Source organism: Ruegeria sp. CDSA020, from assembly GCF_059612345.1.
The window spans coordinates 507,541-563,728 of sequence record NZ_JBXWQK010000001.1 but is presented as its reverse complement, the minus strand read 5'-3'; the positions used below and the strand labels follow the sequence as shown (position 1 = coordinate 563,728).

Below are 56,188 nucleotides of genomic sequence, written 5' to 3'. Positions count from 1 at the left end.
CTTGATCAGAACCATCCAGAGATTGCTGAGACCGGGCAGGGCATAAACCCACATCTGAGGCACAAGGATTTTCCAGAATGTCTGGCGGCGGGACATCCCATAGGCTTCGGCGGTTTCCAGCTGTGTATAGGGTACGGCCCGCATGCCGCCGAACAGAACATTGGCGGCGAAAGCACCGAAAACAATAGAGAAAGTGATGACAGCCAGAAAGAACCCATAGGTTTCGTGCACCCATTCCGGCGAGGTGCCCAGTGGCAGTTTGGCAGATTGGCAGACGATAAAGTCGTTGCCCTGTCGGATCGAATCCGTCCAGTCCGGGCAGAGAATTTGATGCCGCGTCCATTCGAATGCCTGATCCAAAGCAATCACGAAGAACATGAAAAAGGCGATATCCGGCACGCCGCGCACGATGGCGATATAACCCTTACCCAGCCAACTGACCGGCAGAACGTGCGAACGGGCAGCCATGGCTCCGACGAACCCGAAACCCAGCGCTACGGGCGCCGTCACGGCAAGTAGGGCCAGTACCTTGAGGAAGGACAGGTAAAAGGACCAATGCACACCATTGGTCAGATAGCACGAGAACCAACGGAAGGTTCCCAGCGTGTCGGGATCAGTGCAGAACGAAAAAATGGCGGGCCTCTTCAGGTGGTAAAGGCGCTGGGGCGGCGCGCCCGTAGACTGGGGCACGCCGCCGGATCAGAATTAGAAGGTCGAAGACACTTCCCATTTGGTGATCAGCTCGTTCAGGCTGCCGTCATCCTTCATGGATTGGATGGCTGCGTTGAGTTTTTCTTTCAGCTCACCGTCGGATTCACGGACGCCAATGCCGACGCCACCACCCAGCGGAACCTCATCGGCCACAAAGCGCAGATCTGCGTCTTCGTCGACGATCGGGGCAAGGAAGGATTTGTCGGCCAGAACCGCATCGGCCTCACCGTTGCGTACGGCAGCGATGGTTTCCTCGGGGCTGGCGAACTCGACCAGGGTCGCGCCGGATTCGGCGATATAGCCAGCCTGAATGGTGCCGGTCTGTGCGGCGACCACACCACCTGCAACATCGGCGTCATCCGACATTGCTACATAGGCGGAGGGATCCGGTGGTGTGTAGTTCTGGGTAAAGTCGATGACCTCGTCACGCTCGTCGGTGATCGACATACCAGCGATGATCACGTCGTAGTTGCCCGAGACCAGGTTCGGAATGATCGAATCCCAGTCGTTCTTGACCCACTCGCAGGTCAGGTCTGCGCGTTTGCACAGCTCGTCGCCCAGCTCACGCTCAAAGCCGTCGATCTCACCTGCGTCATTGACGAAGTTCCAAGGTGCATAGGCTCCCTCGGTCCCCATCCGGATGGTGTCTGCCATGGCCATGCCCGCGCTCAGCGCAAGGGCCGCAGTGGTCAGGATCAGTTTTTTCATTGGATACTCCCCAGTTTTGGTTCTGATCTGAAGTTATGCCGCCTGAGTGGCGGAAAGAAAGCCCTGAAGCCGTGGAGATTCAGGGGTAGTAAAGAGATCTTCAGGCAGGCCTTCTTCTTCGATGAGGCCCTGGTGAAGGAAAACGACATGGCTAGAGATATCAGCGGCCATTTTCATGTCGTGGGTCACAATGATCATGGTGCGGCCTTCTGCAGCCAGGTCTTTGATCACCTTGATCACTTCTTGTTCCAATTCGGGGTCCAGCGCCGACGTGGGCTCGTCAAACAAAAGCGCCTCGGGCTCCATGCACAGCCCCCGCGCGATTGCGGCACGCTGTTGCTGACCACCTGACAACTGTGCGGGGTAGGCGTCGCATTTGTCGCCAATACCAACTTTTTCAAGGTATCTGCGTGCGCTGTCTTCAACTTCTTTTTTGTCACGGCCCAATACCGTTACAGGTGCTTCCATCACGTTCTGCAGGATGGTCAAATGAGCCCACAGGTTGAACTGTTGGAAAACCATCGACAGGTTTGTGCGAATGCGCAGAACCTGTTTCGCATCTGCAGGCCGGCGCGTGTGGCTGTTACCGGACCAACGAACAGGTTCACCCTTGAAAAGGATTTCGCCCTGCTGGCTGTCTTCCAACAGGTTGCAGCACCGCAATAAAGTGGATTTCCCAGACCCCGAGGACCCAATCAAAGATACGACATCGCCCCGTCTGGCAGTGATATCCACGCCCTTCAGCACTTCCAGATTGCCGAAACTCTTGTGTAGGTTCTTGATCTCAATGACGGGAGTTGAATCTGTCACGGTTGGTCCAGGTGTTATTGGTGTTGGTGCGGTACTAGGGCTTAAAAATCAGATCAATGCAATGCGCAAATGACAGAGTAAGCGGGTGATTCCGTCAATTTGACGAAGCGTTCTGGTCAATTTGATCATGAATTATCCATCGCAGTTTACAATTTCGACGGATTTGGGACGCGCAGATAATCTTTGGCAGGAATAGAGATCAGGTCATGCAGGTGCAGAAGGTTCCGATCTTGCGGTGACATGGTTTGAATCGCGTTGCGAACTGCGCGTGCGATCTGAGCGGCGTCCTGATCCTTCGCTGTGATATAAGGTAGCGCGGGGGTTGGGGTTGTTTCGGCGACCTCACGCAGAGCTTCTGGAAGGTCGGAATGGACCTTCAGCATCTCCCATGTCAGCGCATCCAGCGCGGCATAATCGGCACGGCCCTCGGAAATGGCTTGAGCAGACAGCGCATGACCACCGGATTGCAGAACCGACGATGGTGTTCGGTGGTATCGTTCAAGGTGAACCATTGGGGCGGCCCATCCGGATTGCGACAGCGGTTCATTATAGGCAAAAACACCATCGGCCAATTCATCAAGATCGCGGGGGTCGTGGCGGCGGGCTACAAAAACCGACCGGTAATGGCCAGGTGGGCAGCCAGGCAACGCGTAATCCGGCGTTCCAACCAACTGCACCTTGCCATGCAGCCGGGTGCGATATGGCATGCCGCAGGCCTGGGCAAAAACCAGATCCGGGTCCAACCAGATATCCCAGACATCCCGGTCTCGGTTTAGGTTTGCGGGGCCATAGCCAAGGTAATCCCGAATCGATGCCCAAAACCGATCATTCGCAGAGCGCAGCGCAGGCATGTCGTACATACCCAGCGTGGCTATCAAGATTTGGCAGCCTTTTGACGGGCCATTGCAGAGTCGACATCACTGATGCCCAACAGGCTGACGACCAGTCGCAGTAAGGAATCCTCTTCACCCGTGCGGTGCCCATCCGCCAGAGCGACCGACCACAAGGCCTGAACGACTGCCAGGCGGTCGTCATAGGCAACGGCCTCTTTGATTGCGCGAGTGAACCGTACTGTGTCCGGTGCTTCGGCCTCGAGATCTTCGGCGCGGGCGCGCAGGCCGGCGGCTTCGAACGGGGATAGGTCATAGCGTTCAATCGAAATCCGGTCGATTCGCGCCATTTCACTGTCGGCATAGTCGTTGTCAGATCGGGCAACGCGCACCAGCAGGGCCGTCAAGGCCAGTCGAGCATCGTCATCGGTGAAAGGGGCGGGCTGAGGCTGGGTCAGTCGAGACAGAAAATCACTAAACATGAGACAGGTATAGAGAGGCCTTACGCCTCTTCCAAGCGTCTTTGCACACGCTTTCTGGCGGTCTTGCTGTCGTTAAAGCTCAGACCCATGGCGATGCGGGCTTCTTCGACGATTTTCATCTCGCCCTCATCTGTATTCCCGTCGGCCAGAACCACCTCCCAGAGGGCATCCAAAGCGGCCAAGCGCTCGTGCAGGTCCGTGGTTTCCCGGATCAGCTTACCGAACGTGTCCGTTTCCGGTGCGGCTGCGTGCAGTTTCTCGCAGGTGGCGCGGACCTTTGCGGCTTCGATCGCATTATGTTGATAAAGTCGGGCGAGGATACGGTCGATCAGGCTGATCTCTTCCAGCTTATAATCCCTGTCCGCTTGTGCAACGCGCACCATAAGCGCCCCGAGTGCAAGTTCAGCGTCTGGGTCGGGCAGATTGTCGTGTTGTGGCGGGCGGAAAGCCTGAAAGAGTTTTTTCAACATGGTCAGAGATTATTCCATATTTGATAACCCGCCAAGCACGGACTATCGCGCAAGGCTCAGAATGATCAAAAGACCGCCTGCTAGAGCCGGATAGCGCGCTGGGTCAGAGTACCTTTCGCGCTTCGTCTTGCAGCCAGGCCAGCATTTTCCGATAGGGTACAGGGCCATAGCTTATACGCGCGACTCCCAGCCCAGCCAAAGTGGCGGTGTCCGGTGTGCCGGGTAATGCTATGATATTTAGCGGCAGGTCGATTGACTTTACCAACCGGGCAATCATGGCCTGATCCCGTAGGCCGGGGGCAAAGAATCCGCTGGCCCCTGCATCTGAATAGGCTTGTGCTCGGACCATTGCCTCTTCCAGCATCGCATCATCATGGGTTTCGGGCTGCGCCTTCAGGAAAATGTCGGTCCGCGCGTTGATAAACGCAGGAACGCCAGCCGCATCGCAGCCTTCACGCATCGCGCTGACACGGGCGGCCTGAGTTTCAATATCGTACAACTCATTTGATCCAATGATCTGGTCTTCGAAGTTGAAGCCGACAACGCCGGATTCAAGGGCCAGCCTGATATTGACAGAGATACCCTGAGCATCAGCCGCATACGCACCTTCGAAATCCAGAGTAACCGGAAGATCAACGGATTCGACAATCCGGCGAGCATTGTCCAGCGCGGCCTGCATCGGGATGTTTTGGCCGTCGCTGACCCCTTGTGCCATCGCAACAGGAGCGCTTCCGGTGGCAATGGCTTGGGCGCCAGCGTCGCGCACGGCACCGGCACTGCCAGCATCCCAGATATTGTACAGGATAACCGGTTCGCCCTTTTTGTGCAGGGCCGCGAATGTCAGTGCATTGGTGATCTGATCGGTCATGGCCGGTCTCCTATCTCTGAGTTGCGGACAGTTAACCGTGCAAAGGGTCAGCGCGTACAGTCTTTTCGCGCTGACCGATACAATCTGCTTTCGTGCCTGGTGTCAGACCAGACGCGAGGTATCCTTGGCAGCGCGCACAAAGTCGCGGAACAAAGGATGCGGGTCGAACGGCTTGGATTTCAGCTCGGGGTGGTACTGGACCCCAATGAACCACGGATGATCCGACCACTCGACGATTTCTGGCAACCGCCCGTCGGGAGACATGCCTGAGAAATTGAGACCAGCTTTTTCCAGTTTGTCGCGGTATTTGATGTCCACTTCATAGCGGTGGCGGTGGCGCTCCTCGATGGCGGTGCCGCCATAGACTTCGGCCACTTTTGACCCTTCGGCCAGAACCGCGTCATAGGCGCCCAGGCGCATGGTGCCGCCCTTGTTATCACCGACTTTGCGTTCGACCTTGTGATTGCCCTGCACCCATTCTTTCAGGTGATAGACCACCGGTTCAAACCGCTTTTTACCGGATTCATGGTCGAATTCCTCGGACCCGGCCTCTTTGATGCCAGCGGCATTTCGCGCGGCCTCAATTACGGCCATCTGCATGCCCAGGCAGATGCCCAGATAGGGCACCTTATGTTCGCGGGCATATTGCGCAGCCTTGATTTTGCCTTCGGTACCGCGCTCACCGAATCCGCCGGGCACGAGGATCGCGTGGAAGCCTTCCAGATGCGGGGCGGCCTCTTCGGTATCGAATACCTCGGCATCGACCCATTCGACCTTGACGCGGACACGGTTGGCCATCCCGCCATGGGTCAGCGCCTCGGCTATCGACTTATAGGCGTCTTCCAACTGGGTGTACTTACCGACGATGGCGACCTTCACTTCGCCCTCGGCATTGTGGATGCGATCACTGACGTCTTCCCATTTGGTCAGATCAGGCTTGGGGGCAGGGCTGATCTGGAAGGCATCCAGAACCGCCTGATCCAGTCCCTCGCGGTGATAGGCAAGCGGAGCATCGTAGATGGTGCTGAGGTCCTGCGCAGCAATCACGCTATCGGGGCGGACGTTACAGAACAAAGCCAGTTTTTCACGTTCCTTGGTCGGGATCGGGCCTTCGGACCGGCAGACCAGAATGTCGGGGGCGAGACCGATCGAACGCAGCTCTTTTACCGAGTGCTGGGTCGGCTTGGTTTTCAATTCGCCCGAGGCTTTGATGTAGGGCAGCAGGGTCAAGTGCATGAACAGGCATTGGCCGCGTGGTTTGTCCTGGCTGAATTGGCGGATGGCCTCAAAGAAGGGCAGGCCTTCGATATCGCCCACGGTGCCGCCGATCTCGCACAGCATGAAATCGACTTCATCCTCGCCTATGGCGATGAAATCCTTGATCTCATTGGTGACGTGCGGGATCACCTGAATGGTTTTGCCCAGGTAATCGCCGCGGCGTTCTTTTTCCAACACGTTGGAATAAATCCGCCCGGAACTGACCGAGTCGGTTTTGCGCGCGGCTACGCCGGTAAAACGTTCGTAATGGCCAAGGTCCAGATCGGTCTCGGCCCCGTCATCGGTGACGAAGACTTCGCCATGTTCAAAGGGCGACATCGTGCCCGGATCGACATTCAGATAGGGGTCCAGCTTGCGCAGACGCACCGAATACCCTCGGGCTTGCAACAGCGCGCCCAAAGCCGCCGAAGCCAATCCTTTGCCCAAGGATGAAACCACACCACCAGTGATGAAAATAAAACGCGCCATGTTTTTCGGCTGCTCCCCGTGAGACGTCAATATCAGCTGCCCGGCGGTTCAAGAAAAACCGCTGCATCACGGGACTTCACGTATAAAGGATTCGCGCCAATAGCGCAAGAGAACCGCAAGATGCTGTTGCAGTTCTCTTTTCGGTTTCTAGGTTTTGTGTGTCAGTTGGCCTGCGGGATCAAAGGCGCGTTGTCACCCTGCGCCGGAGGCAACAGGTCATCTGCCGACGGAATCGCCGGTGTGCTTTCTTCGGTCGCGGCCGGTGCCTGTGTCCCAATCCGGTCGAGCACAGAGCTGCCCGAGGATTTTTGTGCCGCCAGAATGGTCAGCGTGATCGAAGTGACGATAAAGCACGCGGCTAAAATCCAGGTCACCTTGCCCAATGCTGTTGCAGCCGACCGGCCAGCCATGGCACCGCCTCCGCCGCCACCCATGCCAAGGCCGCCGCCTTCGGACCGCTGCATCAGGACGACGGCGATCAGGCCCAAAGCCAGAAGAAGATGGATAATGAGAACGACGTTTTCCATGGTGGTCCTGTACAGCGTGGCGTGTATCGCGAGGTACTTATGCAAGTTTGGTTCCGGGGGCAAGTCACGAGTTACCATCACGCCAAGTGATCTTCGGGATCACAGCAAAGAGACTGGACAGGCAAGGGGATGGTAAAGCAGGCTGCGGCCTATGCCACATGACGATCCCGACCACCCGCACGCCTTATTGCCACCCGAACCCGCCCTGCGCGTCAAGGCGCTGGAAACGATTCTGACCCGCAAGGGTTTGATCGACCCGGCGGCTTTGGATGAGATCATCGACACCTACCAAAACAAGATTGGCCCGCAGAACGGCGCCCGGGTTGTTGCCAAAGCCTGGACTGATCCGGCCTTTAAGGCCGCACTGCTTAAGGATGCAACGCCCGAGGTGGCAAAGCTTGGCTTTTACGGTCGGCAAGGCGAGCACATAGTTGTTGTCGAAAATACCCCTGATCTCCACAACATGGTCGTTTGCACGCTTTGCAGTTGCTACCCATGGCCTTTGTTGGGGATTCCACCGGGGTGGTATAAATCGGATGCCTATCGTGCGCGGGCCGTGCGTGAGCCGCGTAAAATTTTGTCAGAGTTCGGAGTTTCTCTGGCGGATGAAACAGCCGTGCGGGTTTGGGATTCAACGGCCGAGATACGCTATCTTGTTCTACCCATGCGCCCCGATGGCACCGATGGGATGACCGAAGACGACCTGACCGCGCTTGTGACCCGTGACAGTATGATCGGAACCGGCCTGCCAAAGGTGCCGTCATGACCCGCGTTCACGATATGGGAGGACGGTTCGGCGACGGTCCGGTGATCCCCGAATCCCAAGATGCAGCGATTTTCCCAGAAGAATGGCACGGGCGCGCATTGGCACTGACATTGGCTGCCGGGTTTCTGGGACAATGGAATATCGACATCTCGCGCCATGCACGCGAACGACTGTCGCCCAAAGACTATGCACGATTCTCTTACTACGAAAAATGGGTGTCAGCACTTGTAGATCTGTTGGTAGAGCAGGGGGTCCTGACTTTGGAAGACCTTCTGGGCCAAGGAACGGATGCTTCACATCCTTTGGCTTCCCGCGCGCTGACAGCCGGGGCGGTAGAGGGCGCACTGTCCAAAGGCGGTCCGGCTGATCGACCCTCGAATATCGCGGTGCAGTTTGATCCCGGCCAAAAGGTGCGTACAGTACGACCGGCTGCCAACCGCCTGAAAAACGGTGGTCATACCAGGTTGCCATCTTACGCTTCTGGCGCTTGCGGTCGGATATTACGCCTGCATGGGACGCATGTTTTGCCGGATTCCAATGCTCATGGTCTGGGAGAGGCACCTGAACCATTATATGCGGTTGCATTCCCAGCCTCTGAGCTTTGGGCCGATCCCGAGAACCGAAATGACGAGGTCATATTAGATCTGTGGCAAAGCTATCTGGTGCCCGATGAGTGAGTGTAACGCACAGCCATTACCCGAGCTGGCATTCGCAGAGCCCTGGCATGCACAGGTCTTTGCGGTCACGGTCGCGTTGAATGAAGCGGGACGATTCGAATGGTCGGAATGGGCCGATCGGTTTTCGAAGATGCTAAAACGCCATGGTCTGAGCAAAGAGCTGAATGGTGGCAACGACTATTTCCATGCCTGGCTGGAAACACTCGAGGCCTTTTTAGCCGAAATGGGTGACGCGAACCCAAGTGATGTCGCTGCAGTATCGTTGGATTGGGAGAAAGCCTATCTGACGACTCCACATGGTGAACCCATTCATTTGTCGAATGGCTAGAAAAGGGGCGCTGCCCCCGCCGCGGCCAGCCGCGACTCCCCCGAGATATTTTGTGCCAGATGAAGCAAGGGATCTTCTCTTCACCTGGCCAAAAATACCTCCGCCGGAGGCACCACGCACAGCGTGGTTATGATCTGCGGCGAATTATCGGTTTCCCTGTCGCTGACACATCGCTATACGAGCCGGGTTTGATATCTCAGCGCAAAAAGGACCAGATATGGCCAATGTGGTTGTTGTCGGCGCCCAGTGGGGTGACGAAGGAAAAGGCAAGATCGTCGATTGGCTCAGTGAACGGGCCGATGTGATCGCGCGTTTTCAAGGCGGGCATAATGCCGGTCATACGTTGGTAATCGACGGTGCCGTCTATAAGTTGCACGCTCTGCCATCCGGTGTGGTACGTGGCGGCAAGCTGAGTGTCATCGGCAATGGCGTTGTTCTGGATCCCTGGCACCTGCTGAAAGAGATCGCAACGATCCAGGCGCAGGGAGTCGAGATATCGCCCGAAACGCTGATGATCGCAGAGAATACCCCGCTGATCCTGCCCATCCACGGTGAACTGGACCGCGCGCGCGAAGAGGCCGCAAGCAAAGGAACCAAGATCGGGACCACCGGTCGTGGAATCGGCCCCGCATATGAAGATAAGGTTGGGCGGCGTTCTGTGCGGGTTGCTGACCTGGCAGACGAAGCGACCCTTGAGGCACGCGTAGATCGCGCGCTGCAGCACCATGACCCGCTGCGCAAGGGATTGGGGATCGAACCCGTGGACCGCGATGCACTGATTGCTCAGCTGAGGGAAATTGCGTCCGAGATTCTGCCTTTCGCAGCACCCGTTTGGAAAGTACTGAACGAAAAGCGCAAGGCTGGTAAGCGTATTCTGTTTGAAGGCGCGCAGGGTGCCCTTCTGGACATCGACTTTGGAACCTATCCGTTTGTGACCTCGTCCAACGTGATCGCCGGTCAGGCGGCGACCGGTGTCGGCATCGGGCCCGGCTCGATTGATTTTGTCCTTGGCATCGTAAAGGCTTACACGACCCGTGTGGGTGAAGGGCCGTTTCCAACCGAATTGGATGATGCGGATGGCCAGCGTCTGGGTGAGCGTGGGCACGAGTTTGGTACCACCACCGGGCGCAAGCGGCGTTGCGGCTGGTTTGATGCCTGTCTGGTGCGCCAAACCTGTGCCACTAGCGGCGTAAACGGTATTTCGCTAACCAAGTTGGACGTGCTGGATGGATTCGAGACGCTGAAAATCTGTGTTGCCTATGACCTTGACGGTAAGCGTCTGGATTATCTTCCCACTGCAGCCGATCAGCAGGCACGATGTACTCCGATCTACGAAGAGGTGCCTGGTTGGAGCGAATCAACGGAAGGCGCGCGCAGTTGGGCGGACTTGCCTGCAAATGCCATCAAATATGTGCGTCGGGTCGAAGAGTTGATCGAATGTCCGGTTGCATTGCTGTCCACTAGCCCAGAGCGGGATGACACCATTTTGGTGACAGACCCGTTTGCTGACTGATGGCGGGCGAACAGAAAAATGGCCTGAGCTATAAAGCGCGTCGTCGTTGGTCGATGGTGCTGCTGCTGATTGGCCTGCCGGCTTATATCGTTGCGGTGGTGACGGTGATAAACTGGTTGGACCGGCCACCAATATGGTTGGAACTTCTGGTATATGTAGCGCTCGGCATTTTGTGGGCTCTGCCTTTCAAATTCATCTTCAAAGGTGTCGGAAAAGAAGATCCTAACGGGTCCTCTGACTGAGCGGCCAATTTGGGGCTCATCCTGCGACGGGTTCATACGCCTGCCCACAAAAGATCGCCCAATGAAAAAGGGCCGGAGTTGGTCTCCGGCCCTTTTTTCTTTTCGGTTTGAATTCAGCCTGCGGCGCGTTCATCTCCGTCAGGGCGGAACCCGATCTCGTCCGAAGCCGCAAACCGACCTCCGCCAGCTTTCTCAATCTTGCCATCGCGCAGCAGTTGCCCGAATGAGCGCAAGCTTTCCTCGCGATTAAAATCGTCCTGCTTGAGAGAACGGATCTTGTTCATCAGTTGCGGGCGCGAGAACTGTTCCTGTCCTTCGATGAACGACAGATAAGATGCCGCAGCTTCCAGCAGGTCCGGCAGAGATTGTGCGCCCTGTTCCTGCGCATAGTGCGCAAAGCCGCTTTCCTCGATCGGAAGACCCAGCGGTTTGGATTTTACACGGCGCGGAGAAATCGGCCCCATTTCATCCTCGTCTTTATTGTCGATGCGCTGTTCAGCAACCAGCTTGAGGGGAGCGGCAGGCTCTGCCTTGGGACGGGCAGTTGTAACATTGCTTTCGGGGCGGCGCGGGCTGATCTGCTGAGCCTGATTACGGTTCAGCGCATCTGCACGATCAGCATTGGTTGCGGCCACTGCATTGCGCAGACGGGAATATGTCTCGCGCTGAGTGGCAGTCGCGGGATCATCCATCTGTTCGACCGCCTTTTCCATCAGGCGAGAAACGTCCTCGTCCAGGTTCGGTTCCTCAGGCAGAGGCTCGGATGCACGGGCGGACAACACGGCTTCGACGCTGGCGATTTCGTCAAGCAGAGTTTCCTCGTCTTCTTCGGTCAAATAGCCGGCAACCTCTTCAGGTTCGTCTGCGTCCGCCGAAATGTCTTCTGTCAGGATATTGTCGATTTCGTCGCTCTCGGCTTCGTCCGTCTCGGCACTCAGATCCGAAAACAAAACCTCTTCTGCCTCGACAGTGGTCACATCGTCGGCGATGGGTGCGACATCAATTTCTGGCACGGCGGGGGTCTCTTGGGCCGGGCCTTCGATCTCTGCCTCTTCCGCGACGGGTGAGGGCATGTCCATCTGAGGTTCGGGCTCAAATTCCTGAGCCGCTTCAACCTCAGCATCGGCCGCGGGGGATTCGGCCAGATCTGTGGGGGTCAGAGTTCCGGCCTGAAAGGCAGCCGATACGGCATCAGTTGGGCCGGTTTCGGATTTCATCAGGGGGGAATCTTCATCCTCGGCGTAGATCACCGAGTTTTCTTCGCTATGAGAGACTACCGCCCGGATCCGTTGCAGCTTTGCGGCGATACTATCGGCGGCAGGTTCGGGTCGACCCTCAACCGGCTCGGCCTCTGCGATGGGCGCTGACTGTGAGGGGGCAGCGGTATAGGCCGGAGCACTCGGGGTACTGGGCGGGGTCATGGGCGCGGTAGAAAGGGACGGTGAAGCGGCACGGTCTTGCGCCCGCAGAAGCAATCCGTTTTCGCTCTGGCTGGCTTCGACTTTACGCGTCGCATCTCGCTGAGCAATGCGGGTCAGCATTTCGGCGTCTGGTTGCGGGGGCTCGGACCCAAAATACCTGTCATCCGCTGCAAGGTCGCGGAAGTATTCGGCAATCGACTTCATCGTTTCAAAAGAATCGTCAAATCCTTCCAAAGTGCACGAGAAGGTTCCGTAGGAAACTGTCAAAACCTTGTTATTCTGTACCATCAGACGTACGTCCTCTACAAACTACACGAGCCATCAGCCCGGTCGTGGGCAGAGCTATTGGCTCAGAACTTTGTCCATGAACCTATCATTTTGTGGTCTCAATGTGTCAAAACCCGGAAAAAATGATCAATCTCATGAAAAAGACGCGAATTGTACGTTCGAAAGAGTCAATCACGCTGGTTGGAAGCGGTCAAATTGGCCCTGAAGATTTGGATTTGGCGTTGATTCGCACAAAATTGGCCGTCGCCGCGGATGGTGGGGCGGCAAGTTTGTTGGGAATTGGGCGCATTCCAGACGCTGTTATCGGTGATTTTGATTCGCTCGATTCGGATCACAAAGATCAGATTCCGCTGGATCGACTGTTTCCAATTAGCGAACAAAACAGCACGGATTTCGACAAGGCCCTGCGCAGTGTCGAGGCGCCGCTGGTGATTGGGGTCGGTTTTCTCGGGGGGCGTCTGGATCACCAGTTAGCAGCACTCAACGTCTTGGTTCGCAGGCAAGATCAGCCCTGTATTCTGATTGGCGAAAGTGAGATTATCTTTCACGCACCCCCCCAAATCTCGGTTTCTATGGCGCCTCGAGATGTCGTCTCATTGTTTCCATTGCAGCGTGTATCAGGGCAAAGCCGCGGCCTTGAATGGCCAATCGACGGTTTGGTGATGGAGCCGAACGGCGCTGTCGGAACGTCCAACCGCGCATTGGGCTCGGTTGAATTGCGTATGGATGGGCCGGGCCTTTTGGTAATGTTTCCCAGGGCGATGCTGGATCAGGTCATGCAGGCGCTTCTGTCGGTGCCGTCCGGGCGCTGGCCCGCTCACGCAGAATGACATAGAGGCCGGCAGCGATGGTGATGCATATGCCCAAAGCGGCGACACCGTCGGGCAGGTCGTGAAAGATCAGCCAGCCAAACACCGTAGCGACTGGGATTTCGAGATACTGCATCGGGGCCAATGTTGCAGAGGGTGCATATCGCAGCGACCAGGTCATGAACAGATGTGCGACCGTGCCGAGAAGCCCGATTGCAAGCAAAAGCCAGACATCGCCCAAATTCGGAGCAATCAGGGACAGCTCCCAGATTCCGGCGGGTGTTCCCACCAACAGGGCAGGCAGTAGGATGACAGAAGCTATGACGCCCGACACGGCCTGCAGAGCAATGGGATCTGTAGCTTTTGCAATTTGCCGGGTCACGAGCATGAACAGGGCAAACACCACCGCGACGACAAGTGGAAGCAAAGCCGCATATCCGACCTCGGCAAAGCTGGGTTGAATGACAAGCAATGTACCACCAAAGCCCACAAGGCACGCAATCAGGCGTCGCTTGCCGACTTCTTCCTTTAGTACCAGTTTGCCAAGAAGCAACATGATAAACGGCATAACAAAGGCGATGGCCACAGCGTCGGCCAGCGGCAGGTATTGCAGGGCAGAGAACATCGCGGCGATGCCGACGATGTGCAGCAGGGTTCTTATGACAGCCAGGCGAAATATACGCCCCTGCATGCGCCAGGGTCTGCCGGTCCAGACGACCAGCGGAACCAACAACATGGCTTGAATGGCAAACCGGACAAAGACCAGCATTCCAAGCGGCACGGTTTCACCCAGTAATTTGGCGACCGCATCCCCCAAGGGTGCAAGCGCGCAAAAGCCAAGCATCAGCACGATGCCAAAAACGGGACGGTCCTGTGTCATGATGAGACGCTAGCGATTTGATTGAACCGGGGAAAGGCGAAAGCTAGGGGTCGGGCAGCGGTTGTACTTTGGTGTAGTCCGGGCCGATGCAGATCGGCAGCCCGTCATCCAGTTTCAGCCAGCCCAGCTGCTCTTCATGCGCGACATGCAGCGTGGGCTGCAGTTGGTTAGGGTCGTCCAGAAGGGCCACATACAGATGCATCACGCCGGACATCGTGTCGGACCGGAATGAGATCGGCGAGCCGCAATCAGGACAAAAGCTGCGTTCTACGCCGGGTGAGGATGCGAATGTCTTTGGTGCCTGGCCCGTCCAAGTCAGCTGTCCATCGCGGATCCCGAAATAGGCCGTCATCGGGGCCGCGCATTGTCTGCGGCAACTGTCGCAGTGGCAGGTCACACAGGACAGAACAGGCGGGTCCACCTGAAATGAAACTTTACCGCAAAGACAATGGCCATCCATCATGCTTCCCTGCTTTGTTTCAGCAATTCGGCACGTTCACCGCCAAACCGCCCAATGACGTTTCCTTGTATTTTTCATGCATGTCATGCCCTGTCTGACGCATGGTTTCGATGACGGCGTCCAGTGGTACGAAATGGTGACCATCTCCGCGCAGGGCCAAGGAGGCCGCTGATACCGCCTTGATCGCACCCAGCCCGTTGCGTTCGATACAGGGTACCTGAACCAGCCCGGCGACAGGATCACAGGTCATGCCGAGATGATGCTCGAGCGCAATCTCAGCGGCATTTTCCACCTGTTCCGGGGTGCCGCCCATAACCGCGCACAGCCCGGCAGCAGCCATGGCTGCGGCGCTGCCGACTTCAGCCTGACACCCGGCCTCGGCGCCCGAGATTGAGGCGTTGTATTTGACCAGCCCGCCAATAGCGGCCGCAGTCAGCATGAAATCTTCGATGTGGTTCTCTGAAGCACCGGGTACATGGTCCAGATAATAGCGCATTACCGCTGGAAGAACCCCGGCAGCACCATTGGTGGGGGCGGTCACCACCTGACCGCCAGCTGCGTTTTCTTCGTTCACGGCCATGGCGTAAACGCTCATCCAGTCGTTGATCGTGTGGGGCGCGTTCAGGTTCATGCCACGTTCGGCCATCAACGCGTCATAGATGCCTTTGGCGCGACGACGCACGTTCAAACCGCCTGGCAGAATGCCGTCGGTGGTCAGACCGCGCTCGATACAGTCGTTCATGACCTGCCAGAGGCGCGCGGTGCCTTTGGCAAAACTGTCTGCACAGCCGCGCGCGATCTCGTTGGCGCGCTTCATCTCGGCGATGCTTTTGCCGCTGGTTTTGGCCATGTCCAACATCTCGACCGCCGATTTGAAAGGAAAGGGCACCGGTGCACCTTCATCTGTTGCCTTGCCCTGGGCCAGTTCTTCCTCGGTCAGAACAAAGCCGCCACCGATCGAGTAATAGACCTGCCGCAGGATCACGTCGCCCTGTGCGTCCGTGGCCATCAGGACCATACCGTTAGCATGGCCCGGCAGATTGTTTTCATAGTCGAAAACCAGATCGGCCTTGGGATCGAACTGCAGCGTGGGCAATCCTTCGGGGGTCACGCTGTGGGTCTCACTTATGCCAGCCAGTGCGGCCTCGGCCCGTTCGTGATCATATGTGTCGGGCACAAATCCGGCCAGGCCCAGGATCGTGGCGCGATCGGTTGCGTGGCCGACACCGGTAAAGGCCAGCGACCCGTGCAGCGACCCGCGCAGCCCTGAAAATTCGAACGGAGAGGCGCGCATCATGTCCAGAAACCGCGCGGCAGCAACCATTGGCCCCATCGTATGGGACGAGGACGGGCCAATGCCCACTTTGAACATATCGAAGACAGACAGAAACATATCAGGTAGCAAAGCCTTCCGGTGGGTTAGCATAGGTTGGTGAGGTAAAGGGTGTAACCCCTAAACCCTCGGCCGCGATTGCGGCGCGTGTGGCGGGGCGCGTCTCCAACTGCATCAGCATTCGCTGCAGATGCGGCGTGTCAGCGATCTGAAACCAGCTGCGATCAGCCTTCGCAGGATAGAGCGCCATCCAGCGCATCTGACAGGCCAGATAATAACTCAGGACCGATGGTATGTCCGGGCTCAGCCAGGGCGGCGCGCTTTTCGCAACTTCATCAAGCTGGCGCAAGTGCTGGCGCAAACGAGGGCGGATACCGGCGCGCAAAGGATTGACCTGCGCTGCGTCTATATACTTTTCGGCGTAAAACAGAATACGCAGATCAGCGTGCAGCGTATTGGAGGCAAAGAACAGCCACTTCAGAAACGCGGCGCGGTTGCTGTCCATGGGGGTAGGGGCCAGCCGGCCATGCGTATCCGCCAGCCACAACAAGATAGCAGCGGTTTCGAAGATCGGCCCCTGTGGTGTTTCCAATACCGGGATCAGCCCATTGGGGTTCAGCGCGCGATATTTCGGGCTGTCCTGTGCGCTTTGGCGGCGGTCTACCAGAACCGTTTCATAGGGCAGGCACATCTCTTCCAGCGCCAGCCGGATGACCAGCGAAGCATTGTCCGGGGCATAGTGCAGGCAGTAAGGCGTGTTCATGCGAACTATGTATACCTCACGTATGTTATCAACAGACCTGATTGCGACGTTTCCCATAGGAAACGCGTAGTTTCGCGACATGTTGGTCTACCGATCCGGACAATTCTCTCTCGCAGTTGTCGTAGGCATTCCGTATAAGTTCCGCAGCAAATTAGGGGGATGCTGAAATGGCCGGTGATCTGTCGCCCATCGACACTGCAAAATACGTCGCAGCACGCCGTGCGGCTGACATGGTGCAGAATGGGATGCGAGTCGGCCTGGGAACCGGATCGACCGCTGCATGGATGGTGCGTCGGCTGGGGGAACGGGTCAGAGAAGAAGGTCTGGCGATCAAGGGTGTTCCGACATCGACCCGGACGGCCCAACTGGCCCGTGAACTGGGCATTGAGGTTGTTTCCCTGGATCAGGCGGGATGGCTGGACATCACCATCGACGGTGCGGACGAATTCGACAGAGAGCTTAATCTGATCAAGGGCGGCGGCGGCGCGCACCTGCAGGAAAAGATCGTAGCCACGGCCAGCGACCAGATGGTGGTCATCGCCGATGCCGGCAAAGAGGTCGAGACTCTGGGTGCCTTCCCATTGCCGGTCGAGGTGATCCCCTTTGGCTGGCAGACCACACGCACCCTGATCGAAGAGGTGCTGGATACCATGGATGTTCTCGGTACCCGCTCGGCGCTTCGCATGAACGGAGAAGCGCCGTTTGTCACGGATGAAGGCAATCACGTGCTGGACCTGCATTTGCAACGGATCGGAAACCCAAGGCAGATGGCGCTGGTGCTGAACCAGGTACCCGGCGTGGTCGAGAACGGGTTGTTCATCGACATTTGCGACAAGGTCGTGATCGGTTATGGAGATGGCCGGGTCGAACTGCGCGACATCAACGAGGGAACGGTGGAACTGGACGAGTTGTTCGATGGCGGCAAAGACAACCTGTTCACGGATTTGGCGGATTAAGGTATGAGCACCTCTCCGGTTGCTGAATACCGCGAAACCGAAGCAGGTTTGGCTGCGCGAGCCAGGACGCTAAAACGTAACCTGATAAAGATCGGGATTGCGGCTGTGGTGGCGGCGTGGGGTTTTGTTTCCGCGGGGTGGACAGGTGGCACGCTTTTCACATTGGTGCTCGTTGTCCTTACTTCCGTCGTGTTGTTCATGAACTATCTAGTCTCACTCAATATGCCGTCGCTTGTGGCCCTAGTGGACTCCGGTGGATTGAAGCTCCGCACGCGTAGAGGAACGATCCAAGACATTGTTTGGCCTGATGTACGCTACATTGATGCGTTCGACGAAACCGAGCAAAAACGACGCCCTATTTTTTTTGTTAGCTTCAACAAGTCAGATGGCGGGCATGAGTGTTTACCCCTTCCGTTGCAATCCATGCCGAAACCCATATCTGAGTGTTTCGTAGAGACGATTGAGCATTATCGACCAAATCTGTATGCGTCCTGGCAAGATCAACTGTCCCAGTGGTCCAGTCTGGGCCGTCATGAGTGACCGGGTACATCATTGATGATGGCTCGATAGCGTTGTCAGAAAACTGAAAGAGGCACTGTAAATGAGCTTTGACTATGATCTTTTCGTCATCGGAGGCGGCTCGGGCGGGGTCCGGGCGGCGCGTGTGGCGGCTGGCGAAAACGGGGCCAAGGTGGCGTTGGCGGAAGAGGATCGCTATGGCGGGACCTGCGTGATCCGCGGATGTGTCCCCAAAAAGCTGATGGTTTTTGCCAGCGAATTCTCTGGCATGGTCGAAGATGCGCAGGCCTATGGCTGGGACGTCAAACCCGGTGCATTTGACTGGGATTTCTTTCGCGGCAAACTCCATGCCGAGCTGGACCGGCTGGAAGGCATCTATCGCAACATCCTGAAAAACAACGGCGTCGAAAGCTTTGATCAGCGTGCACACGTGGTGGACGCACATACCGTCGAGCTGGCCGATGGCACCCGCATGACGGCCAAGCATATTCTGGTCGCCACAGGCGGACGCCCTGTTGTGCCCGAGTTTCCGGGCTCGGACCTGGCGATCACCTCGAACGAGATTTTCCATCTGGAAAAACTGCCCGAAAGCATCCTGATCGTTGGTGGCGGTTATATCGCCAGCGAGTTTGCAGGAATCATGAACGGCATGGGCGTGAAAACCACCCAGTTCTACCGCGGTGCGCAAATCCTTCGGGGTTTTGACGAAGAAGCGCGCGGTCTGATCAGCGAAGAGATGTGCCAGAACGGGATTGATCTGCATCTGGGCACCAATGTGCTTGAGATGGCCAAAGACGGTGACAAGATTCGCGTAAAGGCCACCAATGGCACGGAACAGCTGTTTGACGTGGTCATGTATGCCACTGGTCGCGCGCCCAATGCCGACAATCTGGGACTTGAGGCGATCGGCGTTGAACGCGGCCGCAAGGGTGAGATCATCGTGGATGATTACAGCCAGACCGGCGTGCCCTCGATCTATGCGATTGGCGACGTGACGGATCGGGTAAACCTGACTCCGGTTGCGATCCGCGAGGGGATGGCTTTTGTCGAAACCGTATTCAAAGGCAACCCGACACCTGTGGATCACGACCTGATTCCAACTGCGATTTTCACGCAGCCGGAATTCGGCACGGTCGGGTTGAGTGAAGAAGACGCTGCAGCCCAAGAGCCGGTCGAGATCTATGCAACCTCGTTCAAGCCGATGCAAAAGGCATTCGCAGGTGGCACGCAGCGGGTTTTGATGAAACTGATCGTCTCTCAGGCCACGCGTAAGGTACTGGGCTGTCACATTGTGGCGCCGGGCGCCGGCGAGATGATTCAACTGGCTGGCATTGCCGTCAAAATGGGCGCAACCAAGGAAGATTTCGACCGCACCGTTGCAGTTCATCCGGTCATGGCGGAAGAACTGGTAACAATGCGTCATCCTGTGCGTACGGCTTGATTTGCAACCGCGCGCACACAAGTTACAAGGGAACCCGTGATCACACGGTTCAACACAAGGGAATAGATAAAAATGGCGGGCAACAGCGGCGGCCCCTGGGGGGGCGGAGGCTCTTCTGGCGGCGGAGGAAATCGGGGTGATAACGGGGACGGGCGCAAGCCCCCTGAAAACGAGGGCCCGCAGATCCCCGAGATCGACGAGCTGATGAAAAAAGGCCAGGAACAGCTGCGCGTCCTGATGGGCGGCGGCGGTGGCGGCCGTGGCAGCAATGGTTCGAGCGGTGGCGGAGGTGGTCCCATCTTTACCAAAGGGACTATTGCCATTGGGTTGGTGGTGGGTGCAGTCCTTTGGGGTGCGGCCAGCTTTTATACGGTAAAGCCGGAAGAACAGTCGGTAGAGCTGTTTTTGGGTGAATTTTCAAACGTTGGAAATCCCGGTCTGAACTTTGCGCCTTGGCCATTTGTAACTGCCGAGGTCATTCCTGTGACCCGCGAACAGAACGAAGACATGGGCGGAGCCCGTGGTAGCGATGATGGCTTGATGCTGACCGGCGACGAAAATGTTGTTGATATCGACTATCAGGTGGTCTGGAACATCAATGACCCGGCCAAGTATCTGTTCAATTTGCGCGACCCGCGCCAGACGATCCGCGCCGTGTCGGAATCGGCCATGCGCGAGATCATTGCACAAAGCGAGCTGGCACCGATCCTGAACCGAGATCGGGGTGTGATCGCTGATCGCTTGCAGGAATTGATTCAATCGACGATGGACAGCTATGATTCCGGCGTGAACATTGTGCGTGTCAACTTTGACAAAGCCGACCCGCCACAGGACGTAATCGCGGCCTTCCGCGACGTTCAGGCCGCCGCACAAGAACGTGACCGTCTGCAGAACGTCGCCGACGCCTATGCCAATAAGGTACTGGCCGAAGCACGTGGTGAAGCCGCGCAAGTTGTGGAAGAGGCCGAAGGGTATCGCGCCCAGCAGATCAACAGTGCTCAAGGTGAAGCCAGCCGCTTTAGCGCGGTTCTGGAAGAATACTCCAAAGCGCCGGATGTAACGCGCAAACGTTTGTATCTGGAGCGGATGGAGCAGATTCTGGGTGATGTCGACAAGATCATACTGGACGAAAACTCGGCCGGTCAGGGACAGGGCATTGTGCCGTATCTGCCGCTGAACGAACTGCGCCGCAATCAATCCGGGGAGAGCAACTGATGCGTAAGTCACCCATTATCCTCATCCTTGTGGTGATCCTCGGCGTTGTTGCGCTGTCATCGATCTTTATCGTGGACGAACGCCAGCGCGCATTGGTTCTGCAATTCGGCCGTGTGGTCGCGGTTAAGGAAGAGCCTGGTCTGGCGTTCAAAATTCCACTTATTCAGGAAGTTGTCCGTTATGACGACCGTATCCTGTCCATCGACGTTCAACCGCTTGAAGTGACGCCGTTGGATGATCGGCGTCTGGTAGTCGATGCCTTCGCACGGTACCGGATTTCTGATCTGAACCAGTTCCGCCAGGCGGTTGGTGTCGGTGGTATCCCGGTTGCCGAGGATCGTCTGGACCGCATCTTGCGCGCTGAAACCCGCGAAGTTCTGGGTTCAGTTTCGTCCCGTGACATCCTGAGCTCGGACCGGGCTGCGCTGATGCTGCGTATCCGCAATAGTGCGATTGCCGAGGCACTTGCGCTGGGTGTGACCGTCATTGACGTGCGTCTGAAAGCGACCGATCTGCCGCAGGCCAACCTCGAAGCGACGTTTGACCGGATGAAGGCCGAGCGGGAGCGGGAAGCTACAGACGAACGTGCCCGTGGTAATGAGGCGGCACAACGTGTACGTGCCCAGGCCGACAGGACCGTGGTCGAATTGGTGTCGGATGCGCGGCGTGAGGCTGAGATCATTCGCGGTGAGGCTGACGCCGAACGCAATGCGATCTTTGCCGAAGCTTACGGAGCGGACCCTGAATTCTTTGAATTCTATCGTTCGCTGACCGCCTATCAGAATGCTTTGCAGGGCGGTAACAGCTCGATGGTATTGAGCCCGGATTCCGAGTTCTTCAACTATCTCAAATCACCCACCGGCCGGGGCCAAACGGCGGGGCAGGCGTCTGAATAATGGGTATGATCTTTCTGGCCTTTGGGCTGGTGTTGATTGTCGAGGGGCTGGCCTATGCGCTGGCCCCTTCGCTTATTGAACGTATGCTAGAGGCGTTGCGGTCTATGCCAGAGCAGGCACGTCGGCTTGCAGGATTGTTATGTATGGTGGGAGGTCTCGTGTTGCTATGGGGTGCATATCAGGTCGGGTTTTGAACAACGGCTACACTTCATGGTGATTTCCCCGCGATCCTCAGTTGCGGGCAAGGACAAACCAGCTACATTGGATATCAAGAAGGGCCGCCTGCGGGCGATCCAGATAGTGTTGACGACAAGGAGTTCCCACGTGCAGTCACAAGCGCGCAGTATATCCGTCCGGCGGGACGACGTTGTTGGTTTCATGCGGTTAATGTGGCTGGCCTTTGCCGGGATGCTGCTTGTATTGGCGCAGTCAGTGGCCGCCCAGGCGCGGGGCGAAAGCCTGGCTCCGCTGGCCGATAAGATCAGCCCAGCGGTGGTCAACATCACCACTTCGACACTGATCGAGGGTCAGACCGGCCCACAGGGGATCGTTCCCGAAGGCTCTCCGTTCGAAGATTTCTTTCGTGAGTTTCAAGACCGTAACGGGGATGAAGATAACCGCCCCCGCCGCAGCAATTCGCTGGGCTCGGGGTTTGTGATATCCGAGGATGGTTTCATCGTTACTAACAACCACGTTATTGCCGAGGCTGATGAGATACTGGTCGAATTCTTCCCGGGCGACGGTCAACCGAAGAAAGAACTGCCTGCGAAAGTGATCGGTACGGATGAAAAAACCGATATCGCCCTTTTGAAGGTCGAGGCCACCGGGCCGCTGAAATATGTCAAGTTCGGCGATAGTGACATTGCGCGCGTTGGCGACTGGGTGATTGCGATGGGCAATCCGCTGGGGCAAGGGTTTTCGGTTTCGGCGGGGATCGTCTCGGCGCGGAACCGCGCGCTTAGCGGATCTTATGACGACTATATCCAGACCGATGCTGCGATTAACCGGGGGAACTCGGGCGGGCCGCTGTTCAATATGGATGGCGAGGTGATCGGCGTGAATACAGCGATCCTGTCGCCGAATGGTGGTTCGATCGGGATTGGCTTCTCGATGGCCTCGAATGTGGTGGTCAAGGTTGTCGACCAACTGCGCGAGTTCGGCGAGACCCGCCGCGGTTGGCTGGGTGTCCGCATTCAGGACGTGACCGAGGATATGGCCGAGGCGATGAGCCTGGACAAGCCGGGTGGTGCGCTGATCAGCGATGTACCCGAGGGCCCGGCCAAAGAGGCAGGCCTGTTGGCGGGCGATGTGATCCTCAGCTTTGATGGTGTCGAGGTCGATGACACCCGTGGATTGGTACGTCAGGTTGGTGAGACAACGGTTGGCAAGTCGGTCCGTGTGGTGGTGCATCGGGATGGCAGCACGCAGACAGTGCTTGTGACTCTGGGCCGCCGCGAAGATGCCGAGCGGGCCGAAAGCGAAGAGGGTGAGGCAGAAGAAGCCCCGGTTGAGGAAAATGCCGATATTCTGGGGCTGACGATATCGCCCGTGACTGAAGCCCTGCGTGCTGATCTGGGGCTGGAGCCGGATACCGAGGGGCTGGTTGTGACCGAAGTGGACGAGGCGTCAGAAGCCTATGCCAAGGGTTTGCGCGCCGGTGATCTGATCACCGAGGCTGGCCAGCAGAAGGTCACTGCGATTTCTGATCTCGAGGACCGAATGGAAGAAGCCCGCACGGCCGGGCGGAAGTCACTGCTGCTTTTGGTGCGGCGCGGTGGAGATCCACGCTTTGTCGCGCTGAGCCTTGAAGAGTGATCTCTTAGGTTGAACAAACAGAAAGGCCAGGGCACCTGCTCTGGCCTTTTTTCTGTGCTGAAAAAAGATGAGCCACACGCCGGGGAAGGCGTATGGCTCTGGTACAGGGAGAGGTCAGTGGACAGATATCGGGGATGATTCTCTGACCTCCTACGGTAACAGTTCCTAACGTAATCTTAATGCGATCCGTCGTATGTGAAGCAGGTCACAACAGGTCAAATGAGGTCGGAATCCGCCAGTTCCCGCAGTGCCTCAAAATCATGGATCATCAGGCCGCCCCGCGAAGCTTCGACAACCTTGTCGCGTTTCCAGGTTGAAATTGTCTTTGAGACAGCTTCGCGCGTGGCACCAACGAATTCGGCCAGCTCGCTTTGGGACAGGGTAATGCGAGTGGTTGGATCGTCTTGAAGGTTGGACAGATGCAGCAGTTTGCGCGCAAGCCGGATAGGCATCGGCAAAAAGACCTGTTCATTCAGTTGCGACCCCATCCACCGCATGCGCAAACCGGCCAGTCGGATCATATCCACCGCAAGGTCAGGATGTTGGCGGATCTGGTTCATGACATCGGACCTACGCACACGCAGCACCCGAGAGGCCTCGGCCGCGGCCACGGTTGCGGTGCGGGGGCCATTGTCGAACAAGCCGATTTCACCAAAGACCTCGCCAGGCTTCATCAATGTCAACGAGAGTTTTCGACCGCTCATCGCCAAGAAGGACACCTCTAGCGTGCCGGCAAGAATGGCATAGAGGGCATCCCCTTCATCCCCTTGTTCGAAAAGGATATCACCAGGTTCGAGAGAAATCTCTGTCGCCTGTGCCGAGAGCATTGATCTCAGCCGGTCTGAAGCTTCGGATAGAAAGCCACTATTTGGGAAAGCCGTCATTTGGTGTGGTGCTCCGGCGGGAAAAGGTGAGTGGTGACACAACTTTTCATAGCCCAAGCGTTTAGCCAAGGATTTTGTTAGGTTTTATGGCCTCCCGCGCTTCACGGAAAAGTCATCCGAAGGGCGGTTGAGGATTTAGCCGTCATTGATGATCGGGATCATCCATATAGCTTTGCAACAGGCTGAACTGCAGCATGAGGAACGCCATAAGGGCAATGGGGAATCCGAAGGTCTCAATCTTGACCCACAGGTCGGTCGACATCGTGCGCCACACGAATTCATTTGCGACGGCCAGAACAGCAAAACACGCACACAGACGACGGGTCAGGATCATCCAGCCTTCGTGTTTCATGGGCAGCATCTCATCCAGAACATAGGCAAGATAGGATTTCTTTTGCAGCAGCCCGATCCCCAGGATCAGAGCAAACAGGCCATAAACAAGCGTGGTTTTCATCTTGAAGAACCGCTCGTCATTGAACCAGGCGGTCAGGCCGCCGAAGAAAATGACCATGAAAGCTGTAAATATCTGCATCCGGCTTAGCTTGCCGGTCAGGTACCACAAGATGCCCATTGCCCCCAGCATCAGCGGCACAAAAATGATCGTGGCAATGATAAAACCGGAATACTCGATGCCGCCGATCATAAAGCTGTCATCGCGCAAGCGCAGGTAGATGAAGAAAAAGGCCAGCGGAGGACCCAGTTCCAGCACCTGTTTCAGAAATGGATTTATGTCGGTCTTGCCTGTCATGTCTTTTGTCCTGCTGCTTACCCGCCCATTTCAACTATTACGGCGCCGAGTGCAATCAATGCCATCAGCGCGATCCGCCTTGGGCCGACGGTTTCTTTCAGAACCAGCCAGCCGATCAGGGCGGCAAAGACGGTGGAGGTTTCCCGCAGAACGGCGGCTTCGCCGACCTTGTCCAACCGCGTGGCCAGCATGATGGCCCCGAAAGATAGAGGGGCGATGATCCCGCCGGCGATGCCGCGCAGCGCCAAGGGTCCCAAGGCCGGGCGATGGGCCATCGCGCGCCAGCGATAGAACGCATAGATCGGCATCGTCGCCCCGTCGATCATGAAGAACCAGGCCAGAAAGGTGAACGGATCGGCCGTCGCGCGAATGCCATAGGCGTCATAGGTGGTGTAGAGCGCCACAAACAACCCAGTTGCCAGCGCCAGGGCCAAAGCGATCCCAAGCGTTTCGCGGTTGGTTTCAAGAAACCGCAAATTATAGGCCGCCAGCCCGAATATCCCCGCTAGCAAGACCGCGACGCCAAACCATTGGGTGGCAGAGAAGGTCTCGCCAAACAAAAGATAGGCGCCGAAAACGGTGAACAGCGGCCCGGTGCCGCGCACAACAGGATAGACCACTGTATAAGAGCCTTTGGTATAGGCCATTGCCTGCAGTATCTTGTAAGCGATGTGGATCAGCCAGACGGTGGCGAAGATTGGCCACATATAGGGCTCGGGCCAGGGCACTACAAAAAACGCGAAAGGTGCAGCCAGAAGACAGTAGCTGGCGTCTATGGCCCCGCGGGACAGCCACGGGTCGTGACGGCCTTTTTGCAAGGCTCCGAACACCGCGTGCAAGAAGGCGGCCATCAGCGCGAGCCCAAGGGCAAGGTCATGGCCCTTGGGCGTGCCTTCCAGAGAGATGAGCCAGTCGCTCAAGACATCGACCTTTCGCGGGTGGAGAGGGTGGGGGGCTGTCTGCCCCCCACACCCCCGAAGATATTTTTAGCCAGTTGAAGTTCGGATCAGCGTTGATCGAGGCCGGTTAGAGCAGCGGCGAATTCTTCGGGATCGAAAGGGGCGAGATCGTCGATCTGTTCTCCGACGCCGATTGCGTGAATGGGCAGGCCGAACTTGTCAGCCAGAGCCACCAGCACGCCGCCTTTTGCGGTGCCGTCCAGCTTGGTCATCACCAGGCCGGAGACATCGGCCAGTTTCTGAAAGGTATCGACTTGACCGAGTGCATTCTGACCGGTGGTGGCATCCAGAACCAAAAGGGTATTGTGCGGTGCGGTTTCGTCGACTTTGCGGATCACCCGGACGATCTTGGCTAATTCCTCCATCAAGTCGGCACGATTCTGCAGACGACCGGCGGTGTCGATCATCAACAGATCGGCGCCATCCTCTTGTGCGCGGGTCAACGCATCGAAGGCCAGGGAGGCGGGGTCCGAGCCTTCGGGGGCTGTCAGGACCGGAACGCCTGCGCGGTCGCCCCAGACCTGCAGCTGTTCAACGGCGGCTGCGCGGAAGGTGTCTCCAGCTGCGATCACTACGTTCTTGCCGGCCGCCCTGAACTGGCTGGCTAGTTTGCCGATCGTGGTGGTCTTGCCCGATCCGTTGACGCCAACGACCAATACCACCTGTGGGCGTTTGGAATAGAGCGGCATGGGCTTTGCCACGGGTTCCATAACCCGGGCGACTTCCTGCGCCAGAAGCTGCTTGATCTCTTGTGTCGAAAGTTTGCGGCCATAACGGCCTTCGGCCATATTGGCGGTGACGCGCAGCGCTGTGTCCACACCCATGTCGGATGCAATCAACAGCTCTTCAAGCTGTTCCAGCATGTCGTCATCCAGCGTGCGGCGAACTGTTGTCTCGGTTTCGGCGCGCCCGAAAAGCCGCCCGAGCATGGATTTGGACGGCGCAGACTCGGCTGTAGTGGCCACCGGTTTGGCAACTGCCTGTTCCGGTGCAATGTCCGGTTGCGCGACTCCGGGTGCCGGTTCGGAATGCGGCGCTGGCGCTGGCGGGATTGGATCCGGTGCAGTTGTTTCCTCGCCCCCATCTTCAACGATGGCATCCAACCCTTGTTCAAGGCGGGATGAGGAATTGAACAGCTTGTCCTTGAGCTTTGAGAATAGCGCCATTTTTGGTCTCCGCAGGTGTTCCTCTCACCTAATGCGGAATTGCAGCAGTTGCAAAGGGTCAGAGGAAGGCGATCAGAAGACCGGCTTGCGCCCCCCAATACAATACCCAAACCAGATAGGAGGTGAAACGGCGGCTGGGATGGTCCACTGGCAGAAGAAACTTCTCAGTCGCCAGGATAAGGTCGGACGCGATAAAGGACAAAGCCGCAGGTAAAGCCCAACGCAGCGCGCCTGTTTCGGGCAGGGCCAGGACCGTGATGCCCATGCCCAGAATGATCGGAATATACCCGAGAACGGGCCATTTCAGGTCTCCGGCACGCGGCGGTAATAGGGTGACAACGACAATACCGAGGAGGATCAAAGACCAGAAATATCCGGGCTTCTCCAGAATAAGCGCGGCGTCGCTGGCCGGATGGGACAAGAACAGCCCGATATAGGCCAGATGACCAGTTGCAAAGGCACCGATCCCGGCCATGAAGGTGGCATCACTTTCCCGGGACAGAAGGGCGTCCCCCAGCGCACAGAATGCCAGCGCAAGGATCAACAGAAATGGAGCGCCACTTTGGGCGGCAATGACCGCCAGAACTGCGACGGATAGGGTCTTTAGGATTGACCGAACAGCGCCAGCGCCACGCGAGGTCAATGGCAGGTAAGCCAGAGCGCAAGCTGTCGCAATCAGAAAGAGGGCATTGGTCATAGAGTTATCTCCGCAGAATGTACTGAACACTTTCGCAGCGCATAACCGCAAAACTCAATCGGTGACGTGAAGGCACCCGGTTGGAATGAAAAGGGAATTGGCCTAGCGGCCTGCCATCTGACAGAATGAACCCATGCTGAAACGAATTGCGATTCTGTTGTCGATGGCTGCCCCGGCGGTTTGTGCCGACACATCCCTATCCGGCGCCGAATTTGACCGCTATACGCTGGGAAAAACCCTGTTCTATGGCTTTGAAGGCAGGATTTATGGGGTCGAGCGTTATCTGCCGGATCGCCGCGTGATTTGGTCTTTTCTGGATGGGAACTGCAAAGAAGGGCTCTGGTACGAGCAGGAAGGACAGATCTGTTTCGTCTATGAAGACCGGCATGACCCGCAATGCTGGGTATTCACCGAATCTGGCGGCGGTCTGATCGCTCAGTTCGAGGGAAATCCTGAGATGACCGAACTATATGAGAACGAAGACACAGACGCCGAGATGGTCTGTTACGGTCCCGAAGTCGGTGTCTAGCCTGTGCAGGGGTCAGAACAACGACCCCTGATCCGGCGCATCCTTTTTCGGCGGCTTTTTCGAAGTTGACGGTGACGCGGTAGACGGGCCGGTCGTCAATTCGCCATCTGCAAATTCAATGTCAAAGGATTGGTGTTTTGCCGCCTGTTTACGGGTTGTCAGTACCTGTCCTTCGGCGCGTACGACCGCATATCCACGTTGCAGCGTTGCCTTGTAGCTTAGCGTTTCCCGCAGCCGGTCTGCGGTTTCCAGGGATTGACGCATCCGGTCCAGACGCGCGGCTTGCGCTGTACTCAAGCGTTCGGCTAGGCGGTTGATGTTTTGCCGTTGGCTGTCGATTTCGCGCTGGATCGGCCGGACAGACAGGCGCGACGAAAGGCTGCGCAGTGTTTCCTGTCGGGTTCCGACCAGTGAGCGTAATGTGGACGGGCGCAGATGGGCGGACAACTCCACTACTTGCAAACGGCGGTTTTGCACGCCGCGCTCAAGTGCTGGTGTCAGTCGGTCCGCAATTAAATCAAGGCGTTGTCGCGGGTTGTTCAACAAGCTATCCGGGCGTGGTAATGCGCGGGATAAATCCCGCAACCGTTGCGACCGTCTTTGCACAGCGTCCGTGGCTGCACGGGACAGGCGCGCGCCTTGCTCTCCGGTCCAGGCCAGAAGTTCCATGCGGACAGGCACCGCAAGTTCGGCTGCGGCTGTGGGGGTTGGGGCCCTGCGGTCCGACACAAAATCAATCAGGGTCGTGTCGGTCTCGTGCCCAACGGCCGAGATCACCGGGATCTCTGATGCCGCCGTAGCGCGGGCCACGATCTCTTCGTTGAACCCCCAGAGGTCCTCGATTGACCCGCCACCACGGGCGACGATGATCAGGTCCGGTCGTGGCAGCGCACCGCCAGGAGTCAGTTGGTTGAAACCAGTAATCGCGTTCGCCACCTCAGGCGCGCAATTCGAACCTTGCACGGCGACAGGCCAGATCAACACTTTGCGCGGAAACCGGTCACGCAACCGGTGCAGGATATCGCGGATCACCGCGCCCGAGGGTGAAGTCACCACGCCGATGATCTGAGGAAGATAGGGCAGAGGCTTTTTACGCTCGGGTGCGAACAGGCCCTCGGATTCCAACTGTTTCTTTCGCTTTTCAAGCAGGGCCATCAGGGCACCCTGTCCGGCCACCGAAACCTCATCCACGTTCAGATTGTATTTGGACTGCGCTCCAAAAGCGGTCAGACGGCCTGTGACGACCACTTCCAGACCTTCCTCGGGAACCACGGACAGGGCAGCAACCTGGCCTTTCCAAGTGGTGCAGGCCAGTACGTTCTTGTCGTCCTTGATGTCATAGTACAGATGACCAGATCTGGCTTTGAACACGCGACCGACTTCACCCCGAACACGGATTCGGCCGAAACTGCCTTCCAGCGTCCGCTTCACCTCGCCCGAGATGTCGGAAACAGTGTATTCTGGGGTATTTTGGCCGGGAATGGGGTCGTCAAGCAGGTCGGACATTTCAGCGCCTTGTGTCAAATGCCCGGCCAGCTTAGAACGCGCGGAAGGCGAGGCCAAGCAGATCGGAGAGCAGTCATGAACATCCTCATTCTCGGCAGTGGTGGGCGCGAACACAGCCTGGCCTGGGCGGTGATGCAAAACCCGAAATGTGATCGCCTGATTGTGGCTCCGGGCAATGCTGGGATTGCCCAGATCGCCGAATGTGCGGCACTGGACATCGAAAATGGCGGTGAGGTGGTCAGATTTGCGGATGAGAACGCGATCGACTTTGTGATCGTCGGTCCCGAGGCGCCATTGGCTGCGGGGGTTGCGGATCGTTTGCGCGAGGCCGGTGTGCTGGTTTTTGGCCCCTCGGCAGAGGCCGCACGTCTCGAGGCGTCCAAGAGCTTTACTAAAGAGATCTGCGACGCCGCCAATGCTCCAACCGCAGGATACGCCCGGTTTACCGAGACCGAGCCAGCCAAAGCCTATATCAAAAAGAAGGGCGCACCTATCGTCGTCAAGGCTGATGGCTTGGCCGCGGGCAAGGGTGTGATCGTTGCGATGGACGAAGCGACGGCCTTGGATGCGATCGATGACATGTTTGGCGGAGCCTTTGGTGGTGCCGGTGCCGAAGTTGTGGTCGAAGAGTTCATGGAAGGTGAAGAGGCATCTCTGTTCGTGCTATGCGACGGGGAAAGCATCCTGTCCATTGGCACGGCGCAAGACCATAAACGGGTAGGCGAGGGCGATACCGGTCTGAACACCGGCGGCATGGGCGCGTATTCTCCGGCTCCTGTGTTAAGCGCTGTAATCGAAGAGCGCGCGATGAACGAGATTGTGCGCCCCACCATGGCAGAGATGAAGCGGCGCGGAACGCCGTTTCAGGGCGTTCTTTATGTTGGTTTGATGATCAAGGACGGCCAGCCACGGCTGGTTGAATATAACGTGCGTTTCGGCGACCCGGAATGTCAGGTGCTGATGATGCGCCTGGGCGCGCAGGCGATGGACCTGATGCACGCCGCAGCAGAAGGCCGGTTGGCCGAGGCGCGTGTAAACTGGGCGGATGATCACGCCTTGACGGTAGTCATGGCCGCTATTGGTTATCCGGGCGCCTACCAAAAAGGCAGCGTTATTAAAGGGCTGGATGACCTATCTGAAGATAGCGGTATTATGGTGTTTCACGCAGGAACCAAAGAATCCGACGGTCAGATCGTCTCTAGTGGTGGCCGGGTATTGAATGTCACCGCACGCGGCCAGAACCTGCAGGAAGCGCGTGACCGCGCCTATGAGTTGATCGACGGGATCAACTGGCCAGAGGGGTTCTTTCGCCGGGATATCGGATGGCGGGCGCTGTAATCGCGACGGCTCCCGCGCCCAGCCACTGCATCAGAGATGCAGCGCCAATGGACTTGGGCCGGGCAGCCCTCTGACGCGGGCTGCAGTCAGGGCGAGGGTACGCAGTTAAGCGCAGAGGTCATTGCTTTCGGGCTAAAGGGGGCGACCAGATGCTGCACCCAGCCATTGTCAAAGCGGATGCTGACAATTTCGCGCCAGTCCGCAGACGCGACAACCAGTTCCGGGCCATTGCCACAGTCGCGCAGACCCCCTGTGATGAAATCTTCGCCGATCCGATGATTTGTCAGCCTTGGTAGAGCGGCAATCTGGATTAATTCGCCGTCGACAAAGCGCCAAATGCGCAATGTCTTGGCCAGATGAGGGCGGTCGACATAGGCGATCTCGATATTGCCATCCCCATCCAGATCCGCCGCCCCGACCGGAGCAAGCCATCGAAAGCGGGTACCGATATGCGGAGTTGCGGCGATTTTGTCCCCTCTGGCATCATAGATGGCCAACTGAGCGCCCGCTTGATCCTGAGATTCAACGACAATGGCCTCGGGGGTCCCGTCCTGATCCACGTCCACAAGCCGTGGAGCGAGATCTTCAAATACGCGATCAGATGGAAGACGGATGGTCACGTTTCCGCTTTGGGTAGTCAGCTCCAACGCGCCATATTCGATGTTATCGCCCAGAACTCCGTGGGCGTAACGTGTTGTCGGCTCGGTGAAACGAGCGGCTGAGACGGTCTCTGCCAGTGCCAGCGGGACATGGCTCGTCAGCCAGAAGCATAGCGTCAGCGCTGCGCCGCGGGCCTGACCCTGCCAAGTTCGGTAGGGTAGGCGCGGCGCTTTGCGCGGCATCAGATCTGTTTTTCCGGCATCTGGACGATCAGGCCATCCATCTCGTCTGTGACCTTGATCTGGCAGGTCAGGCGCGAACGGGCAGGGTCGGGCTCATAGGCAAAGTCCAGCATGTCTTCTTCCATGTCATCCTTGCCGGGAATTTTCTCAACCCAGTCGGGGTGGATATAGACATGACAGGTCGAACAGGCACAGGCGCCGCCGCAATCCGCTTCGATACCGGGAATGTTGTTGTCACGGGCTCCTTCCATGACGGTTAGTCCGTTGGCGACCTCGACAGTGTGCTCGGTACCGCCATGCTCGACATAAGTGATCTTTGCCATTGCGTGCGTCTTCCTCTTGCGATGTTAGATCCTTCCTTAGTCAAGGCATTTAGGTGTTTCCAGCCTCATTTGCGACTCGATGTGCCGCGTCTGGGAATTCTCGGCCTTTGTTCCCTTTACGTTCTTCTGCTCGCTGTATTTTTACCCGCAGCTACTGACTGGAATTGGCGTAGCCTGTCAGCGGCTGCCCGCTGTGAGGTCGAGGGTCAATAATACGCCGATTGCCGAGGTCATGAGGTTTTGCTGGAAAGCGAATTGAACGCCAAGGGTTCTGACCATGCAAATAGCCGAGACCATCGGCGCTGGGGTAAGGGTGGGATGCCACTGCGCAGGTCGGCCAAGCTCAGGGCGTTTGGGCTACGTAACAATGCCTGATAAACTTGCAACGCACCGGGGCGTGTGTAGCTGGACCAATGGCTGAACCTGCGTCTGGAGGCCTGGATCGCAAAGGCGTGATGCGCCAGATGATTCAGCGTGTCCGGGCAATCCAGTTGCAGCGTAATAGCATTCGGGGCCGTCAAGCCGCTGCCTATGCTGCGATCGCCTTGTTCAGGCGGAGGGATCAGGCATTCGTATAGAAAATCAAACAGATCATTTTCGCGGCTCGTAATATTAATGAATTCCGCCCGTCTACCCGCCGGAGTGGCCAGCGCTCTTAACGCGCGACTCTGATAGGCGGCTCCGGTCAACGAGATGATGCGGTTTAGGGATCCGGGCCGGATGTGATGCAGGGCTTCAAGCGCCAATTCGGTCCCCACCGAGTGGCCAATAAAGTGGATCGGACGTCGCGGGTTCAGATGGTGCAGTTCCCGGATCAATTCGGCCAGAACACGTCCGGCCTCGTGCGCCCGGCGGAGGGCACCCCAAAACGATCCCCGTGCATTCCAGCCAAAGGCAATGCCCAGCCCCTCGGTTTGCAAACCAGTGCCAAAACCAAGTTGCCGCGGCCAGCTGTAGAAAGATGTTGGCGAGGATGTCCGGGGCAGGGACAAGAAATGTTGGTGCGGGCAGGCCTTGGCCCGGCCTGGCCGGAATCTGTACCCATGTGACATGAGGATGACCGGGCCTTGGATGTGCCGGGTCTGACATAGCAGGCTGAAGGGGGACTGTGGGCTGTTGTGCAGCGTAAGCGTGTCGCCGGTCGCGTTGATCCGGATTATTGGCATTCTCACTGCCTCATACAAGATGTTGTGGCGGCAATATCCCAACAGCCTATGCCCCCTAGGTGAAGGGATTGTTACAGCTGCGCGACGTTGCGGGGGGCGGGGTTGACGATGCTGCAGCCGCGGCGTAATTCAGCATCACCACGTGGCGATTTGTTACCGGATTGCGGGCCACGCTAAACAACACCGCTAAAAGGTCAGGATGAAAGACCCCTTTCGCTTGGCCGCGTCTGGGGTTTTTTGTTTACGTCCCTCAAGGGGCTGAAAGGAATGACATGAGCGAGAGCTGGAACAAGCGCACACAAGCCGTCCATGGCGGCACCCGCCGCAGCCAATACAACGAAGTGAGCGAGGCGATCTTTCTGACCCAGGGATTTGTCTATGATACGGCCGAGCAGGCCGAGGCGCGGTTCATCGAAACCGGCCCTGATGAGTTCATTTACGCTCGTTATGGCAACCCGACAGTTTCGATGTTTGAACAGCGTATCGCGGCTCTGGAAGGGGGCGAAGACGCTTTTGCCACCGCCTCTGGAATGGCTGCGGTGAATGCGGCACTGACTTCGATGTTGCAAGCCGGTGACCACGTTGTTTCTGCCAAGGCTCTGTTCGGGTCGTGCCTGTATATTCTGGAAAACGTGCTGACCCGGTTCGGGGTTGAAGTGACCTTTGTGGACGGTACCGATCTTGACGCATGGGAGGCTGCGATCCGCCCGGATACCAAAGCGGTTTTCTTCGAATCCATGTCCAACCCGACGCTTGAGGTCATCGACATCTCAGCCGTTTCCCTTCTGGCCCATGCGGTTGGTGCAACGGTCATCGTGGACAATGTGTTCTCGACCCCAGTTTTCTCGAGCGCGATCGCTCAGGGGGCTGACGTGGTTGTCTACTCGGCGACCAAGCATATTGACGGGCAGGGCCGCGCCCTGGGTGGTGTCATCATCGGCACCAAAGAGTTCATCCGTGGTACGGTCGAGCCCTATATGAAACACACCGGAGGCGCGCTTAGCCCCTTCAACGCGTGGATCATGTTGAAAGGGCTTGAGACCATGGCCTTGAGGGTCAACGCACAGGCCGAAACCGCCCAGAGGATTGCCGAGGCGCTAGAGGGCCATCCGGCGTTGGAGCGGACGCTTTACCCCGGTCTGAAGTCTCATGCGCAGAATGATCTGATACAAACGCAGCTTGGCGGCAAAGGCGGGACAGTGCTGTCGTTGGATATCAAGGGCGGAAAAGAGGCGGCATTTTCCTTCCTTAACGCCCTGACGATTCCGGTGATTTCGAACAATCTGGGCGATGCCAAGTCGATTGCCACCCACCCGGCAACCACCACACATCAAAGATTGAGTGACGACCAAAAAGTTGAGTTGGGCATTGCTCCGGGCCTCGTCCGGTTCTCGGTAGGTCTGGAAGACGCCGATGATCTTCTTGCCGATATCAAACGCGCATTGGACGTTTCTCAGCAATAGGGGCGTCAGCCGGACTGTTAGGCATGGTTCGAAAACGGTTTGTGACTTGTGCGCATGGTGCGCCCATCACGAAGTTTCGATCCGGGCTGTGTTTCGGCGCGTATACCATTAGACTGGAAATCGCGTCGAACATATATATAGTCCGGCGACCAACCCGAGGAACCCTGATCGATGAACGTGTATCCCCGTGACATTGATGACGCCCCCAACAATGATGAGGCCGCGGCAGCGTTGAAAACCCTGCGGAAATGGGCCGAGAACGCGACCGAGGCTGAAATCGGTCAGCTTGATCCTGCTGTCGCGCGGCTTGTGCCGGGGCTCCTGCCGGTTAACTACCCATCCCTGTCGCGGCATTACCCCGAGGGGTTTGCTGTGGATGAGGCCTACCGCGCGTCGTTGCCTGACCTTCAGAATGGACCTTCCAGCCTGATCCGTGGGGCGAAGCAACAGATTCAACATGTTGGCATATCGAATTTCCGCCTGCCGATCCGGTTTCACCGCAAGCAGGGCGACGACCTGACGCTGGAGACCTCAGTGACTGGCACTGTCAGCCTTGATGCGGAAAAGAAGGGCATCAACATGTCCCGTATCATGCGTTCGTTCTACAAACATGCTGAGCGCACGTTCAGCTTTGAGGTGATCGAGGCTGCGCTGAACGACTATATGACCGATCTGGACAGCTTTGACGCACGTATCCAGATGCGGTTCTCCTACCCGGACAGGACTCAAAGCCTGCGTTCGGGTCTGGAAGGCTATCAATATTACGATATCGCGCTGGAACTGGTCGAACAGAATGGCGTGCGTCAAAAGATCATGCATCTGGATTATGTGTATTCCTCGACGTGCCCATGTTCTCTGGAGCTCAGCGAGCATGCGCGGTCTACACGAGGGCAACTGGCGACGCCGCATTCGCAGCGCTCGGTTGCGCGGATATCGGTTGCGGTCGATTGCGATGCCGATTGCCTCTGGTTCGAAGATCTGATTGCGCTGTGTCGCAGGGCGGTGCCGACCGAGACGCAGGTCATGGTCAAACGTGAAGATGAGCAGGCCTTTGCCGAGCTGAACGCCGCAAACCCGATTTTTGTCGAAGACGCGGCACGCCTGTTTTGTGCCGAACTTTTGGCCGACCATCATATCGGCGATTTCCGCGTGATCGCCAGCCATCAAGAAAGCCTGCACAGCCATGATGCCGTTTCTGTTCTGACTGAGGGCCCGACCTTTGTGTCCTCTAGCCTGGATCCGAGACTGTTTACGACATTGTTTCACGTCGGATAGGCGCTAAACTTTTGTAAAACCTTGATTAAGTGCCGATGCGGTGAAATTTCGCCGCATTGCAGCGATAAATGCTGCAAGCGCGAAATCTTTGCTGTAAACTGTCCTTGAATGCAGCCATCTCGTGGTCACTGTTCTGGTGATCATTTCACTCAATCAGGAAGCCGGCACGTGCGACGCCAAGGACTGCAAGGCAACGTAATCCGCCCGTTTAGTCAGGGCGGGCAGGGTTCTTTACTCATTCGCGGGTTGCATCACTTTCACAGGAGAACAACCTCATGAACCCGTTTACCCAGCCATTTGAATTTCAGGCAGCAGCAATTCGATTTGCCGGTGAGGCAATGACCAACCATTTGAAAATCATGCAAATTCTGACCAACTCTGCGATTGAACTGCCCTTCGCCCAGGTTCAGGCCCTGCGTGTCGCCTCCGAAAAGACTGTTGCTGACGTGAAGGCACCTGAGTTCAAATCTCAGGCGATGCCTGTGGTCAATGCTGATCCGCAACCTGCGGCAAAGGTCAAAGTGGCCGTCCAGAAGAAGGCAGAAGTCAAGGCAAAGGCCGAATCGCCCAAGCCCGCCCTGGCGAAACCTGTGACAAAAGCCAGAGCGTCGGGGGGTGCGAAAAAGGCACAGACCAAATCCGCGGCAAGACCTGCAGTGGCAAAAGCCGCAGCCCCAAAAGTCGCAGCTAGGCCCGCTGCCCCCAAAGCCGCTACGGCAAAGCCTGCTGTTACCAAAACCGTAACTGCCAAATCTGAAACGCCCAAAGTAGAAGCCGCTAAACCTGCTGCAGTTAGGCCTGCAGTGGTAAAATCTGCTGCTCCCGCCGCTGCGATCGACGCTGCTGTTGCAAAAACCGCAGCTGTTAAACCCGTAGCGTCCAAGGTGAAGGCAGATCGGGTCGCAACCGCCAAACCTGCACCCGCAAATCCGGCCGCGTCGAAGACACAGGCGGGACAGGCGGCAGCTGCACGCCGGTCACGCGCGCCTTCGAAACCGCCCGTGATGCCCGTCTCGAGCGGCAAAACCGAAAAGTAATCGGGACATCCGCTTGACACAGTCGTGCAGGCGCGCCAACGCTGCGCCTCATGACGGACATGCGCCCGGTAGGATATGTGATTGGCCTGTTGGTCGCCATTCTTGGGGCGACCATGATGTTGCCCATGCTTGCGGACCTTATCGAGGGCCGCGGCGAATGGCATGTTTTCCTTGAAAGCAGCGTTATTACCATTCTGACCGGCGCTGTCCTTTCTATGAGCTGCTCAAATGGCGTTGGCGAAGGGTTGACGATCCGCCAGACCTTTCTGCTCACGACCGGCGTTTGGGTGGCTTTGCCTTTATTTGGGGCAATTCCTTTCCTGTTCGGGGAAACCGAGTTGCGCTTTGTAGATGCCTATTTCGAGGCCATGTCTGGCCTTACGACCACGGGCTCGACCGTGATTTCGGGGCTCGATGGGCTGCCGCAGGGCTTGCTTTTGTGGCGCGGTGTGCTGCAATGGCTGGGCGGTATCGGGATCATCGTTGTTGCAATGGTTTTTCTGCCCGAGCTTCGGGTCGGAGGAATGCAGATCTTCCGTTCGGAAGGTTTCGAAACCATGGGTAAGATCCTGCCGCGGGCGCAAGAAATCGCAGGCCAGATTTCCCTGATCTACGTGTTCCTGACCGTGGTCTGCGCGCTTGTTTACACCGGTCTTGGCATGAGCTTTTTTGACGCCGTGGTTCATTCTATGACCACAATCTCGACCGGTGGGTTTTCAAACTATGATGCATCGTTCGGTACCTTCTCGGGTCCGGCGGAATATGCGGCGTCGATTTTCATGATCCTCGCTGCCCTGCCATTTGTGCGTTATGTTCAGTTTGCCAATGGCAGCACCGGCTCCCTGTTCCGCGACAGTCAGATTCGGGCGTTTTTGGCCACGATCGTGGTTCTTGTAGCCGTCATGGCGGTGTTTTTGACCTCTGTCTTTCCGCATCACTGGGAACAGGCGGTGCGGGAATCGCTGTTCAACATCACGTCGATCATTTCAGGTACCGGTTATGCCAGCGTCGATTATATGGGTTGGGGCAGTTTTCCGATCATGGTGTTCTTCCTGATTGGCCTGATCGGAGGGTGTGCAGGATCAACTGCCTGTTCGATCAAGATTTTCCGCTATCAACTGCTGTTTGCATCCATCAAAACTCAAATCCGGCGTATCCGTTCACCGCATGGGGTGTTCATGCCTCTCTATGACGGGCGTCCCATCGGAACGGATGTCCTGACTTCGGTCATGAGCTTTTTCATGTTCTTCGTATTGTCTTTGGGCTTCCTGGCATGGGCGCTGGCGCTGACCGGGCTGGATTTCATTACCTCTGTATCGGGTGCAGCAACAGCGTTGGCCAATGTTGGTCCCGGCCTTGGGGATCAGATCGGACCAGCGGGTAATTTCAGCGGGCTCAGCGATACAGCCAAATGGCTACTATCTGCGGGGATGCTGGTCGGTCGGCTTGAACTGCTCGCGGTCTATGCGCTGTTCACAGTCCATTTCTGGAGAAGTTGATGAAAAGACCACTTGGCGCTCAAATCTCGCACATGCTCCGGGATCGGGGTGTTGATGTGATTTTTGGTATCCCCGGCGTCCATAATCAAGAGATGTATCGCGGGATCGAAGAAGCAGGCATCACCCATGTTCTTGCGCGGCACGAGCAGGGGGCCGGTTTCATGGCGGACGGATATGCGCGTGCAAGCGGCAATCCTGGCGTGGCCTATGTGATCACTGGGCCTGGCCTGTGCAACATCATGACACCCATGGGGCAGGGGTATTCGGATTCGGTGCCAATGCTGGTGCTGTCCTCCTGCCTTGATGATGATCAGGCGCTGCAGGGACAGCTTCATCAGATGAAGGATCAACGTGCCGCCGGAGAAACGGTCGCGGACTGGTCGTTGCAGGCTAGTACAGCTTCGGCCGCCTATGGCCTGGTTGAACGTGCTTTCGAAGAGTTCGCGCTGAGCCGCCCCAGACCCAAGCACATACAGGTGCCGATTTCGCAGCTTAAGGCACAGGCTGACCCAGCCCCATTCCCGAACCAGCCGGGTTTGCGGACAAAGGCTCTGCCGCCGGACGTCGCGCCGGTCTTGTCGATGCTGAACATCGCGCGCAGGCCGCTGTTCGTTCTGGGAGGCGGTGCAAGATCAAACTTGTGGCGGCAGATTCTGACACAGATCGGAGCGGCCTGTTTCACCACCTATGCGGGGCGTGGAATGGTGGGGTTGGATTATGCGTTGGATTTTGGCGCTGCCTTGTCTCGCCCCGAAAGCGCCCAGATCATCGCCTCCGCCGATCTTGTGGTGGTCGTCGGAGCCGAGCTGGGTGAGGTCGATCTGTGGCGCGATGCGCTGGGGAATACGGCCAATATGATCCGCATTGATCTGGACCCTCAGGTCCTGTCAGACCATCATCGGGCCTCGGTCAAGTTGCAGGCGGATGGCGAAAGCTTTGCCCACGCGATGTGGGCGTCTATCGACCATGTCAAACCGGCAAATGGCTGGTCTTCGGATGAGGTTTCCGAAGCTCGCAGTAAATGGCGCGCCGAGATTGATGCAGAACGGCCCGGAATTGTCCCGGTGTTGGATGCCTTGCGTAAGGCAATGCCAGCGGATGTGATGGTGTATTCGGACATGACCCAGTTCGCCTATGTTGCCAAGGGGGTGTGGGAAATGCCTTTCCCCTATCATTGGCACCACCCGAACGGCTTTGGCACGCTGGGCTATGCGTTGCCGGCTGGAATAGGTGGCGCTATCGCGCGGCCGGGCAGGCCGACTGCTGTGATTGCTGGGGATTATGGCTTTCACTACACGATGATGGAATTGGGCGTGGCGGTAGAGCTGGGTTTGCCCCTGCCGATCATTCTTTGGGACAATGGCAAGCTGAAAGAGATCGAAGACAGCATGGTGGGCAGTCAGATCGCCCCGAATGCTGTCGTTGCGCGTAACCCTGACTTTTGCAAACTGGCCGAGGCATTCGGCGCCTTGTCTGCCGCGCCCTCAACACTGGAAGACATGCAGTCTGCGGTGCGAAAAGCGTTTACCGCTAAGGGGCCGACATTGATCCGGATCACTCCGGACATATGGCGCGCAGAATAAAAAACGCCGCCCGGATGGGCGGCGTTAATGCGCGATTTTACGAACTCAATCCCAGCATTGTACCAGAACAGTCATCCCATTTGCCCGGCGGCTAAGCTCATTGGGTGAGACCTGCGTGGCGGTGGTGGCGCTGGATTGACCTGCCAGCCCAGCCTTGCTCAGCGCCTTGTTCAGGCTCTCTGTATTGGCAGACAGGCTGACCGAGGCGGGCAGGGTCCGCCCATCCGTCGGGGTCGGCAAAAGCATCCCGACCACCTGACCGTTGCCGTCAAACACGGGGCCTCCTGCATCGCCGGGTTGGGTGGCCAGCGCCAGACGCTTCACGCCATCCTCACCGTTCAGGCCGCGCAGGTCGGCGATCTGCCCATATGACAGCGTCGGACCGCCCAAAACGCCCTGATACGAGAATCCGGAGACCGCAACCTCGGACTGAATCCGCGGCTTGGTGCTGCTGAACTCGGCCACGCTGATCGGGGAAAGGTCGCGGCTTGGCCGCAGAACGGCGATGCCGAGATTGGGATCGGTCGAGGCGACCTCAAGCTCGTGCGCGCCGTCCAGCGTGATCCGCGAGCAGCTATCTGCCGCCTCGGTCACGGTCAGGACGGTGCCTTTGGCATCCGCAAAGAACCCCGAGCGTGACAGGCGCGGTTTGCGAACCTGCAGGCCGGATACAAGATCAATGCTTTGCGCAGCGTCCGATCCGGCGGCGGCGTCAAGAACCGCATCAGTGGTGCTAAAGCCCGCTTTCATGGCGGCAAGAACGCGGGTACGGCGCGCCTCGTCCCCTTCGGGCCAGACCAGGGTAAAACCTTTGATCTGACCATCTTTCAGCTTGGCCTCGGTATAGGATACAATGTCATTGCCGCGACCTTCCAGCGTAAAGCTGTCACCGCGCAGCTGGCGAGGGCCTTCAAGCGGAACGATTTCCAGCGACTGCATGACTTCAAAAAGGGCCCGCAGGGTTGCTTTGGTGCCATCCTGACTGATCAGCAGGGCCTGAGCATTCAGGTCGGTCGAGCCGTTGAAATGCACGAAGGGGGCCTCGTAACGGTCGAATGCAACAACACCCAGCGGCATGGCCATCTCGATACCTGCCTGTGGGTCTGTGTAGAGCTGCATTCCGGCGCTGACTAATGGCGCGTTATAGTCATCCATCAAGGCCTTGCGCTGTACCGTCGTCAGAACCCCGGTCGCCTCATATCCGTTGAAACTTTGCCAGTCGCCCATCGAGCGACGCGTTCCCTGTCCAAAGGCACCGTCAATCGTCGAGTTGTAGAAACCGGCTGCCTGAAGTGCGGTTTGAAGGCCCATACGCTCCTGCGCGCTCAGCAATCGTTCGCTTTGCAGCGCCTGTGATCTGGTTTCATCGGCAATTTGCGGGGTTGCCTCGGCCACTGGTTGTTCCGGTTCAGATGCGACCGGCGCTGTCACAGCGGCCTGGTCCTGAGTATTCGCACTGACCGGCCAGAACTGCTGCCCCAGTGTGTTCGAGAAGGCGATAAAGCTGTCGGCTGGAATTTGCCCCTCTGCGCGGTACACCCGCAGAACTTGCTCGGCATCGCCGCGCAGATACGGGCCGATCACAATGGCATACCAGCCCGAATTCAGGCGAAATCCATTTACGTCTGGCAACGCGCCAGAATAGGTTTGTGCGCGTTCCTGGGCTTCACGCAGCGAAGGCTGCGCCTCGACCTGGACCCAAACACCTCCGTCTTGCTGCGCAAATGATGCCCGCACGCCGAAAAGGAAAAGAACTGAAATTACCGTTAATATGCGTCTCATTGTGTGCCTGTGTCCGCGGTGTTTTTCTGCGATGAAGAGTACGCGATATGCGGGTTGAAACACCATGCCTGGAATACGGGGAATTTCCAGTTTGGCCGCTCAGTGGCTTCCCGGGCACACTGTCCCGTTGACGCCCCTTGGCCCCTTGCATAGGAAGGGCAAAACCCACCGGAACAGGGCGCAATGGCGTCCAAAGGGAATGTGATGACCGTTAAGTCCAACGCACCTCGCTCTTTTCAGGAGATCATCCTGCGCCTTCAGACCTATTGGGCGTCAAAAGGCTGCGCCATTCTGCAGCCCTATGACATGGAGGTCGGGGCAGGGACATTCCATCCAGCGACTACTTTGCGCGCTTTGGGGTCCAAGTCCTGGGCCGCAGCTTATGTGCAGCCCTCGCGCCGCCCAACAGATGGGCGTTATGGCGAGAACCCCAATCGCTTGCAGCACTATTACCAGTATCAGGTGTTGATCAAGCCTAGCCCGCCGGACCTGCAGGCGTTGTATCTGGGCAGCCTTGAGGCAATCGGCATCGACATGGACCTGCATGACATCCGGTTTGTCGAGGATGACTGGGAAAGCCCAACCCTGGGCGCCTGGGGCCTGGGCTGGGAGGTCTGGTGCGACGGCATGGAAGTCAGCCAGTTCACCTATTTCCAACAGGTCGGAGGCCATGACTGCGCGCCGGTTTCAGGTGAATTGACCTATGGGTTGGAGCGGCTGGCGATGTATGTGCTGGGTGTTGATCACGTGATGGACATGCCCTTCAACGATCCGCAGTCACCCAGCCCGCTGACCTATGGTGACATATTCAAGCAGACCGAAGAAGAATATGCCCGCTGGAACTTTGACGTGGCCAACACCGAAGTCCTACTGCGCCATTTCGAAGAGGCCGAGTCCGAATGCGCCAATATTCTGGCGCAAGAGCATGACGACCCAAAAACCGGTAAGCGTATCGTAATGGCGCACCCGGCCTATGATCAGTGCATCAAGGCATCACATATCTTTAACCTGTTGGATGCACGTGGCGTGATCTCGGTGACGGAACGGCAGGCCTATATTGGGCGCGTGCGGACCTTGGCAAAGCAATGCGCCGACGCCTTCGTTCAGACCGATGCCGCCGGGTACGAGGTCTGATGCGGCAGTTACGCCAACCCGGGAAGCAGAACTTTAAGTCCGTCCGCGATCATGCTGATTGCGATGGCAGACAGGATCATACCCATAAAGCGGCTCATGATCACCCGAGCGTTGTCCGAAAGCCGCTTGGACAGCGCCGCGGCGTTCCAGAATGTGACGAACAGCAAAAACAGCACTGCCAGAAAAACGCCCGCATAGAGTATGACGTCCATAGGTTTGGACATTTGATGTGCATAGAGGATCAACGTTGTGATTGTGCCAGGCCCAACGAGGATGGGAAAGGCCAACGGATAAAAGGCGACGGTGTCGGGCTCGGGATAAGATTTCTTTTCGCCTTCGGTTCCGTGATGCGCCGTGCTCTCGGTGCCGCTCAGCATGTTCAGGCCGATCATCAGGACAACAAGACCGCCCGCAACGCGCAGATCATTGACGCTGATGCCGAACAGTCCCAATGTCTTGCTGCCAATGGCTGCAAAAGCACCGCCCAGGATCAGACAGTAGGTGACGGTTTTCACCGCAACCTTGCGCTGATCTGCGGGGGTCAGACCATCAGTCACGCTCAGAAAAACGGGCAAGTTGGTGATCGGGTTCATGATCGCAAAAAGCGCGCCGAAAAAACCTGCGGCGAGAGTCGTGTCCATTTTCATTACCCTAATGTCAGCCTGTATCAGGTTGGAAACTGGCCCATTTTCGACCTCAATGAAAGAGGCCACGTGAATAGGATGCTCGAACGATGACCGGAAAACTACTTGCTATTCTCCTTCTTGGGTCGGCTGTTCTGGCTGGTGGGGCCATGTACTATCTGCAAGTTTACGGCTTTTATTATGAAGTGGTCTCAAAGCCGGGACAGGATGTCCGTTTGCTAGCAATCGGCGCAGATGAGCCCGAGACCATCGCCTATACGGACTTTCAGGCGATTGATGCGGACAGCTCTCCGATTCGATACCGCGCCTGCTTTGAAACTGACCTGACGCCAGCAGATCTGGCTGGTTATCAGACCGCCAATGACCCCGAACCGTTGACGGCGCCCGGATGGTTTGAGTGCTACGATGCCATAAAGATTGCCAACGCGTTGCAGACCGGTCAGGCGCAGGCCTTTATCGGGGCTAAGAATATACACTTTGGCGTGGACCGGATCGTCGCTGTAACCCAGGATGGAAAAGGCTATGTTTGGCACGCGCTGAACAACTGCGGGGAAAAGGCCTATGACGGCACGGTCGTCGGAGAGGAATGCCCGCAGCAACCGGAAACGGGGCAATGACTTATCTCATCCCGGATATGATCGCCGCCACGTTGGGTCTGGCTGTATATCTTTTGGGGGCGGAGTTGAACACGCAGGTGAAGCTGCTTCAGCGCTTCAACATACCCGAACCGGTCAGCGGCGGGTTGGTCGCAGCGCTGGTGATGTTGGGATTATACATGGCCACAGGCATCTCATTCGATTTTGAGATGGCCACGCGGGATTACATGCTGGTGCTGTTTTTTGCGGCAATCGGCCTGAATGCCCGGTTCCTGGATCTGCTTACCGGCGGCAAACCTCTGTTCTTGCTGTTGGTTCTGACACTGATCACCATCATCATGCAAAACGGCATTGGTGCCGTCGGGGCGGTTGCATTTGGCTTTCCTGCCCAATCCGGAGTGTTATTCGGATCAGCTGCCCTGATCGGAGGGCATGGAACCGCCATTGCATGGGCGCCGGACGTTGGTGCCGTAACTGGGTTGGAAGGCGCGACCGAGTTGGGGGTCGCAGTGGCGACATTGGGTCTGGTGTTGGCCGCGGTGGTTGGCGGTCCTGTGGCCAAGTATCTTGTCGAACGCTATAATCTGACCCCCGACCGCCCCAACGAAGAACTGACAGTTGGTGTCGCAACCGAAGAACAGCGTTATCCCGATATTACGCCGCTTGGACTGATGCGGGTCATGCTGTACCTCCATCTTGCCATTATCGTTGGCTACGGTGTGAATGTCCTGATCGCAGAGGCCGGCCTGAAACTTCCCCTGTTTGTACCTTGTCTGATCATTGCCATTTTGATCGGCAACCTGCGCAGCTGGTTGCGGCCAAATGCAGTTCCCGTCAGCCGCACATCCGCGCTTGGGCTGGTTTCAGAGCTTGCGTTGGGTACCTTTCTGGCCATGTCGCTGATGAGCCTGCAGTTGTGGACGATTGCGGAACTTGGTGTGACCATTTTGGTCGTACTGGCGGCACAAACCGCCTTTACGGTAATCTTCGTTATCTACGTGTTGTTTCCGGTGATGGGGTCAGGATATCGCGCTGCAGTTCTGGCCGCCGGGTTCGGTGGGTTTGCGCTGGGCGCAACTCCGACCGCCATTGCCAATATGACCGCTGTAACCAAGCGATATGGCCCTTCACCTATTGCCTTTATCGTACTGCCCCTTGTATCCGCCTTTTTTGTGGATATCGCTAATGCCATCGTCATCCAGACGATCGTCAATTTCTAAGGACCGACTATGCCCGACCTGCTGATCGAACTGTTTTCCGAGGAAATCCCTGCACGCATGCAAACCCGTGCCGGTGAAGACCTGAAAAAGCGGATCACCGATGGTCTGGTCGAGGCCGGTCTGACCTATGCCGGGGCCGCCTCTCTGACCACGCCCCGTCGTCTGACTTTGGCGGTCGAAGGCTTGCTGGCCGAAAGCCCGTCCATCCGCGAGGAACGCAAAGGCCCGAAAGTGGGCGCACCCGATAAGGCCATCGAAGGCTTCCTGCGCGGCGCCGGCCTGACCCGCGATCAGTTGGAAGAGCGTGAAACGCCCAAAGGTGCGGTCTATTTCGCGATGATCGAAAAGCCTGGTCGCCCGGCGGCTGATATCGTGGCCGACGTGCTTGAGGCGACCATTAGGAACTTCCCCTGGCCCAAGTCGATGCGCTGGGGCAGTGGACCGATGCGCTGGGTACGTCCGCTGCATTCGATCCTGTGCCTCCTCAGCGATGAGGCAGGCGCGCAGGTCGTGCCTCTTGAGGTCGAAGGGATCAAATCCGGCGACACGACCGAGGGCCACCGCTTTATGGCCCCGAACCGGTTTTCTGTCACGTCGTTCGAGGATTATGCCGCCAAGCTGAAACGCGCCTTTGTGGTGCTATCGCCTGAGGAACGCGCCGAGCATATCTGGAACGACGCGCAGAACATGGCTTTTGCCGCCGGTCTGCAAGTGGTCGATGACAAGGGCCTGCTGGCCGAGGTGGCCGGGCTGGTCGAATGGCCCGTGGTACTGATGGGGCAGATTGACGAAGAATTCCTCGAATTGCCGCCCGAGGTGTTGCAGACCTCGATGAAGGAACACCAGAAATTCTTTTCCGTGAAGAACCCCAAAACCGGCCGGATTGAACGCTTTATCACCGTCGCCAACCGCGAGACCGCCGACAATGGTGCGACCATTCTGGCGGGCAACCAAAAGGTGCTGTCGGCCCGTCTGGCGGATGCGAAATTCTTTTGGGAGAATGACCTGCGCGTTGCCAAGTCGGATATGACCCAATGGACCCGCGCATTAGAGAACGTGACCTTCCACAACAAACTGGGCACACAGGCGGAACGGATCGACCGCATCGCAGCACTAGCCCGCGAACTGGCACCGATCGCAGGTGCCGAACCGGCAGTGGCCGAGAAAGCCGCGCGTCTGGCCAAGGCCGATCTGAGTTCCGAGATGGTCTATGAATTCCCCGAACTTCAGGGGCTTATGGGGCGGTACTACATCGAGGCCGCAGGTGAAGACGCCGCCATAGCTGCCGTGGCGCAAGAGCACTACTCGCCGCTTGGCCCGTCGGATGACGTACCAACCGCACCGCTATCAGTGACCGTGGCACTGGCCGACAAGCTGGACACGCTGACTGGATTCTGGGCGATTGATGAGAAACCGACCGGGTCGAAAGACCCGTTTGCGCTGCGTCGCGCGGCGTTGGGGGTTATTCGGTTGGTGTTGGAAAATGGTCTAAATCTGCCTCTTGGTCAGATAGCCAAGTCCTGCTTTCAAAGTGCACTTCATGAGGGATTTGGTTCTGAGCTCTCTAAGGCGATGCAAAAGTCTATTTCCGCTGTTGAATTCATCAATGTACACAGCATCGAAGAATTGAAAGACCGTTCTGACTTTGATCCAGCATTCGAGAACGCGTTTGCAGTTTTTCTTAATAATGTGGATAACCTCCTCTCCTTCTTCCACGACCGCCTCAAGGTCTTCCTCCGCGACGAGGGCATCCGTCACGACATCATCGACGCCTGTATCGCGATGGACGGGAATGACGACCTCAACCTGCTGGTCAAGCGTGCCCGTGCGCTGAATGCAGTGATCGCGACCGAGGATGGCGAAAACCTCGTGCAGGGGTTCAAGCGGGCCAACAACATCCTGACTCAGGCCGAGGAAAAGGATGGGGTGGAATACTCCTATGGCGCGGATGTGAAATTTGCCGAAACCGACAGCGAGAAAGCGCTGTTCTCGGCATTGGATCAGGCTCAGGCGCAGATCGACACAGCGCTGGCGTCCGAGGATTTCCGGGCCGCGATGACGGCCATGGCCGCGCTGCGCGGGCCGGTGGATGCGTTCTTTGAGGATGTGCAGGTCAATACCGACAATGACATCCTGCGCCGCAACCGCCTGAACCTGCTCAGCCAGATCAGGAAGGTCTGTTCCAGCGTGGCCGATCTGGCCCGAATCGAAGGTTAACGCTCTTGCGCCACGGGCGCAGGGGCCTATGCTGCGGTGAAACCAAAAGGTGCCGCAGTGCAGAATAACCCGCATACCACTCTGATCACAGCCGAAGCGCCCGTAGCGGCGAATACTCATGGCGGGCGCGCGAAATGCCTGCAGCGCCTGGTTCGGCTGGATTTTCCCGTACCACGAACGGTTGCATTGTCCTTTGATGCAGTGCAGCGGATCGCCGGCGGGCAGGTGCCCGACATTGCGGCCATTCTCGAACAGTTCGACGAGGCGGCGCTGCTGTGTGTTCGTCCAAGTTCCGAGGACCCCGATTGGGGTGGGCCTGGGGCAATCCTCAACATCGGTATGAATGATGCGCGCTATGTGGACCTGTCAGACGAGATGGGGAACGAGGCCGCGGCTGCACTGTCGCTGCGCTTTGTTCAAAGCTATGCCATTCATGTGGCGCGTCTGGATGCGGATGTGTTTGACGACATCGAGGCCGATGGGCTGGAAGGTCTGCGCCAGTCGTTGCGGGCCTATGAGGATGAAACCGACGAGCCTTTCCCACAGGATCGTGGTGAGCAGCTGGTTGCGGTTCTGCGTTCGATGGCGCGGGCATGGGATGGAACCTCAGCCCGGCTGTTACGCCAGGCAAAAGGTGCGCCAGCAGATGCAGGTCTGGGCCTGGTCATTCAAGAGATGGTCCCGGGTGTGGGGCAGGGCGAATGCGGGTCCGGCGTTCTGCAACTGATTGATCCGACAACAGGGCTGCAGCAGATAACCGGTCGTTACCTCAGCCAAAGCCAGGGTCGCGATGCGTTGGGCGAGGGGGTCGCTGCGCTGTATCTGGAAAAGGATCCGCGTGGTAAGTCGCTTGAGGAAGTTGCGCCCAAGGCATTCGCGGAACTCAAGGCACATGCTGCAATCATGCGCGAAAAGCTGCGTGAGGAAATGCAGGTCGAATTCGTCATCGAAAATGGGCACGTTCACATTCTGGACGGTGTGCGCGTGCAGCGCAGTGCCCGTGCCGCCATGCGGATTGCCGTTCGGTTGGCCGAGGATGGCATCATTCCTCAGCAAGAGGCGGTGATGCGGGTCGATCCGCATTCTCTGAACGAGTTGCTGCACCGGCAGGTTCACCCCGACGCGCGCCGCGATGTGCTGACCACAGGCATTGCAGCCAGTCCAGGGGCGGCAACCGGAAAGCTTGTGTTTACTGCGGCCGAGGCGCAGGCCAGTGCCGCGCGGGGCGAGCCCTGTATTCTGGTGCGCCGAGAGACGTCCCCGGAAGATGTCCGGGGAATGCACGCCGCAGTGGCTGTTCTGACCGAAAAGGGTGGGATGACCAGCCATGCGGCCGTGATCGGTCGCGGCTTGGGCCTGCCTTGCATCGTTGGCGCCTCTGAAATGCGGTTTCAGACCAAAGAGAAGATGTTGACAGCCCAGGATGGCCGCGTTTTCAAAACGGGCGACAAGCTGACGATAGACGGAACTTCGGGGCAGGTTCTGGCGGGGCAGCCCGCGATGCTTGAGGCGGCGCTAGACGATTGTTTTCAGACGCTTATGAGCTGGGCAGACGCCGAACGTGATATTGAGATCCGCGCCAATGCCGATACGCCTGCGGATGCGCAGACCGCTCGGAACTTTTCGGCACAAGGGATCGGCCTGTGCCGGACGGAACATATGTTCTTTGATCCCGGCCGCCTGATCGTGATGCGCGAAATGATCTTTGCCCAAACCTCTTCCGGTCGTGCGGCGGTTCTGGAACGTCTGCTTCCGATGCAACGCGCAGATTTCGTGCAACTCTTTCGAATTATGGAAGGTCAACCGGTCTGTATCCGCCTGTTCGACCCGCCGTTGCATGAGTTCCTGCCCACGACTCGCAGTGGCCAGCGTGAATTAGCAGAGGCACTTGATCTGCCGGTTTCGGATGTGGAACGCCGTGTCGCCGAGATGACCGAATATAATCCGATGTTGGGATTGCGCGGCGTCAGGCTGGGCATCACGGTGCCGGAAATCTATGATATGCAGGCCCGGGCAATCTTTGAGGCGACGCTTGAGGCCAGCAAAGAGGGCGCTCTGGTGGTCCCCGAGGTGATGATACCGCTGGTTTCGGCCAAGCGCGAGGTTGAGCTTGTCAAATCTCGGATAGACACGGTTGCGGCGTCGGTAGCCGCTGAACGAGGGCAAGAGTTCGAATATCGGCTGGGGGTCATGGTGGAAACGCCGCGTGCCTGCCTGCGGGCGGACGAAATCGCTCCACAAACTGCGTTCCTTAGCTTCGGCACCAATGATTTGACCCAAATGACCTACGGATTGTCTCGTGATGACGCCGGTCGTTTCATGTCTGCTTATGTGCGTCAGGGTGTTTTCGCCGAGGATCCGTTCCACGTGCTAGATCCCGATGGTGTAGGGGAATTGTTGAAGCTGGGGTCTGAACGCGGACGCCGGGTTCAGCCGGACGTGACCCTGTCGGTCTGTGGTGAACATGGCGGAAACCCCGAATCAATCGCAATTTGTCGGGATTTGGGGTTCGACTATGTATCATGTTCACCCTTCCGGGTACCTGTCGCTCGGCTGGCTGCCGCTCAACTGGCGATTTCGTCCAGACTTGGGGGTTGACAGTAACTGCCGACCCAAGGATTAGTGGGAAAAGAAGGTAGCCGTCGTCAACTTATTTTGACGTTACGGCGATTTTCCACTTGCATCTTCTTCTGATCTGGACGTTTCCGATTCAATTCGGTATGAGCCTCATCGCGCCCGCCGGGGGAGGGTATGGCGCAGAATGTGCCTGTGCGAGGTTATCTGATGCTAAGATATATTCTGGCTGTTGCCGTTATGGCGACAACCATGCTGCCTAGTGTGTCCTTCGCTGAGAGGGAAGCAACCGATACTGCGAAACGTGAGCTGGTCGCCCGTAGCGAACTGCCCGGTCAGAATTTTCGCGATTATCTGAATTTGTTCAAGCCCCGACAGGAGCCTGAGCCGAAAGAAGTGTCCTACTCCAAGAGCTGGTTGGACGAGCAACCCACCGCCACCGGAGGCGAACAGTTCAAGTGCCTGGCCGAGGCGTTGTACTTTGAAGCGCGCGGCGAAGGCGTGCGCGGTCAGTTTGCTGTGGCGGAGGTTATCCTCAACCGTGTTGCCAGCAGCCGCTTTCCCGACACGCTGTGTGGTGTGATCAATCAGGGCACAGGTAAGAAATACCAGTGCCAGTTCACCTATACCTGTGACGGTCAAGAGGAAGTGATCCGTGAAAAGAAGGCCTATGAGCGTGTAGCGAAAGTCGCGCGTACAGCCATCGACGGGGATGCCAAAAAGCTGACCGAAGGGGCTACGCATTATCACACGACCGCAGTGCGCCCGTCTTGGGCCAAGGTCTACAAGGAAACCGCGCGTATCGGTGTCCATATTTTCTACCGTCACAACTATCAGACGGCGAGTAACTGATTGACGCACCCGCGCTGGAACCCTACTGGCGCGGGACGAAAATCGGTTTAGATTGCGGGCCCAGGAGGCCCGTATTGTTGTTATCACGCAGACAGATTTTGCAATCCGGTACAGCAATGTTGCTGTTGCCCAAGGCAGTGCATGCCGCAATAGATGATTTGGTTGCCCAGATCGTCTCCCGACAGCTGGCCCCTGACGGGTACCCCGAGACCTCGGTTTGGTCCCTTGGTGGAAATGTGCCCGGTTCAGAAATTCGCCTGCGCAAAGGGCAAAGCGTCCGGCGCAGATTGGTAAACGATTTGCCCCAACCCGCTACGATCCACTGGCATGGCATTCGGATTGTCAATGCAATGGACGGAGTTCCGGGTCTGACGCAGGACGCTGTTCAGCCTGGCCACAGTTTTACCTATGACTTTGTGGTCCCGGATGCGGGAACATATTGGTATCATGCCCATAACCGATCCATGGAGCAGGTTGCGCGTGGCCTCTACGGCCCATTGATTGTCGAAGAAGATAATCTGCCTGATGTGGATCAGGATTTGACCCTTGTCCTGGACGACTGGAGGTTGACCCCGGAAACCGGGCAGATCGTAGAAGATTTTGATAACCAGCACGACCTCAGCCACGCCGGGCGTTTGGGTAATCTCGTCACAGTTAATGGCCAGTTTGATCCAGAATATGCAGTGGCGCGCGGTGCGCGCCTGAGGCTGCGGCTGATCAATGCGGCAAATGCCAGGATATTCGATCTGGGGCTTGATGGTCTGACAGGTTGGATCGTCGCTTTGGATGGAATGCCTCTGGTTGACCCTTTGCCGTTTTCTGGGAACGTCCCGCTTGCACCTGCTCAGCGGATGGATCTGATCGTGGATGTGCAAAGTGATGAGGGTCAGATTGCCGGGCTTGTTAGTCAAGAACGCGGTGAAAGCTTCGGTCTGGTTCGGCTTGCGGTGGCCGGACAGGCGGCGGCAAACAGGACTGGAATCCACCCTTTGCCAGCAAATGAGATGCCTAAGGTTCGGCTGGACGACGCACCGATCCATCGCATGACGCTGCAAGGCGGGGCCATGCGCTGGCTGGATTCCGCCAATATGGGCGAGACCGAGCTATCAGGCCGTGAATTGGCCCAACTCGGGAGGTTTTGGGCATTGAATGGCTATTCTGATCGACCGGATGAGCCGTTTCTGGATGCGCGATTGGGAAGTGCTCATCAGATTGAGTTTGTCAATGAAACGGTATTTTCCCATGCTATGCACCTGCATGGGCACCATTTCCGCATCATCCTGGATGACGGCACGCTGGGCCCCTGGCGCGACACAATACTGATAGGGCGGGGTCAGACCCGTAAAATCGCGCTGATTGCTGACAATCCAGGCGACTGGTTGTTGCACTGTCATATGCTGGGTCATTCAGCATCGGGAATGATGAGCTGGTTTCGCGTCAGCTGACGCCGCATTCGAAGACTGGAATGGCGCTTGTTGCAGTGTTATAGGGCCTGCAATGTGTAAATAGGTCCGAAAAATCCACCAAGCCCAAAGGGTCAACCGCATGAGTTCTGAAATCCGTCTTGCCTTTGCGCACCCCTCCGAGCGGTCCGAAGCGACAGCCACGCGGGGACCTCTGGATCGCATTTCTCTGCGGGACCATATTGTCGAGGTCGAAATTGGCGCTTTTCAGGCAGAGCGCGGAACGACGCAACGCATTTGCTTTAATATCGTTGTCGAAGTGCGCCCTTTGACCGATCCGATTGACGATGATGTTGATCGCATTTTGTCATATGATCGTGTGACCGAGGCTATCGCCTTTGAACTGTCAGCCGAGCGGTTGAACCTGCTGGAAACTTTGGCAGATCGGATTGCGGAAAGAATTTTGCTTGAGCCTCAAGCCGTAAGAGCTTTTGTCAGAATAGAAAAACTGGATCGAGGACCCGGCGCTTTGGGCGTCGAGATCGTGCGCGGTAAAGATGCAACTCACCACGATCTGGTCGAGGAAGAGCGTCCGCACCCGCGTTTGGCCTTCCTGTCAAACGAAGCAATCGCTTCGGACAATCTGACCGGTTGGATCGACCAGTTGGAGAACCGGAAACGTCCCTTGATCCTATGCGTTGGGGCGGCGGATATGGCCGTTTCACAAACGGGGCACGCCATGACACAACGCCGGATCGACCTTTTGGCCATCGAGCAAAACGCCTGGGTATTGGCCGCGCGTGACCTCCGCTGTGTCGTCGTTTCCACGCGGACTGAATTGGATTGGGCCATGAAGAACGGACAGATTTGCGTTTGGGCCCCGTCCAAGATCGTTCTTGATGCGGTGGATGGGCCATCTGCCGCACCCTCTGACGCGGTCGCTTTGGCGGCATGGTTTGCCGCGACTTTCGAAGCAAGTGAGCTGTTGGTTTTCGGAGGCGCCCTGCCGGACTCGCCGCAGATTCCGCTGCGCGCTGTGCCGGTGGATCAGGCGAATCTGTGACTGCTTACTACCGACCCCTGGTTCAGCATGGTGAGGCGCGCCCTGAAGGGGCGGTGACCTTAGTCGGTCAGAAGCTGTGGTTTACCCATGTCGAACGTCTGAGCCGGACTGAAGCCGCGTGCATCATCCCGGCTGCGCAGGTTCCGGGGGATGTGCTGGATCGACTGACACGTCCACGGGCAGCTGTTTCTGGAGTTGCGATGGATTGCCCTCAGATCATGGGGATCCTCAACGCCACGCCGGACAGTTTCTCGGATGGCGGGGTGCATAACTCGGTCGAGGCGGCACAGGCTGCGGCGCGGGACATGGTATCGCAGGACGTCAGCATTCTCGATATCGGAGGAGAGTCGACACGCCCGGGTGCAACCTTTGTCCCTGAAGATGAGGAAATCGCCCGGACCGAACCGCTGATCAGGGCGATCAGGTCGGCCACCGATGCGTTGATTTCTATAGACACCCGCAAAGCCGCCGTTGCCAAAGCCGCTTGGAAAGCCGGGGCAGGGCTGATCAACGACGTCTCGGGCTTTACTTTCGATCCGGACCTTGCGCCGTTCTGTGCTCAGGTTGGTGCCCCTGTCTGCGTGATGCACATGCAGGGCGATCCCGGTTCGATGCAGGACGACCCGACTTACGACAGTGTTTTGCTGGATGTTTATGACTTCCTACATGGGCAGGTTGGTTTTCTTGAAGACCTCGGCATGAGCCGGGACCAGATCGTTATCGACCCGGGCATAGGATTTGGCAAAACCGAAAAGCACAATCTTATCCTTCTGCAGAATCTCAGCCTGTTTCACGGTTTGGGGTGTCCGATCCTGCTGGGCGTGTCCCGAAAGGGGTTTATTGGTCAGATAGGCAAAGAACCCCGCAAAGATGCCCGTGCGCCGGGATCAATCGCCGTGGGGCTGGCCGGATTGGCACAGGGCGTGCAGATCCTACGTGTTCATGACGTCGCTGAAACCGCTCAGGCCTTGCGTCTATGGGCCGCCGTCCGGTAATCCGGTCGCAACAAGCAAGAATTTACGGAGAGATACCAATGCGCAAGCTGTTCGGAACCGATGGGGTGCGTGGCACCGCCAATACGCATCCGATCACGGCTGAGATGGCCCTGCGCATGGGGGCCGCGGTTGGGCGGTACTTCCGACGTGACCAATCCGGCGTGCACCGTGTTGTTATTGGCAAGGATACGCGCCTGTCTGGGTATATGCTGGAAAACGCGCTGACGGCGGGGCTGACCTCGACCGGGATGAATGTTTTGCTGCTGGGACCAGTTCCAACGCCGGCTGTCGGCCTGATGACGCGGTCAATGCGCGCCGATCTGGGCGTGATGATCTCGGCCAGTCACAACCCCGCCGAAGACAACGGGATCAAGTTTTTCGGGCCTGATGGCTTCAAGCTGTCGGATCAGGCGGAAATTGAAATCGAACGGCTGATCGAAGAAGGGGTTAAGCCTGCGCAGGCGCAAAATATCGGTCGGGCCCGCCGGGTAGACGATGCGCGGTTTCGCTATGGCGAGCGGGTGAAATCTTCGCTATCCCGCGATCTTAGGCTGGACGGTTTGAAAGTGGTGGTGGATTGCGCCAATGGCGCCGCGCACCGTACCGCACCCGAAGTTTTGTGGGAACTTGGGGCCGAGGTCATTCCTGTAGGCACATCTCCTAACGGTAAGAATATCAACCTGAATTGCGGTTCGACCAAACCTCAGCTTGCAGCTGAAACAGTGGTGGCGCACGGGGCCGATGTCGGGATCTGCCTGGATGGTGATGCCGATCGGGTTGTGATCGTGGATGAGCACGGACACGTGGCCGACGGCGATCAGTTGATGGCGTTGTTGGCGACCTCTTGGGCCAAGGCAGACCGCTTGCGCGGCGGCGCCTTGGTCGCGACAGTTATGTCCAACCTTGGTCTCGAACGCCATCTCGGTTCGCAGGGGCTCAGGCTTGAACGAACGGCCGTAGGCGACCGCTATGTAGTCGAGCGGATGCGTGAGGGAGATTTCAACCTGGGTGGTGAACAATCTGGCCACATCGTCATGAGCGATTATGCCACCACAGGCGATGGCCTCATGGCGGGCCTGCATTTCCTGGCTGAAATGGTACATTCCGGGCGCAACGCATCCGAACTGTCGGTTCAGTTCGAAACAGTTCCGCAACTGTTGAAGAACGTGCGCTATGGCGAGGGGCAGGCCCCGCTGGAAACAGCTGGTGTGAAAGCCGC

The 56,188-nt window shown here is 57.5% G+C and carries 55 protein-coding genes and 1 riboswitch (2 of these 56 running past the window's edge); of the genes, 30 read left to right on the top strand and 25 right to left on the bottom strand.

Annotated elements, in window-relative coordinates; translation table 11 throughout:
* The 9 genes from AC2FJW_RS02815 to secG all read right to left on the bottom strand — a co-directional run.
* Positions 1-633: the 5' portion of an ABC transporter permease gene (locus tag AC2FJW_RS02815; RefSeq protein WP_142635158.1), read on the bottom strand. 255 nt of this gene lie to the left of the window's left edge; the window shows 633 of its 888 coding nt (coding positions 1-633); the start codon lies at positions 631-633; its stop codon lies off the left edge, out of view.
* Positions 634-705: 72 nt separating this feature from the next.
* Positions 706-1,419, bottom strand: coding sequence for a transporter substrate-binding domain-containing protein (locus AC2FJW_RS02810; protein WP_271946303.1), 714 nt, complete (start codon positions 1,417-1,419; stop codon positions 706-708).
* Positions 1,420-1,452: 33 nt separating this feature from the next.
* Positions 1,453-2,229 carry an ABC transporter ATP-binding protein gene (locus tag AC2FJW_RS02805; RefSeq protein WP_271946306.1) on the bottom strand — a complete coding sequence of 259 codons (777 nt, stop codon included), beginning with the start codon at positions 2,227-2,229 and terminating at the stop codon, positions 1,453-1,455.
* A 146-nt stretch (positions 2,230-2,375) separates the two neighbouring features.
* Positions 2,376-3,089 carry a phosphate/phosphite/phosphonate ABC transporter substrate-binding protein gene (locus tag AC2FJW_RS02800; RefSeq protein ID WP_496749157.1) on the bottom strand — a complete coding sequence of 238 codons (714 nt, stop codon included), beginning with the start codon at positions 3,087-3,089 and terminating at the stop codon, positions 2,376-2,378.
* Between the two features lie 14 nt (positions 3,090-3,103).
* Entirely contained in the window at positions 3,104-3,541 is a 438-nt protein-coding gene (locus AC2FJW_RS02795; RefSeq protein WP_281972316.1) for a tellurite resistance TerB family protein, read from the bottom strand.
* Positions 3,542-3,561: 20 nt separating this feature from the next.
* Positions 3,562-4,011, bottom strand: a complete 450-nt coding sequence (locus AC2FJW_RS02790) for a tellurite resistance TerB family protein (protein ID WP_142634606.1) — start codon at positions 4,009-4,011, stop codon at positions 3,562-3,564.
* Between the two features lie 103 nt (positions 4,012-4,114).
* Entirely contained in the window at positions 4,115-4,879 is a 765-nt protein-coding gene (locus AC2FJW_RS02785) for an isocitrate lyase/PEP mutase family protein (RefSeq protein ID WP_496749156.1), read from the bottom strand.
* A 102-nt stretch (positions 4,880-4,981) separates the two neighbouring features.
* Positions 4,982-6,625, bottom strand: a complete 1,644-nt coding sequence (gene pyrG, locus AC2FJW_RS02780) for a CTP synthase (protein WP_496749155.1) — start codon at positions 6,623-6,625, stop codon at positions 4,982-4,984.
* A 161-nt stretch (positions 6,626-6,786) separates the two neighbouring features.
* Entirely contained in the window at positions 6,787-7,152 is a 366-nt protein-coding gene (secG, locus tag AC2FJW_RS02775) for a preprotein translocase subunit SecG (RefSeq protein WP_142634600.1), read from the bottom strand.
* A 151-nt stretch (positions 7,153-7,303) separates the two neighbouring features.
* Here secG and nthA point away from each other — a divergent pair, with 151 nt between their 5' ends.
* From nthA to AC2FJW_RS02750, 5 genes are all read left to right on the top strand, one after another.
* Positions 7,304-7,918, top strand: a complete 615-nt coding sequence (gene nthA, locus AC2FJW_RS02770) for a nitrile hydratase subunit alpha (RefSeq protein WP_496690784.1) — start codon at positions 7,304-7,306, stop codon at positions 7,916-7,918.
* The gene (gene nthB, locus AC2FJW_RS02765) at positions 7,915-8,595 is read left to right on the top strand and encodes a nitrile hydratase subunit beta (protein ID WP_496749154.1); all 681 of its coding nucleotides are present in this window, start codon (positions 7,915-7,917) and stop codon (positions 8,593-8,595) included. The genes nthA and nthB overlap by 4 nt, the downstream gene beginning before the upstream one ends.
* Positions 8,588-8,923 carry a nitrile hydratase accessory protein gene (locus AC2FJW_RS02760; protein WP_496694990.1) on the top strand — a complete coding sequence of 112 codons (336 nt, stop codon included), beginning with the start codon at positions 8,588-8,590 and terminating at the stop codon, positions 8,921-8,923. The genes nthB and AC2FJW_RS02760 overlap by 8 nt, the downstream gene beginning before the upstream one ends.
* A gap of 217 nt (positions 8,924-9,140) precedes the next feature.
* Positions 9,141-10,436 carry an adenylosuccinate synthase gene (locus AC2FJW_RS02755; RefSeq protein WP_142634592.1) on the top strand — a complete coding sequence of 432 codons (1,296 nt, stop codon included), beginning with the start codon at positions 9,141-9,143 and terminating at the stop codon, positions 10,434-10,436.
* The gene (locus AC2FJW_RS02750) at positions 10,436-10,678 is read left to right on the top strand and encodes a DUF2842 domain-containing protein (protein WP_142634590.1); all 243 of its coding nucleotides are present in this window, start codon (positions 10,436-10,438) and stop codon (positions 10,676-10,678) included. Before AC2FJW_RS02755 ends, AC2FJW_RS02750 begins: the two co-directional genes overlap by 1 nt.
* 113 nt (positions 10,679-10,791) lie before the next feature.
* Here the strand turns inward: AC2FJW_RS02750 and AC2FJW_RS02745 are convergent, their stop codons facing one another.
* Positions 10,792-12,387, bottom strand: coding sequence for a hypothetical protein (locus AC2FJW_RS02745; protein ID WP_271946328.1), 1,596 nt, complete (start codon positions 12,385-12,387; stop codon positions 10,792-10,794).
* A gap of 134 nt (positions 12,388-12,521) precedes the next feature.
* On the opposite strand from AC2FJW_RS02745, the gene AC2FJW_RS02740 reads away from it, so the two are divergent.
* Positions 12,522-13,217, top strand: coding sequence for a thiamine diphosphokinase (locus AC2FJW_RS02740; RefSeq protein WP_496749153.1), 696 nt, complete (start codon positions 12,522-12,524; stop codon positions 13,215-13,217).
* Here the strand turns inward: AC2FJW_RS02740 and AC2FJW_RS02735 are convergent.
* Genes AC2FJW_RS02735 through AC2FJW_RS02720 form a run of 4 tightly spaced genes read right to left on the bottom strand, consistent with a single transcriptional unit; the run spans position 13,162 to position 16,632 of the window.
* Positions 13,162-14,076, bottom strand: a complete 915-nt coding sequence (locus tag AC2FJW_RS02735; protein WP_496749152.1) for a DMT family transporter — start codon at positions 14,074-14,076, stop codon at positions 13,162-13,164. The two genes, AC2FJW_RS02740 and AC2FJW_RS02735, sit on opposite strands and share 56 nt — an antisense overlap.
* Before the next feature lie 43 nt (positions 14,077-14,119).
* Positions 14,120-14,536 carry a GFA family protein gene (locus tag AC2FJW_RS02730; RefSeq protein ID WP_496749151.1) on the bottom strand — a complete coding sequence of 139 codons (417 nt, stop codon included), beginning with the start codon at positions 14,534-14,536 and terminating at the stop codon, positions 14,120-14,122.
* A gap of 19 nt (positions 14,537-14,555) precedes the next feature.
* The gene (locus tag AC2FJW_RS02725) at positions 14,556-15,929 is read right to left on the bottom strand and encodes an L-serine ammonia-lyase (RefSeq protein WP_142634582.1); all 1,374 of its coding nucleotides are present in this window, start codon (positions 15,927-15,929) and stop codon (positions 14,556-14,558) included.
* Position 15,930: 1 nt separating this feature from the next.
* Positions 15,931-16,632, bottom strand: a complete 702-nt coding sequence (locus tag AC2FJW_RS02720; protein ID WP_496749150.1) for a glutathione S-transferase family protein — start codon at positions 16,630-16,632, stop codon at positions 15,931-15,933.
* A 167-nt stretch (positions 16,633-16,799) separates the two neighbouring features.
* On the opposite strand from AC2FJW_RS02720, the gene rpiA reads away from it, so the two are divergent.
* The 7 genes from rpiA (at position 16,800) to AC2FJW_RS02685 (ending at position 23,474) form a co-directional block, all read left to right on the top strand.
* Positions 16,800-17,588, top strand: a complete 789-nt coding sequence (gene rpiA / locus AC2FJW_RS02715) for a ribose-5-phosphate isomerase RpiA (protein ID WP_271946345.1) — start codon at positions 16,800-16,802, stop codon at positions 17,586-17,588.
* 3 nt (positions 17,589-17,591) lie between these two features.
* Positions 17,592-18,128: a hypothetical protein gene (locus AC2FJW_RS02710; RefSeq protein ID WP_496749149.1), complete on the top strand. Its 537-nt coding sequence runs from the start codon at positions 17,592-17,594 to the stop codon at positions 18,126-18,128.
* A 61-nt stretch (positions 18,129-18,189) separates the two neighbouring features.
* Positions 18,190-19,548, top strand: a complete 1,359-nt coding sequence (gene gor / locus AC2FJW_RS02705; protein WP_496690776.1) for a glutathione-disulfide reductase — start codon at positions 18,190-18,192, stop codon at positions 19,546-19,548.
* Between the two features lie 72 nt (positions 19,549-19,620).
* Positions 19,621-20,763, top strand: a complete 1,143-nt coding sequence (gene hflK, locus AC2FJW_RS02700; RefSeq protein WP_496749148.1) for an FtsH protease activity modulator HflK — start codon at positions 19,621-19,623, stop codon at positions 20,761-20,763.
* Positions 20,763-21,659: a protease modulator HflC gene (hflC, locus tag AC2FJW_RS02695; protein WP_496749147.1), complete on the top strand. Its 897-nt coding sequence runs from the start codon at positions 20,763-20,765 to the stop codon at positions 21,657-21,659. Before hflK ends, hflC begins: the two co-directional genes overlap by 1 nt.
* Entirely contained in the window at positions 21,659-21,853 is a 195-nt protein-coding gene (locus tag AC2FJW_RS02690; RefSeq protein ID WP_496749146.1) for a DUF2065 domain-containing protein, read from the top strand. Before hflC ends, AC2FJW_RS02690 begins: the two co-directional genes overlap by 1 nt.
* Before the next feature lie 130 nt (positions 21,854-21,983).
* Complete coding sequence (locus tag AC2FJW_RS02685) at positions 21,984-23,474, top strand: Do family serine endopeptidase (protein WP_496749145.1); 1,491 nt, start codon at positions 21,984-21,986, stop codon at positions 23,472-23,474.
* Between the two features lie 215 nt (positions 23,475-23,689).
* Here AC2FJW_RS02685 and AC2FJW_RS02680 read toward each other — a convergent pair whose 3' ends face one another.
* The 5 genes from AC2FJW_RS02680 to AC2FJW_RS02660 all read right to left on the bottom strand — a co-directional run bounded on the left by AC2FJW_RS02680 (position 23,690) and on the right by AC2FJW_RS02660 (position 27,928).
* Positions 23,690-24,358 (bottom strand): Crp/Fnr family transcriptional regulator, encoded by a 669-nt coding sequence (locus AC2FJW_RS02680; protein WP_142634564.1) that lies wholly within the window; start codon positions 24,356-24,358, stop codon positions 23,690-23,692.
* A gap of 142 nt (positions 24,359-24,500) precedes the next feature.
* A complete protein-coding gene (locus tag AC2FJW_RS02675) occupies positions 24,501-25,106 on the bottom strand; it encodes an inner membrane-spanning protein YciB (RefSeq protein WP_142634562.1) in 606 nt (201 codons plus the stop codon).
* Between the two features lie 17 nt (positions 25,107-25,123).
* Positions 25,124-26,026 carry an EamA family transporter gene (locus AC2FJW_RS02670; protein ID WP_496749144.1) on the bottom strand — a complete coding sequence of 301 codons (903 nt, stop codon included), beginning with the start codon at positions 26,024-26,026 and terminating at the stop codon, positions 25,124-25,126.
* 86 nt (positions 26,027-26,112) lie between these two features.
* The gene (gene ftsY, locus AC2FJW_RS02665) at positions 26,113-27,231 is read right to left on the bottom strand and encodes a signal recognition particle-docking protein FtsY (protein ID WP_496749143.1); all 1,119 of its coding nucleotides are present in this window, start codon (positions 27,229-27,231) and stop codon (positions 26,113-26,115) included.
* Between the two features lie 58 nt (positions 27,232-27,289).
* The gene (locus AC2FJW_RS02660) at positions 27,290-27,928 is read right to left on the bottom strand and encodes a lysoplasmalogenase family protein (RefSeq protein WP_281972305.1); all 639 of its coding nucleotides are present in this window, start codon (positions 27,926-27,928) and stop codon (positions 27,290-27,292) included.
* Between the two features lie 133 nt (positions 27,929-28,061).
* Here AC2FJW_RS02660 and AC2FJW_RS02655 point away from each other — a divergent pair, with 133 nt between their 5' ends.
* The gene (locus AC2FJW_RS02655) at positions 28,062-28,457 is read left to right on the top strand and encodes a hypothetical protein (RefSeq protein ID WP_185956619.1); all 396 of its coding nucleotides are present in this window, start codon (positions 28,062-28,064) and stop codon (positions 28,455-28,457) included.
* 12 nt (positions 28,458-28,469) lie between these two features.
* Here AC2FJW_RS02655 and xseA read toward each other — a convergent pair whose 3' ends face one another.
* On the bottom strand, positions 28,470-29,963 hold the full coding sequence (xseA, locus tag AC2FJW_RS02650) for an exodeoxyribonuclease VII large subunit (RefSeq protein WP_496749142.1): 1,494 nt from the start codon (positions 29,961-29,963) through the stop codon (positions 28,470-28,472).
* Between the two features lie 75 nt (positions 29,964-30,038).
* Here xseA and purD point away from each other — a divergent pair, with 75 nt between their 5' ends.
* Complete coding sequence (gene purD, locus AC2FJW_RS02645; protein ID WP_496749141.1) at positions 30,039-31,301, top strand: phosphoribosylamine--glycine ligase; 1,263 nt, start codon at positions 30,039-30,041, stop codon at positions 31,299-31,301.
* Positions 31,302-31,387: 86 nt separating this feature from the next.
* On the opposite strand, the gene AC2FJW_RS02640 is transcribed toward purD, so the two are convergent.
* The 3 genes from AC2FJW_RS02640 to AC2FJW_RS02630 all read right to left on the bottom strand — a co-directional run bounded on the left by AC2FJW_RS02640 (position 31,388) and on the right by AC2FJW_RS02630 (position 33,632).
* Positions 31,388-32,143, bottom strand: a complete 756-nt coding sequence (locus tag AC2FJW_RS02640) for an FG-GAP repeat domain-containing protein (protein ID WP_496749140.1) — start codon at positions 32,141-32,143, stop codon at positions 31,388-31,390.
* Positions 32,143-32,466: a 2Fe-2S iron-sulfur cluster-binding protein gene (locus AC2FJW_RS02635; RefSeq protein WP_142634548.1), complete on the bottom strand. Its 324-nt coding sequence runs from the start codon at positions 32,464-32,466 to the stop codon at positions 32,143-32,145. Before AC2FJW_RS02635 ends, AC2FJW_RS02640 begins: the two co-directional genes overlap by 1 nt.
* A 230-nt stretch (positions 32,467-32,696) precedes the next feature.
* The gene (locus tag AC2FJW_RS02630; protein WP_496749139.1) at positions 32,697-33,632 is read right to left on the bottom strand and encodes an alpha/beta hydrolase; all 936 of its coding nucleotides are present in this window, start codon (positions 33,630-33,632) and stop codon (positions 32,697-32,699) included.
* Between the two features lie 132 nt (positions 33,633-33,764).
* Positions 33,765-33,842: riboswitch (SAM riboswitch) on the top strand.
* Between the two features lie 62 nt (positions 33,843-33,904).
* Here AC2FJW_RS02630 and metZ point away from each other — a divergent pair.
* From metZ to AC2FJW_RS02605, 5 genes are all read left to right on the top strand, one after another.
* Positions 33,905-35,095, top strand: a complete 1,191-nt coding sequence (gene metZ / locus AC2FJW_RS02625) for an O-succinylhomoserine sulfhydrylase (RefSeq protein WP_496749138.1) — start codon at positions 33,905-33,907, stop codon at positions 35,093-35,095.
* A gap of 171 nt (positions 35,096-35,266) precedes the next feature.
* Complete coding sequence (gene folE2 / locus AC2FJW_RS02620; protein WP_142634540.1) at positions 35,267-36,370, top strand: GTP cyclohydrolase FolE2; 1,104 nt, start codon at positions 35,267-35,269, stop codon at positions 36,368-36,370.
* 275 nt (positions 36,371-36,645) lie between these two features.
* Complete coding sequence (locus tag AC2FJW_RS02615; RefSeq protein WP_496749137.1) at positions 36,646-37,407, top strand: hypothetical protein; 762 nt, start codon at positions 36,646-36,648, stop codon at positions 37,405-37,407.
* A 50-nt stretch (positions 37,408-37,457) separates the two neighbouring features.
* Positions 37,458-38,906, top strand: a complete 1,449-nt coding sequence (locus AC2FJW_RS02610) for a TrkH family potassium uptake protein (protein WP_496678166.1) — start codon at positions 37,458-37,460, stop codon at positions 38,904-38,906.
* Positions 38,906-40,489, top strand: a complete 1,584-nt coding sequence (locus AC2FJW_RS02605; protein WP_496749136.1) for a thiamine pyrophosphate-binding protein — start codon at positions 38,906-38,908, stop codon at positions 40,487-40,489. Before AC2FJW_RS02610 ends, AC2FJW_RS02605 begins: the two co-directional genes overlap by 1 nt.
* A gap of 45 nt (positions 40,490-40,534) precedes the next feature.
* Here the strand turns inward: AC2FJW_RS02605 and AC2FJW_RS02600 are convergent, their stop codons facing one another.
* Entirely contained in the window at positions 40,535-42,271 is a 1,737-nt protein-coding gene (locus AC2FJW_RS02600; RefSeq protein ID WP_496749135.1) for a serine protease, read from the bottom strand.
* Between the two features lie 204 nt (positions 42,272-42,475).
* On the opposite strand from AC2FJW_RS02600, the gene AC2FJW_RS02595 reads away from it, so the two are divergent.
* Positions 42,476-43,405: a glycine--tRNA ligase subunit alpha gene (locus AC2FJW_RS02595; protein ID WP_496690759.1), complete on the top strand. Its 930-nt coding sequence runs from the start codon at positions 42,476-42,478 to the stop codon at positions 43,403-43,405.
* An 8-nt stretch (positions 43,406-43,413) separates the two neighbouring features.
* Here the strand turns inward: AC2FJW_RS02595 and AC2FJW_RS02590 are convergent, their stop codons facing one another.
* Positions 43,414-44,046 (bottom strand): MarC family protein, encoded by a 633-nt coding sequence (locus AC2FJW_RS02590; protein ID WP_496690758.1) that lies wholly within the window; start codon positions 44,044-44,046, stop codon positions 43,414-43,416.
* A 92-nt stretch (positions 44,047-44,138) separates the two neighbouring features.
* On the opposite strand from AC2FJW_RS02590, the gene AC2FJW_RS02585 reads away from it, so the two are divergent.
* The 9 genes from AC2FJW_RS02585 to glmM all read left to right on the top strand — a co-directional run.
* On the top strand, positions 44,139-44,666 hold the full coding sequence (locus tag AC2FJW_RS02585; RefSeq protein WP_496749134.1) for a DUF6446 family protein: 528 nt from the start codon (positions 44,139-44,141) through the stop codon (positions 44,664-44,666).
* A complete protein-coding gene (gene gltS, locus AC2FJW_RS02580) occupies positions 44,663-45,865 on the top strand; it encodes a sodium/glutamate symporter (RefSeq protein ID WP_496687541.1) in 1,203 nt (400 codons plus the stop codon). The genes AC2FJW_RS02585 and gltS overlap by 4 nt, the downstream gene beginning before the upstream one ends.
* Positions 45,866-45,874: 9 nt before the next feature.
* Positions 45,875-48,082 (top strand): glycine--tRNA ligase subunit beta, encoded by a 2,208-nt coding sequence (glyS, locus tag AC2FJW_RS02575; RefSeq protein WP_496749133.1) that lies wholly within the window; start codon positions 45,875-45,877, stop codon positions 48,080-48,082.
* A 36-nt stretch (positions 48,083-48,118) separates the two neighbouring features.
* Positions 48,119-50,680, top strand: coding sequence for a putative PEP-binding protein (locus AC2FJW_RS02570; protein WP_281972295.1), 2,562 nt, complete (start codon positions 48,119-48,121; stop codon positions 50,678-50,680).
* Between the two features lie 153 nt (positions 50,681-50,833).
* A complete protein-coding gene (locus AC2FJW_RS02565; RefSeq protein WP_496749132.1) occupies positions 50,834-51,508 on the top strand; it encodes a cell wall hydrolase in 675 nt (224 codons plus the stop codon).
* Positions 51,509-51,624: 116 nt separating this feature from the next.
* Entirely contained in the window at positions 51,625-52,953 is a 1,329-nt protein-coding gene (locus tag AC2FJW_RS02560) for a multicopper oxidase family protein (protein WP_496749131.1), read from the top strand.
* A 100-nt stretch (positions 52,954-53,053) separates the two neighbouring features.
* Complete coding sequence (locus tag AC2FJW_RS02555; protein WP_496700710.1) at positions 53,054-53,974, top strand: dihydroneopterin aldolase; 921 nt, start codon at positions 53,054-53,056, stop codon at positions 53,972-53,974.
* Positions 53,971-54,969 (top strand): dihydropteroate synthase, encoded by a 999-nt coding sequence (folP, locus tag AC2FJW_RS02550; protein WP_496749130.1) that lies wholly within the window; start codon positions 53,971-53,973, stop codon positions 54,967-54,969. The genes AC2FJW_RS02555 and folP overlap by 4 nt, the downstream gene beginning before the upstream one ends.
* 38 nt (positions 54,970-55,007) lie before the next feature.
* A protein-coding gene (glmM, locus tag AC2FJW_RS02545; protein ID WP_281972291.1) for a phosphoglucosamine mutase crosses the window boundary here: on the top strand, positions 55,008-56,188 show its 5' portion. Its footprint extends 163 nt past the window's final position; only the first 1,181 of its 1,344 coding nucleotides appear in the window; the start codon lies at positions 55,008-55,010; the stop codon falls past the right edge of the window.

Coding starts and splice junctions, on each gene's coding strand:
- hflK (WP_496749148.1), top strand. CDS start 19,621: ATGGCGGGCAACAGCGGCGGCCCCTGGGGGGGCGGAGGCTCTTCTGGC.
- AC2FJW_RS02755 (WP_142634592.1), top strand. CDS start 9,141: ATGGCCAATGTGGTTGTTGTCGGCGCCCAGTGGGGTGACGAAGGAAAA.
- AC2FJW_RS02660 (WP_281972305.1), bottom strand. CDS start 27,928: ATGACCAATGCCCTCTTTCTGATTGCGACAGCTTGCGCTCTGGCTTAC.
- AC2FJW_RS02710 (WP_496749149.1), top strand. CDS start 17,592: ATGAGCACCTCTCCGGTTGCTGAATACCGCGAAACCGAAGCAGGTTTG.
- rpiA (WP_271946345.1), top strand. CDS start 16,800: ATGGCCGGTGATCTGTCGCCCATCGACACTGCAAAATACGTCGCAGCA.
- AC2FJW_RS02635 (WP_142634548.1), bottom strand. CDS start 32,466: ATGGCAAAGATCACTTATGTCGAGCATGGCGGTACCGAGCACACTGTC.
- AC2FJW_RS02730 (WP_496749151.1), bottom strand. CDS start 14,536: ATGGATGGCCATTGTCTTTGCGGTAAAGTTTCATTTCAGGTGGACCCG.
- AC2FJW_RS02740 (WP_496749153.1), top strand. CDS start 12,522: ATGAAAAAGACGCGAATTGTACGTTCGAAAGAGTCAATCACGCTGGTT.
- nthB (WP_496749154.1), top strand. CDS start 7,915: ATGACCCGCGTTCACGATATGGGAGGACGGTTCGGCGACGGTCCGGTG.
- AC2FJW_RS02585 (WP_496749134.1), top strand. CDS start 44,139: ATGACCGGAAAACTACTTGCTATTCTCCTTCTTGGGTCGGCTGTTCTG.
- gltS (WP_496687541.1), top strand. CDS start 44,663: ATGACTTATCTCATCCCGGATATGATCGCCGCCACGTTGGGTCTGGCT.
- AC2FJW_RS02605 (WP_496749136.1), top strand. CDS start 38,906: ATGAAAAGACCACTTGGCGCTCAAATCTCGCACATGCTCCGGGATCGG.
- AC2FJW_RS02690 (WP_496749146.1), top strand. CDS start 21,659: ATGGGTATGATCTTTCTGGCCTTTGGGCTGGTGTTGATTGTCGAGGGG.
- AC2FJW_RS02725 (WP_142634582.1), bottom strand. CDS start 15,929: ATGTTTCTGTCTGTCTTCGATATGTTCAAAGTGGGCATTGGCCCGTCC.
- AC2FJW_RS02555 (WP_496700710.1), top strand. CDS start 53,054: ATGAGTTCTGAAATCCGTCTTGCCTTTGCGCACCCCTCCGAGCGGTCC.
- pyrG (WP_496749155.1), bottom strand. CDS start 6,625: ATGGCGCGTTTTATTTTCATCACTGGTGGTGTGGTTTCATCCTTGGGC.
- folE2 (WP_142634540.1), top strand. CDS start 35,267: ATGAACGTGTATCCCCGTGACATTGATGACGCCCCCAACAATGATGAG.
- ftsY (WP_496749143.1), bottom strand. CDS start 27,231: ATGGCGCTATTCTCAAAGCTCAAGGACAAGCTGTTCAATTCCTCATCC.
- AC2FJW_RS02615 (WP_496749137.1), top strand. CDS start 36,646: ATGAACCCGTTTACCCAGCCATTTGAATTTCAGGCAGCAGCAATTCGA.
- purD (WP_496749141.1), top strand. CDS start 30,039: ATGAACATCCTCATTCTCGGCAGTGGTGGGCGCGAACACAGCCTGGCC.
- AC2FJW_RS02560 (WP_496749131.1), top strand. CDS start 51,625: ATGTTGCTGTTGCCCAAGGCAGTGCATGCCGCAATAGATGATTTGGTT.
- AC2FJW_RS02790 (WP_142634606.1), bottom strand. CDS start 4,011: ATGTTGAAAAAACTCTTTCAGGCTTTCCGCCCGCCACAACACGACAAT.
- AC2FJW_RS02640 (WP_496749140.1), bottom strand. CDS start 32,143: ATGCCGCGCAAAGCGCCGCGCCTACCCTACCGAACTTGGCAGGGTCAG.
- AC2FJW_RS02595 (WP_496690759.1), top strand. CDS start 42,476: ATGACCGTTAAGTCCAACGCACCTCGCTCTTTTCAGGAGATCATCCTG.
- secG (WP_142634600.1), bottom strand. CDS start 7,152: ATGGAAAACGTCGTTCTCATTATCCATCTTCTTCTGGCTTTGGGCCTG.
- AC2FJW_RS02785 (WP_496749156.1), bottom strand. CDS start 4,879: ATGACCGATCAGATCACCAATGCACTGACATTCGCGGCCCTGCACAAA.
- AC2FJW_RS02745 (WP_271946328.1), bottom strand. CDS start 12,387: ATGGTACAGAATAACAAGGTTTTGACAGTTTCCTACGGAACCTTCTCG.
- AC2FJW_RS02610 (WP_496678166.1), top strand. CDS start 37,458: ATGACGGACATGCGCCCGGTAGGATATGTGATTGGCCTGTTGGTCGCC.
- AC2FJW_RS02655 (WP_185956619.1), top strand. CDS start 28,062: ATGCTGAAACGAATTGCGATTCTGTTGTCGATGGCTGCCCCGGCGGTT.
- AC2FJW_RS02735 (WP_496749152.1), bottom strand. CDS start 14,076: ATGACACAGGACCGTCCCGTTTTTGGCATCGTGCTGATGCTTGGCTTT.
- AC2FJW_RS02720 (WP_496749150.1), bottom strand. CDS start 16,632: ATGAACACGCCTTACTGCCTGCACTATGCCCCGGACAATGCTTCGCTG.
- AC2FJW_RS02750 (WP_142634590.1), top strand. CDS start 10,436: ATGGCGGGCGAACAGAAAAATGGCCTGAGCTATAAAGCGCGTCGTCGT.
- glyS (WP_496749133.1), top strand. CDS start 45,875: ATGCCCGACCTGCTGATCGAACTGTTTTCCGAGGAAATCCCTGCACGC.
- AC2FJW_RS02600 (WP_496749135.1), bottom strand. CDS start 42,271: ATGAGACGCATATTAACGGTAATTTCAGTTCTTTTCCTTTTCGGCGTG.
- AC2FJW_RS02800 (WP_496749157.1), bottom strand. CDS start 3,089: ATGTACGACATGCCTGCGCTGCGCTCTGCGAATGATCGGTTTTGGGCA.
- AC2FJW_RS02675 (WP_142634562.1), bottom strand. CDS start 25,106: ATGACAGGCAAGACCGACATAAATCCATTTCTGAAACAGGTGCTGGAA.
- AC2FJW_RS02760 (WP_496694990.1), top strand. CDS start 8,588: ATGAGTGAGTGTAACGCACAGCCATTACCCGAGCTGGCATTCGCAGAG.
- AC2FJW_RS02630 (WP_496749139.1), bottom strand. CDS start 33,632: ATGCCAATAATCCGGATCAACGCGACCGGCGACACGCTTACGCTGCAC.
- AC2FJW_RS02590 (WP_496690758.1), bottom strand. CDS start 44,046: ATGGACACGACTCTCGCCGCAGGTTTTTTCGGCGCGCTTTTTGCGATC.
- metZ (WP_496749138.1), top strand. CDS start 33,905: ATGAGCGAGAGCTGGAACAAGCGCACACAAGCCGTCCATGGCGGCACC.
- gor (WP_496690776.1), top strand. CDS start 18,190: ATGAGCTTTGACTATGATCTTTTCGTCATCGGAGGCGGCTCGGGCGGG.
- xseA (WP_496749142.1), bottom strand. CDS start 29,963: ATGTCCGACCTGCTTGACGACCCCATTCCCGGCCAAAATACCCCAGAA.
- nthA (WP_496690784.1), top strand. CDS start 7,304: ATGCCACATGACGATCCCGACCACCCGCACGCCTTATTGCCACCCGAA.
- AC2FJW_RS02795 (WP_281972316.1), bottom strand. CDS start 3,541: ATGTTTAGTGATTTTCTGTCTCGACTGACCCAGCCTCAGCCCGCCCCT.
- AC2FJW_RS02680 (WP_142634564.1), bottom strand. CDS start 24,358: ATGACGGCTTTCCCAAATAGTGGCTTTCTATCCGAAGCTTCAGACCGG.
- AC2FJW_RS02810 (WP_271946303.1), bottom strand. CDS start 1,419: ATGAAAAAACTGATCCTGACCACTGCGGCCCTTGCGCTGAGCGCGGGC.
- hflC (WP_496749147.1), top strand. CDS start 20,763: ATGCGTAAGTCACCCATTATCCTCATCCTTGTGGTGATCCTCGGCGTT.
- AC2FJW_RS02565 (WP_496749132.1), top strand. CDS start 50,834: ATGGCGCAGAATGTGCCTGTGCGAGGTTATCTGATGCTAAGATATATT.